Raw genomic sequence first — 55,042 nt, 5'->3', positions numbered from 1 at the left:
TTGTCGTTGAGATTGACGTCCACCCAGCCGGTGAACAGATTCTTCGCGTTCCACTCGCTCTCGCCGTGGCGGAGCAGGATCAGTTGGTACGGAGCAGCAGCCATGGGCCCGAGCCTAATAGAAATCCCCTGGCGCCACCCGACCGCCCTCTGTAACATTCTCCAGCCGGTAGAGGTCATTACACAAAGGGGTCGCGGTGACGGCGTTCAGTCGGGCGGTACGGGAGACGGTGAGCGGTCTTCCCCGCCAGTTCTGGTGGCTGTGGACCAGCACCCTGGTGAACCGCCTCGGCGGCTTCGTCGTGACGTTCCTCGCCCTCTATCTCACCGTGCAGCGCGGCTACTCCGCCTCGTACGCGGGCCTGGTCGCGGCCCTGTTCGGGCTCGGCGGCGCCGCGGGCGCGGTGCTCGGCGGGGTCCTCGCCGACCGGATCGGCCGCCGCCCCACACTGCTCGCCACCCAGCTCGGCGCCGCCGCCACCACCGCGGTGCTCGGCTTCGTGACCGACCCGCTGGCCATCGCCGCCGTCGCCACCCTCGTCGGCCTGACCAGCAGCGCCTCCCGGCCCGCGCTCTCCGCGATGATCGCCGACCTCGTACCCCCGAAGGACCGGGTGCGCGCCTTCTCCCTCAACTACTGGGCGATCAACATCGGCTTCGGCGTCTCGGCCGCCGCCGCGGGCTTCATCGCCTCCGAGGGATACGTGTGGCTGTTCGTCGGCGACGCGCTGACGACCGTGCTGTGCGCGGTGGTCGTGTACGTCAAGGCGCAGGAGACGCTGCCGGTGACGGCGAAGGTGACGTACGTGGACGGGAGGACGGTGAGCGGGAAGGCGGTGAGCGAGAAGGCTGGGAGCGGGACGTCGGCGAGCGGGACGACGGCGAAATCCCGTCCCCGTAAGGCGACTTCGCGGCGCGCTGCGGACTCCACCGACATCCGGCTCTCCGACGTCCTGCGCGACCAGCGCTTCATGGCCCTGGTCGGCCTGACCTTCCTGCTCGGCTCGGTGATGAACCAGGCCAACTCCACACTCGCCGTCGACATGGGCGCGCACGGCCTGTCCGCCCGCCAGTTCGGTGTCGTCATCGCCATCAACGGCCTGGTGATCGTGCTGCTCCAGATCCCCGTCACCCGGCTGGTACGGCGGTACGGCAACGCGGCGCTGCTGGGCGTCGGTTCACTGCTGATGGCCTGGGGCTTCGGCCTGACCGTCCTCGCGGGCTCGGTCGCCCTCTACTCGCTGACCGTCGTCGTATGGACCCTCGGCGAGATCGTGCACGCCCCCGCCTCGATGTCGGTGGTCGCCGACCTCGCCCCGGCCACCGCCCGCGGCCGCTACCAGGGCATGTACACCCTGTCCTGGTCCGCCGCGGCCTTCGCCGGTCCCCTGGTCGGCGGCGTCACCCTCGACCAACTCGGCCGCACCACCGTCTGGCTGGGCTGCGCCGTCCTCGGCACGCTCGCGGGCGCCGGTTACTACCTGCTGCTGCGCGGCCGGCCGGCCGCCCCGGTCCTGCCCACCGCCCCTGTGGCGGCCGGCGTCGAGGCCCAGGCCCCGGCTCCCCGCGACGCCCCGGAACAGGTCGGCGGCTGAGCGCCGCGGGCCGTTCGCCGACCGGGACACCAGCCGGGACGCCGACAGGGCCACGAAGGCGCTCGACCGGAAGCCCCGGTCAGCGGCGGAGCCGCAGAGCGCGCTGCGCCTCGTAGAGGTTCGGCGGGTCGACCCCCGGAGTGCCGTAGGACTCCAGGCGCGAGTGCAGCGGGCCCGTGAAGTCGGGGACGTCGATCTGGCCGAAGGGGGTCACCGTGGAGATGCCGACGGTCGCGCTGTAGGGCGCGATGTCGTCGATCTTGACGCAGCCCGCGCGGCCGTTGGTGACGGTGACGTTCCAGTGGGTGAAGCGGGCGCCGTACAGCGGTCCGGCGGAGGCGTCGCCGCCGTGCTGACCGTCGTTGGAGACGGTGATGTCGGTACGGACGCAGGCGAACGGCAGGCCGCGGTGGGTGTCGAAGGTGCCCATCTCCATCCGGCCGCGCGACCAGACGTTGTACGACGACAGGCCCTCGGCGTTGATGCCGTGGAGCTGCGTGCCGGACGGGGCGGGCACGGTGCGCCGGTCGATCGCGAAGTCCTCGACGAGGTTGTCGTGCGAGCCCTCGCGGCAGGCGTACGGGTGGTGGCTGCCGCGCCCCGAGACGCGGGTACGGCGGAAGGTGGTGGCCTTCGCCGCGACCATCAGGAAGCCGTTGTCGACGTCGACGGCGTGCACGTCGTCCACCCAGCAGTCCCAAGTGCACTGCGCGACCAGCCCGTTGTACCCCTTGTCGAGCAGGTGCGGCGACTGCGGTGTGGGCGTCATCCGGATGGTCAGGCCCTCCACACCACAGTTGACCAGCGGCTCGACCATCGTGGTGATCCTCGGCCGCCACAGCAGCCGGGTGTCCAGCGGCAGCGGCCGGTCGAAGGTGACGCGTCGTCCCCGGACTTCGGTGATCAGGGCCGGCCATTCGTAGGGGACGTACGAGAGCAGCTTGCTCTTGTCGGACCAGTCGTACGTGGCCGCGCCGTCGACGTCACCCGCCATGTGGTCGAGCAGGCCGTGCGCGGGGTCGTCGGCGTATTGCAGCAACACGCGTGCGCCGGGTCGCAGTTGGCTGGCGCTGTCGACGGTGACGCTCCAACTGCCCTGCGCGGCCTCCTCGGTGACGGTCGCGAGCGTCCGCCACTGGTCGCGCCTGTTGCCGGTCCAGCCCTCGAACGGCCAGTCCTTGGCGCGGATCGCGTCGGTCAGCGAGGCGTAGCGGTCGGCCGGGCACATCCAGACCAGGCCGCCCGCCCAGGACCACGACGACTTGTCGCCGCCGTACCGGCTGCCGTACGGGCCGATGAGGTCGGTCAGCGACCTGGTCGCGTACAGCACGGTGCGTCCGCTGCCCGCGCCGCGCAGGGTGGTGTTGCTCCAGCCGAGCCGGATGACGTCGTCGATGCGGTATGTGCCCGGCGGGAGGTGGACGGTGCCGCCGCCCGCCCGGCCGACCTCGCGCAGGGCGCGGTTGATGGCGGGGGCCGCGTCGGCCGAGCCGTCCGCCTTGGCGCCGTAGCGCAGGACGTTCGCGCGGACGGGGTGGCGGCGGAAGCGGCGGGAGCCGCCGTCGTAACCGGCGCGGGCGACGTACGGGATCTGCGGGTGGGTGTACGGGGTCGCGGTGAACTCCCGCCAGAGGGCGAGGGGTTGGCGGCCCCCCTGCCCGGACGGGTCGACGGCCGCGTCGGCGGCCTTCGCCGTACCGCCGAACGCCGTACCGCCGAGCGCCGTCGCGGCTGCCGCCGCCGAGGTGACCTGGACGCTCGCGGTCAGCAGCTTCCTGCGGCTCATCGCCATGCTTCCACCCTTCACACGTAGGCCGCTCTCACGTATCTGAACGTGGTTCAGATCTACGACTGACGTGAGGGTGTCATGTGGTACGGACCAAGGGGAAGGGGTCGGGCGGTGATTCTTAGGACTAACCTTCGGTCAGGTGAGTGAACGCGTCCAGGTTCCTGGTGGACTCGCCGCGCGACACCCGCCACGCGTACTCCTTGCGGATGGAGGTGGCGAACCCCAGCTCCAGCAGCGTGTTGAAGGAGCCGTCCGCGTTCTCCACGACCGCGCCGAGCAGCCGGTCGACCTCTTCCGGCGTGACGGCGGCCAGCGGGAGGCGGCCGTTGAGGTAGACGTCACCGAGCCGGTCGATGGCGTAACTCACCCCGTACAGACGGAGATTGCGCTCCAGCAGCCAGCGGTAGAAGGCTTCCTGGTTCTCGTCGGGGTGGCGGACGACGAAGGCGTTCAGCGACAGGGTGTGGGCGCCGACCAGGAAGGAGCAGGTGGTGGAGAGCTTGCGGGTGCCCGGCAGTTGGGTGACGTACGTGTCCGGGCGCGGCGACTCCCACGGCAAGTCGGCTTCGCGCAGGGCCTGTTCGAGCGCGCGGACGGCTCGCGCCCGGAGGTCGCCGCGCGGTGCGTCGGGGGTCGCGCCGCCATGGGCTCGGTCGTTGGTGTCACCGTTGACGTCCACCGGGGTCTCCTCAGCCATGCGCCGATCGTAGGTGACGGCGGTGTTCGGCCTGCGCAGCCGCGTACACCTCGGTGGTGTCGGCCGCGGCCTTCCCCCAGCCGAACTCCCGCGCGTGCCGGGCCGCTGCCGCGCCCAGCGAGTCGCCGAGCGCCGGGTTGTCGATGAAACGGCGCAGCACCCGCGCGTAGTCCCGGGGGTCGTGCCCCGGTACGAGGAAGCCGGTGCGGTCGTCCGCCACCGCGACCGGCAGCCCGCCGACCGCCGCCGCGACCACCGGCGTACCGCACGCCTGCGCCTCTATCGCGACCAGCCCGAAGGACTCGTTGTACGACGGCATGACCAGGACGGTCGCCGCCCGGTACCAGTCCGCGAGCCGCTCCTGGTCCACCGGCGGCTGGAACCGTACGACGTCGGACACGCCGAGCCGCGCGGCCAGCTTGTGCAGCGCCTCCGGCTTGGCCAGACCGCTGCCGCTGGGGCCGCCGACGATCGGCACGAGGAGGCGGTCGCGCAGCGTCGGGTCCTCGTCCAGCAGCACCGCGACGGCGCGGATCAGCACGTCGGGGGCCTTCAGGGGCTGTATCCGGCCCGCGAAGAGCGGGATCACCGCGTCCTGCGGGAGCCCGAGGCGCCGACGGGCCGCCGCGCGGCCCGGCTCCGGGCGGAAGCGGTCCAGATTCACGCCGGGGTGCACGACCGCGACCTTCGAGGCGGTCGCCTCGTAGTACCGCACCAACTCGTCTGCTTCCTCAGCGGTGTTGGCGATCAGGCGGTCGGCCGCCGCCACGACCTGCGTCTCGCCGATCACCCGCGCGGCGGGCTCGGGACAGTCGTCCTCGGCCAGCGCCGCGTTCTTGACCTTGGCCATGGTGTGCATGGCGTGCACCAGCGGCACGCCCCAGCGCTGCGCCGCCAGCCAGCCGACGTGGCCCGAGAGCCAGTAGTGCGAGTGCACCAGGTCGTAGTAACCCGGGCGGTGGCCCGCCCACGCCTGCATCACCCCGTGCGTGAACGCGCAGAGCTGCGCGGGCAGCTCTTCCTTGGCCAGGCCCTCGTACGGGCCCGCGTCCACGTGCCGCACCAGCACACCGGGGGCCAGCTCGACCGCCGGGGGCAGCGCCCCCGTGGTGGCCCGCGTGAAGATCTCGACCTCCACGTTCAGGTCGGCGAGGCGCTTGGCCAGCTCCACGATGTAGACGTTCATGCCGCCCGCGTCGCCGGTGCCCGGCTGGTGCAGCGGTGACGTGTGCACGCTCAGCATCGCGACTCGGCGTACGCGGCGGCCTCCGGTGCGGCGACCCCTCATCCCCAGCGCGTGCTTGTGCTTCTGCGCACCGCGCAGCGCGGCGAGCCGGGACGACGTCTGCTGGGTCACCATGCGTTCCTTCCGAAGGCCGTACCCCCGCGTTCAACCATGGGGAACGCCGGAACTGGCGGTTCCATTTCCTTGTTGCCGAAGCGTGACCTTGGGGGGTGGGTGGTGTCTTGGTCTTTTTGTCTTTTTTCCCGCCCGCCCACCCGTGCGGGTGCTTTCTTCGTCTGCGGGTGCCGCCTGTGCCTGGTCGGTCCCGGCCCGGGGCACCTCCTCGGGCGACGAACCTGCGGCCACCTGCGCCTGCTTCTGCCCCTGCCCGTTCGTCCCCCTGCGGGGGCACCCCGCACCGACCCCTCCGGTCCGTCGGCGCCCGCCTGTCCGCTGTGGCTGAGGAGGGGGTGGGTGGGGGTGCGGCCCCCGCGCGACCGACCGTCCACCCGGGGCGGGAGGAGGGGGTGGGTGGGCGAAGGGGGGTGGGTGGGGCGAGCCCGGCGGCGCCCGACGGTCGGAGGGGGTGGCGGAAGGGGGTGAGTGGGGGCCCAAGCCCTGCGCCCCCGACCGTCCAGCCGGGCGGGCGCAGGTAAGCCTGGCGGGGGCGGCCCATTCGTGGGGGCCGGGGAAGGGGTCGAGGCTCTCGGAGGTCGCTCGCCCATGGGGGCCTGGGAAGAAGGGGTAAGCCCTTCGGTGGTGGCCCATCCCGGGGGCCGGGCGGTGACGCGGGGCGGCTCGCCGAAAGACACCCCCTCCCCGGCAACCCCCACCGGACAGGCGGACGCCGACGTACCGGGAGGGGACGGGCCGGGGTGCCCCCGCAGAAATGCGGTGACAAGAACGGCACCGGATACGCGGGACCAGGTAGCCGCATTTCGAGGAGGTGCCCCGGACCGGCACCGACCAGGCACAAGCGGCACCCGCAGACGAAGAAAACACCCGCACGGGTGGGCGGGCGGGCAAAGACTAGAGTCGAGGAATGCGCGGCATGGTGGGGGTGGTGACCAGAGGAACCACCGGGCCCAACCGGCTGCGCCGGATGGACCGGTGGATCGCCACCGCGCTGGAAGCGGAACTGCGGCGAGCCGACCACCCCGTCGTCGTAGACCTCGGATACGGCGCCGCCCCCTGGACAGCAGTGGAGCTCCTGAGCCGCCTCCAGGCGGTAAGAGAGGACGTCCAGGTCGTCGGCGTCGAGATCGACCCGGCCCGCGTCGCGGCAGCGAAACCGTACGAGCGCGACAACCTGAGCTTCATACACGGCGGCTTCGAGGTCCCCCTCCCCCACGGAAGCCGCCCCGTCCTGATCAGGGCGGCGAACGTCCTGCGCCAGTACGACGAAAGCGAGGTCGCCGCCGTATGGACCCGGCTGCGCGGCCGGCTCGCCCCCGGCGGCCTCCTCGTGGAAGGCACCTGCGACGAGATCGGCCGCCGCCACGTCTGGGTGGCGCTCGGCCCCGAAGGCCCCCGAAGCGTCACCTTCGCCACCCGCCTCGGCTCCCTCGACCGCCCCTCCGACCTGGCCGAACGCCTCCCGAAGGCGCTGATCCACCGCAATGTGCCCGGCGAATCCGTGCACGCGTTCCTCACCGCCTTCGACCGGGCCTGGGCCACGGCCGCTCCCCTGTCCGCCCTGGGCGCGCGCCAGCGCTGGATCCGCGCCGTCACCTCGCTGCGCGCGGACGGCTGGCCGGTCGTGGACGGCCCCGCCCGGTGGCGCCAGGGCGAGGTCACGGTCGCCTGGCCCGCCCTCGCCCCGCACGCGTAACGCCCTCTCGCCCTTCCCCTTTACGGCTCGCCGTGCCACCATCCGCCAAGATGTGACGGCCCGTCAGATAAGCCCTGCGTTCAGCGGCGCGAGGAGCCGCGCGAACAGCCACCGCGCCCGTGACGTGAGGGAGGCTCCGATGACCCGCGGAATCCGAAGCGGCGCCTGCGCGGCGGCGCTCACCGCGCTCACCGCCACGGTCGCGCTGACCACCGCCACGGCCACGGCCCCGGCGCAGGCCGCACCCCCGCGCACCTTGGCCCAGGTCAGAGCCGAGGTGGACGCCCTGTACCGGCAGGCGGAGGCGGCGACGGACGCGTACAACGCGGCCGGGGAACGCGTACGGGCCCAGCAGCACGACCTGGTGGCGCTGGCGGTGGCCATCGACCGTACGCAGACACGCCTGCGCACGCTCACCGCGCAGGCGGGGGCGCTGGCCCGCGCGCAGTACCGGGCCGGCGGGGTGCCGGACACGCTGCGGCTGGCGATGTCGGGGGACCCCGACACCTTCCTGTCGGACGCGGGACTCGCCGCCCGTGGCGCCCGCGCGGCGAGCGCCACGATCGACGCGCTGGCCGACACGCGTGGGAAGCTGGACGGCTACGCGCACGCCGCCACCGAGCGGTGGCAGCAACTGGTCGACGCGCAGCGGACGGCGGCCGGGGCGCGGCAGCGCGTACGGGCCAGGCTCGCCGAGGCCATCGCGCTGCTGGCCACGCTCAAGGAACAGGAGCGCGTCCGGCTCGCGCGGCTCGAGGACGAGGCGGCGTACCGCGCGCAGAGCGACTGGCTGGCGACCGGTGACGCGAAACGCCTGGTCACCGCCGCGTCCACGGCGTCCTCCGCCGCGGGCCGCCGCGCCGTGGCCTTCGCGACCCGGCAGATCGGGAAGCCGTACGTGTGGGGCGCGGCGGGCCCATCCTCGTACGACTGCTCCGGGCTCACCTCCCAGGCGTGGGCGGCGGCGGGCCGTCCCATCCCGCGCACCTCGCAGGAGCAGTGGGCGCGCCTCCCCCATGTGCCCGTGGACCGGATGCGCCCCGGCGACCTCGTCATCTACTTCTCCGACGCCAGCCACGTCGGCATCTACGTCGGCGGCGGCGCGATCGTCCACGCGCCGCGCCCGGGGCGGGACGTGGTGGTGGCGGGGGCCGGTTCGATGCCGATCCTGGGGGTCGTACGACCGGGTTGATGACGGTTCGCGCGTGTCTGGACGGAGGGAGACGTGGGGCGCGGAGGGATACGTGGGCGGGTACGCGTACGGGCGGCGGTCCGGATGCGGGTGGCGGTCCGGATGCGGGTCGCGGCGGGGGCGGGGTTGTGGCCGCCACGCGTGACCTTGGTCATGTGCGGATCAACACATCCACCGCGAAATCCCCTGCTGACCGCCGCATATGACGCTGACGGTTCACTCTCTGCCCTCCCGTCACCTTGCCTCCAGCCACTAGGGTCTCCGGAGATCCTCGGGGGAGGGAAGGAGTCGCTTGATGTCCGCAGCCCAACGCGGCACCGATCGGCCCTCAGCCACCGACGAGACGCGCGGGGCCGAGGGCCCCGCTGCCGTACCCGGTTCGGGGACGGCTTCCACGGCCGGGCCCTCGCCCATCTCCGTACCGCCGTCCGTACCGACATCGGTCGCCGTGCCGGGGTCCGTTCCCGTACCGCCGTCCGTTCACGTACCGGCGTCCACCGCCGTACCGCCGTCCGTCCCCGTACCGGCGTCCACCGCGCCGTACACGGAGTCCGGCGCCCTCTCGCTGCCTCGGCAGCGGCAGGATCCGGGCAGCGGTCCCGCGATCTTCACGCTGCTGGTCATCGGCGAGGACGCGACGGACGCCTTCACCGCGCCGTGGTTCCAGGAGGGCGGCGGGCCGCGGATCCGTATCCTGCGGGCACGTAATCTCACCGCGGCCGGCCGTCTGCTCACCGACGACGTGCACTGCATCCTCCTCGACCTGCCCGACGTGCTGGACGGCCTGCGGCAGGTGCTGCGGCTCGCGCCCGGCACCGCCGTACTCGTCCTGACCGACGGCGCGGACGACGGGCGGGCCGCGGAGGCCGTACGGGTCGGCGCCCAGGACCACCTCGCGCGGCACGAGGTCGACGCCGGGACCGTCACGCGCGCCGTCCGCTACGCCGTCGAGCGCAAGCGCGCCGACCTCGCGCACCGGCAGCTCACCGAGACGAAGCTGCTCGCGCAGGAGAACTCCCGGCTGGAGCGCGGCCTGCTGCCGACCCCGCTGCTGGACGGCGCGAGCCTGCGTTTCGCGGCGCGTTACCGCCCGGGGCGCAGCCGCGCCCTGCTCGGCGGCGACTTCTACGACACCGTCCGCGCCCCCGACGGCACCGTCCACGCGATGATCGGCGACGTCTGCGGCCACGGCCCGGACGCCGCCGCCCTCGGGGTCCAACTCCGCATCGCCTGGCGCGCGTTGACCTTCGCCGGGCTCGGCGGCGACGCGCTGCTGCGTACGCTCCAGCAGGTGCTGGAACACGAGCGGTCGGACGACGAGATCTTCGCGACGCTCTGCACCGTCGACATCGCGCCGGACGCGCGCAGCGCCGATCTGCATCTGGCCGGACACCCGGCGCCGCTGCTCTCGACCCCCGGCGCTCCCGGCAGCGTGCCGGAACTGCTGCCGTACACGGAGGGCGGCCCGGCGCTCGGCCTGCTCCCGGACGCCCGCTGGCAGCGGATACCGGTACGGCTGCGCGGCGAGTGGAGCCTGATGCTCTACACCGACGGCCTGATCGAGGGCCGGATCGGCCAGGGCACGCAGCGGCTCGGGCAGGACGGGATGGTACGGATGACCGCCCGGCTGCTGGCCGAGGGCCTGCGCGGCGAGGAACTGCTCGACGCGACGCTCACGGAGGCGCGGGAGCTGAACGGCGGGGAGCTGACGGACGACGTGGCGGTCGTGCTGCTGGAGCGGCCGAAGCGGATCTGAGGCCGGTGCGCTGGGGGGCCGCCCGCCCGGTGGATACGGCCCGGTGGGTATGTGCCCCGGTGGATACGCCCGGCGGGTACGCGTCAGCCGTTGTACGGGCCGTACGGGCCGTCGCTGCTGCTGCCACCGCCGCGGCGCCGCCGCAGGCCGCCGCCACGGCGGGGTCCGGTGATCTGCCGTACGGCGGGGCGTACGTCCACCATGTACACGATCACGGCGACCAGGCCGATGACCGGCAGGAACGACAACACAGAGAACAGCTTCATCACCACGGCCGCGATGCCGAGGATGATCAGCCAGAACGCCTTGGTGTTCTTGTCCGCCGCCCGGTACGCGTCCTCACGGCGGATCGCCGCGTCGACGAAGGCGAAGGCCGCGAAGAGGAAGAGCGCCCACGACACCAGGCCGAGCACCCCGAAGAACCCCGTGATCAGCACGCCGTCCACCGCCCTTGTCGCTGTCGGCCGGCACCGTGCCGACCGTCCGCTTGTCGCCCGCCCAACCGTACCGGCTCCTGCACGAACAACGGGCCGGGCTCGCAAAGCGTGCCCGGCCCTCGCCTCACTCCGCGGACTTGTCGGTCGCCTTCTTCGCGCCACTCGGCTTGCGGGGCGTGGTCTTGCGGGCGGCCGGCTTGTCGCCGGACGTGTCGGCGGGCTTCGCGGCCAGCCGGTCGCCGATCGACTCGGTCAGCGGCTCGTCGGCCGGGATGTCCGCGAGCTTCACGGCCGGCGGGATCTCCATGATCTCGTCGGCCGCGCCGCCGCGCCACTGAGCGACCGCGCCCTTGCCGCGCTCGGCCAGCTCGTCGTACGTCTCGCGCGCCTTGACCGCGTACTCGGCGGCCCGGCCCACGCCCTGGAGCGCCAGGTCCTGCACGGACCCGCCGATCTTCTTCAGGTCCAAGTCGATGCCGCTGATCGTCTCGTTCAGCCGCGTCTGCGCCTTGGTCGACGCGTCCTTGGCCTGCGCGGTGACCCGCTGCTGCACGTCCTTGGGGTCGGTGCCGCGGATCTTCTCGATCCGCTCGGGCGCCTGGTCCTTCAGCTTCTCCAGCAGCGCGGGCACCTCGCGGAGCTTCGCCGCGGCGAGGTCCGCCGTGCCCGCGACCGCGTACAGCGGGGTCGGGTTGCGCAGGCTCTTGACGATGTCGTCGGTGATGGTCATTTCTCGGATTCCTCCCGTACGAGTGTCGGAGACGAATCCGCCTCCACGTTCTTCCGCTCTTCTTCGGCGTTCTTCTGTTCTTCTTCGGCGTTCTTCTGTTCTTCTTCGGCCTGTCGTGCGGCTTCCTCGGCCTTGGCGGCCGATTCCGCGGCGGCGTTCTCTTTCCTGAAGGACTCGTAGATCTGGATGAGCACCTGCTTCTGCCGCTCGTCGATCGACGGGTCCGACATGATCACCGCCGGCACCTCCAGCTCGTCCCGCTCCCGCGCGTCGAGCATCCCCGCCTGCACGTAGAGCGTCTCCGCCGAGATCCGCAACGCCTTCGCCAACTGCTGCAGGATCTCCGCACTAGGCTTCCGCAGCCCGCGCTCGATCTGGCTCAGATACGGATTCGACACACCGGCCGCCTCCGCCAACTGCCGCAGGCTGAGCCGCGCCCCCCGACGCTGCTCCCGCAGGTACTCCCCGACGTTGCCCACCTTCAGCGAAGCCATGCCTCCACCTTCCCCCACCCCGCTAACTTTTGCAAGCACACCGCTTGCAACAGTGATCCTCCCAGCTGTGATTGGTCGAGGTAGTTGTCACTTGGTCGCGGCAACTGTCACCTCCGGCTGGGGTCCTGCCTGCATGTTGCGACTTTTCGAGATGGTTGGCGTGCATGATCAGCTCGGTCGTTATGCGTCCGTATGGCGGGTTTGCGTGAGGTTCGGCGGGTTGCACGCGAGGTGGTCGTGCAGCGGCACGATATTTCCGTAGCTTCGGCCGATGCCCGCAGGTCAGACTTGTCACCATGGAGAGTGTGATCGCTCGGCTGGTGGGTGAGCTGGATGCGGATTCGAGCGAGGTGGCCGAGGACGCCCAGCATGGGCTGACCGCCATGGGCCCGCAGGTGCTGGATCGGCTGATCGAGGCGGCGCCCGGTCTGAGTTCGTTCGGGCAGCTGTGTGCCATCGAGGTCTTCTCCGCGCTGGGAGATCCGCGTCCGGGAGACGCTCTCGTCCGCATGCTGAGAAGTGACAACACGGTGGTCCGCCAGTGGGCAGCCGAGGCCCTGGCCGAGCTCGGGATCCACCGCGCGGTGCCGGATCTGCGGCAGGCATACGAGAACTTCCGGCGAGGCGGTGAAGCCCCCGATCACAGTGAGGGGGTGGGACTGCGCCGGGCACTCGCCGAGCTCGATGCACGCAGTGTCGTCCTTCCGCCCGCCGCCGCCGGACTGCGTCGCCACGTGGAGCACTTGGATCCAGCGTGGCCGACAGCGTGCCTTGCCGAAGTCGTCGACGATCTCGCTGCCCATGGCCAGGCAGTGCTCTACTTCCAGGTCTGGCAGGTCAGGGACGGCGGAGGGGCTTTCGGCGGTGGGGGGCCAAGCATCGACTGGGATGTCGACCGACAGAAGCCATGGCCGCAGATCGTCTCCGAATGCCGGGATTGGGCTCTGCTCGCTGCCGATGCCACTGACAAGGCTGCCCATCTGGTCGCGACGATCTGCTGGATCGGTGCGGAGGACCTCTGAGGACGCCGGGGCGGACGTGCCAACTAACTCGACCATTCCATGCCAACTACAGCGAAAACTAGAATCCTGCTGCCCAGGTCACCCCTCAACTACCTGCCCAATATCATGAAAAGTCGCACATGTCGAGTGCGATGTTGTCCCGTCGTACTCCAGCTGGCAGATTCTCAATGCTCTGCAGACCGACCTTGCGGATCCTCTTTCGCTGCGGAGGCGGGCCAAACGCCGAGGTCGCCTCCCGGCAGGGACACGAACCGCCATCCTCCAGGGCCTGTGATCTGCCACGCCTCGAACGCCGCATCGGTTGGACACGTCAGATGCGTGCCATTCTCGAACACCATTCGAAGCGTGCCGGACTTGAAGGCGACCGCAGAGACGACCTTCGTCCCGAAGAGCGAGAGGGCTGCGGCCACGTCCTGAGTCTCCGGCACCAGAAGCACGCCAGGATTGGTGTGGGCCGGCCCGGATGAGAGCCGAGCAGGCGTTTCGAGTACGACTTCCCAACCTTCGTCGAGGACCAGCGTGAGGCGGTAGTCGACAGTGATCCCAGCAACGCCCCACCCTCGGAGATTCAAGATCCACCGGTCATCGTGTTCGACCGGCTCTGCTTCGGCATTCGTCACCCCACCATGGTGCACGGTCCAGCCGAGGGCGAACGGTCATCAGGGATCCTGCCGAAGCCACGTCTGTTGAGAATTCGGCGAGGTGTGTTCTAGATCCACTTGGCGAATCAGCAGCTCAGCCCAAAATCCAGAGACAGCTCGGATAGGACGGGGCAGATGTGTGCGGCACGTAGTCTCGCGGGATGCACTCCCACAGGAGCTTTGAGAACCCGCCCGCCATGACTCATGCGGTCGTGGTCGAGACGTTGGAGCGGGCTCTGCATGACCGCGTGCACGAGGCCGAAGCAGCGACTGTCCTGGTCGGGAGCGCATTGAACGACGACGATGGAGACTTCGTCGAACATTGGTGCGTGCAGGTTGGGACACGGGCTGTGCCGGGAAGCCCGCTGCTCGGGCTGGCCGGACTGTGCCTGGGTCACACTGCTCGACGCTTCGGGCGTCTCAGCGATGAGGCTCTCGCCCTGGTGAAGTCGCTGGCGGTGCGAGCCGAGGTGGACGCGTCAGACGTGGATGGTCGAGCCCTCGATGGCTATGACGACGTCCGGAGCTTCTTGCATCTGTGGTGATGCCGGCTGTTGTCATCGCGATCCGGGCTGCGTTCGCGCTGCTCACGAGTGCATTGAGGTGCCTTTCGGCGGCTTTGCGGCAGCAAAGGCCTCGTGCGGCAAAGGGGGAGGCGTGACCGGTCAGTGCGGACTAGGCTCCGGTTCGTGTCCGAGTCAGCCCGTGATCCGGGATTGGAAACCTTGATCAACCAGCTCCAGCCAGGACCCGTGAGGACGGTGCAGGTCGTCGGATTCGACGGGACGGATCTCCTGGTGCAGCTCGTAGATGCCGAAGGAGAGGAAGCCGAGGTTGGTCGGGTCCCTCTGCATGAGGCGTCGATGCGTCGGGCGGAGCATCCATCCGAACTGTTCGAGGTCGGCGAGGAAATCGAGGCCGAAGAGATCGGGCGTTGGCGCGAAGGTCAGCTTTACCTCTCTGCGAGGGCGTGCGAGGTTCCGGCTCTCCGGTCCTTTCTCGTCGCGATGGAACGAGGGCGGGTCGTCACTGGGACGGTCTCCGAGGTTCACAACTTCGGGGTCTTCGTTCGCCTCGATGGTGAACCGGACGGTCTGTGCACCGGCTTCATCCGGGTGCCCGACCTGACGTGGACTCGGATCAATCACCCCTCCGAAGCGGTCGAGCCAGGCCAGAGGGTCACCGCTGAGGTGATCATTGCCGAGACGCGGTCCGGGCAGGTCGTGCTCTCGCTGAAGGCCCTGCAGGAAGATCCGCTCATTCAGTTTGCGGATCAGGCCGGCCGGGTTCTCACTGGGCCGATCACCAAGATCATTCCCTTTGGGGTGTTCGTGCGGCTCGCTCCGGGGGTTGAGGGGTTCCTTCACCTCTCGGAGTTGGCTGACGAGCCGGCCGAGACCCCTCATGGACTTGTCGATGAAGGCGAGCTGATCACAGTGAAGGTCGCCGAGGTCGATCTTCAGCGTCACCGGGTGCGCCTGGGGGCTGTTGCCGGTGGGAGAGGTTTCTAGCCGGAGCGCGGGCTGATGCCCGAGTCGATCTGCTTGCTGAGGGTGTCGCTATGTTGGAGCAGGAGTCCGCGTAGTGCTGTGTAGTGGTTCATGCGGCTGCGGGCGAGCTTGGCCCAGGTGCTGCTGCGTTGGCTGCTCCACAGCCTGCGGAGGTCTTCGGGCTGTTCTTCCTCGATTGCTCGCGGTGCGAAGAGGGGTTCACCGCATGTGACCTGCGCCCAGATGAACGCGGACGCCTCCTGGCGCATCCGGTCGTCCAGATTGGGCTGGAAAGGTCCGGGGACCGGCGGCAGGCGGTCAGTGATCTCTTGCCAGGCCTCGTGGGTCAGACTCCAGCGGTGGAGTGCCCCACGGCGCCTGCGGTAGTTGAGGGGGGAGGAGACGGCGTCGAAGTTGTTGGCAAGTTCGCGTAGAGCCTGGATGAACTGCTCCGGTCCGTGATCGTCCATCCACCGGTGGAAGCTGACCGTCGTGCTGTATCCGTAGTTTTTGGGCTTGATGCCGAGGTAGGCGGCTGCGTTGTTCATGGAGCCGCCAGCTGCCCACTGGACGAGGATGACAGCCCCGCGGCGGCGCATGGACAACCAGCCCGGCGGCCGACACTGGGCCAAAGCCCGATCTTGGTGACAACACGCACGAAAAGTGCGCGCCAGTGACAGATAGAACGACTAAACGGTGGCAACTACAGCGATCAGAACGACCGGAAACCTCAGGTCGGCCACCGCTCCAGGTGACAGGTATCTCGACCAGTCACACCAGCCTCACCGGCTGCTCCCCCTGCCCCCGATGCCCCCCTGCGTTCGGTACGTCCGGGGCCGGTGCTGTCAGGGCCGGGAGATAGCGTTTTCGGCGACACCCGGACCCTGGAGGCCACTTTGAGCTGGGACCTTCTCCTTCTGCCGCTCCCTGCGGACATCCCGTCGGTCGGCGAGCTCCCCGAGGGCTACCGCGACCGGGTTGCCGGTGACTCGCGGGGCGGTCGCTGACGGCCGACCGGAGAGAGCGGCGGCCGGATGCGCGATGGGAAAAATGGGCGCCTCGGGGGCGACGGAGAGGGGGGTTGAGGGGGCTCAGACGGGGTTTGGCCGCGCTTCCGGCGAGGGTGGGGAGTCGCGGGCCGGGAGGGGGCCGGGGGGCGGGCAGCGGGGCGGGCACGGGTTCGTTGCATGGCGTCTGACCTGGTGTTTTACGCGGATTCGCCTAGGCTGGGGGGCTCGGGTGGACGCGGTCGGAGGGGGATCTCGTGAGTCGGGGCGGCGCGGAGGACGGCAGGGAGAAGGCCGGCGCGGAGGAGGTCCGCTGGCGGTACGAGGCCAGCGACATCACGGTGCTGGACGCGAGGGAGACCATTCGGCGGCGGCCTGGCATGTATGTCGGGACGACCGGCCGACGCGGGTTGCATCAGATGGTGTTCCAGGTCATGGGCCGGGCGGTGGACGAAGTGCTGGCCGGGCGGGCCGGGACCGTGGACGTCGTCCTGGGACCCGGCGGCGAGGTCAGCGTCGCCGACGACGGGCCGGGGGTCCCGGTGGAGGTCGCGGAGGACGGCGACGGCCTCGAAACGCTGCTGACCCGCACGGCCGGCAGGCCGAAACCCCCCGGTCGGCACTGCGCGGTCCTGGAGCGGGCGGGCTTCGGGCCCTTCGTCGCCAATGTCCTGTCGAGCAGCCTGACGGCCGAGGTACGGCGCGACGGGGTCCGGTGGGTGCAGGAGTACGAGCGCGGCGGCGCGATCGCGCCGCCGACCGTCGTGGGACCGGCGGCCGGCACCGGGACCACCCTCAGCTTCCGGCCCGACCCGGAGATCTTCCCGACCACGGAGTGCTCGTTCGCCGCGCTCGCGGACAGCTTCAGGGAGCTGGCGTTCCTGAACAGGGACCTGGAGATCTCGCTGACCGACGCGCGGTCACCGGGCGGGCAGCAGTCGGTACGGTTCCGATTCCCGTACGGGTTACGGGACTTCGTCGTCTTCCTCGACAGCCCCCACGGTCACGACGACCCCGACGCCCCGGCCCGGACACCCCTGCACCCCGACGTCATCGCCTTCGCCCGGGAGGACCCGCGGATGGAGGGGACGGCCGAGGTGGCCCTGCGGTGGTGCTCCTCCCCCGACGAGCGCATCCGGAGCTTCGCCAACAGCGCGCCCACCCGGAACGGCGGCGCGCACCTGGCGGGTTTCCGCGACGGACTCGCGCTCGCGGTCAACGCCTTCGCCCGGGAGCGGAGGCTGCTGTCGGCGGCCGATCCCGATCTCGGCGTCGACCGGATCGGCCAAGGACTGACCGCGGTCGTGTCGGTGAAGGTGGACCATCCCTGTTTCGAGGACCCGGTCCACGGCACGTTGGGCAACGCCGAGGTGCGCGCCTGCGTGAGGGAAGCGGTCAGGGAGCACGTCGGCAGGTGGGCGGAGGAGCACGCGGACCGGGCCGCGGCCGTCGTCGGGCGGATCGTAGGGGTCAGCGGGCGGGCGGGGTGAAACGGTCGTGGAGACCTCCGGACCCGACCGCCGCCGACGCGCCCGTCTCACCGGTCTGAGCGACGAGTCCGGCTCGGGAGGAGGAGGTAGGCGAGGAGGAGGGTCATGACGGCTACGCCGGCCCACATGGCTTGTTGCCAGCCGTCGACGAAGGACTGCTGGGCGGCGCGGACGAGGGCGGGGGCGGTGGGGCCGCCGGTGGCGTGGGCGGCTTCGACGGCGTTGGCGATGCCTTCGCGGGCGGTGGCGGCGGTGGCCGGGGGCACGCCGTCGAGGCGGGGGCCGATGGCGCCGCGGTAGCCGGAGGAGAGGAGGGCGCCGAGGAGGGCGACACCGAGGGCGGTGCCGAATTCGCGGGTGACGTCGTTGAGCGCGGAGGCGACCCCTTGGCGTTCGCTGGGCAGCGAGCTGGTGATGGCCTCGGTGGCGGGGGTCATGGTGAGGCCCATGCCGATGCCCATGGCGAGCATGCCGGGCAGGACGGAGAGGTAGCCGCCGTCCACGGAGACGAGGGTGGCCATCAGGGCCAGGCCCGCGCCGCCGAGGAGGATGCCGAGGGCCATGGTGCGACGGCTGCCGACCCGTTCGGCGAGACGCGGCGCGAGGCCCGAGGTGGCCATCATCAGGACGGCCATCGGCATGAGGGCCAGCGTGGACAGCAGGCCCGACCAGCCCAACACGGCCTGGAGGAACGGGAAGAGGACGACGAAGATCCCGGCCTGGACGCCGAAGACGGCCAGCAGCGCGACGGAACCGCCGGCCAGGCCGCGCTCGCGGAAGAGGCGGACGTCCAGCAGCGGGCCGTGCCGCCGCAGCTCCCAGACCACGAAGCCGGCGGCGGCCAGGACGCCGACCAGCAGGCTGAGCAGGGTCACGGGCGCGGCCCAGCCCCGCTCGGGCCCTTCCTGGAGTACGAAGATCAACCCGACCACCGCGACCACCGAGGTCAGCGCCCCGACCGTGTCGAAGGAGTGCGTCGCCGCGTCGCGCGAGTCGGGCACGGACCGCACCGTCATCACGGCGGCCACGAGCACGAGCGCCACGGGCAGGACGAAGAGATAGCGCCAGCTCGCCACGTCGACCAGCGCGGCCGACAGGAACATGCCCAGGATGCCGCCGCCGCCCGCGACGCCGGTCCACACCCCGATCGCCCGCCCGCGCTCCTCGGCCGGGAAGGTGGAGGTGATGACGGCGAGCGTCACCGGCATGATCATCGCCGCGCCCACACCGCTCAGCACCCGCGCCGCGATCATGACCTCGGCCGATGTCGCCAGACCGGCGACGACGCTGGCGCCGCCGAAGACGGCAAGTCCCGTGAGCAGTACGGGCTTTCGGCCCCATCGGTCGCCGACCGCGCCGAGCGGCAGCAGCAGCGCCGCCAGGCTCAACGTATAGATGTTGATGATCCACAGGATCGTGCTCTGCGAGGCGTCGAACGCGACGGCCAGGTCCGGCTGCGCGACGTTGAGGCCGGACACCGAGGCGATGACGGCCATCAGCGCGACGCAGACGGAGATCAGGATCGCGCGGCGCCGACGCGGGTCGTCAACACCCGCCGCGTCAGGGGCTGTTACGTCGACCGGTACGTCAACGCCCGTACCCACGGCTGCGGCTTCGGCACTGACCCGCGCGGGCCGGTTCGGACTCTCCGTACTCATCTGGACGGACCTTTCACCAGGGACGGTCAACAGGGGAAACGTGGGGGCGATCGTCGCCACGACCGGCCCCGATGTGCAAAATTGTTTGCCGATCGGCAAACTGGGCTCCATGGATCACGTAGACGGCATGGCTGGCGCGGGCGGCACGGCTGGCATGGCTGGCGCGGCTGGCGCGGGCGGCACAGACGGCACAGACGGCACCGACGACGAAGTGGGCCGCACCCTCGACGCCGTCGGCCCCCGCCTGAAGAATCTGCGGCTCGGCCGGGACCTGACGCTGACGCATCTGGCGGCGGCGACCGGCGTCTCGGTCAGTACGCTGTCGCGGCTGGAAGCGGGCCTGCGCCGCCCCACGCTGGAGCAACTGCTGCCGCTGGCAAGGGTGTACGGCGTCACCATCGACGAGTTGGTCGACGCGCCCCGCACCGGCAACCCGCGCCTCAACCTGCGCCCGATCGCCTGCAAGGACGGCTCGACCGTGCTGCCGCTGACCCGCAGGCCCGGCGGCATCCAGGCGTACAAATTCGTCCTGCCCGCCCCGCCGCGCGGCCTCGTGGAGCCCGTCCTGCGCACCCATGAGGGCTACGACTGGATCTACGTGCTCAACGGCACGCTCCGGCTGGTGCTCGGCGAGCACGACCTCGTGCTGAAGCCGGGCGAGGCGGCCGAGTTCGACACCCGTACACCGCACTGGTTCGGCTCCACCGGCTCGGGGCCCGTCGAATTCCTCAGCCTCGTCGGCAAGCAGGGCGAGCGCGCGCACGTACGGGCGGCGCCCGACCCCGCCGCGTCAGAGCGCTCCTAGGGCGCGTCCGCCGCGGCGAGAGCCGCCTCGGTGTCGGCGGCGGCCAGGTCGGCGTTGATGTGCGCACCGGCCAGGGCGCCCGCGGCGGCGGAGGCGCCGACCTGGGCCGTCAGGTCGGTGGCGTTGCCCGCGACCCACACGCCCGGCACCGACGTGGTGCCCGCGGGGCCGGTGGTGGCGAAGCGGCGGCCCATCCCGCCCGGCAGCTCCTCCATCGGCAGACCGAGCCCGGCCAGTCCGTCGGTACGGGCCAGCATGCGGGTCGCGACGGCCAGGACGCGGCGCGGTACGAACCGGCCGTCGGTCAGCCGTACGCCCGCGATGTGCCCGCCCGCGGCGGACCCGGAGCCCTCCGTGGGCCCAAGGCTCTCGGTGGACCCGGAGGCCCGCGTAAGCCCGGAGCCCTCCGTGGACCCGGTCGACTCGACCGCCGCCACCGGGGTGTCCTCGACCCGGATCGCGCGGGCGGCGAAGCGCGTACGGGTCTCGTCGTCCAGGTCGGTGCCGCGCGTGAAGTAGACCAGGTCGTCGGTCAACTGCCGGAAGAGCAGGGCGTGGTGGACGGAGGCGGGACCGACGGCGAGTACGCCAACGGGCTCGTCGCGCACCTCCCAGCCGTGGCAGTACGGGCAGTGCACGAGGTCGTGCCCCCAGTGCCGGGCGAGGCCGGGGATGTCGGGGAGTACGTCGCGCAGGCCGGTGGCGACCAGGAGGCGGCGGGCGCGGAGGGTGGCGCCGTCGGCGAGGGTGACCGTGAAACGCGGGTCGGCGCCGGGGACGGCCTCGGCGGCGGTCACCTCGCCGACCAGCACCTTGCCGCCGTACCGCCGTACCTCCTCCCGGCCCCGGCGCAGCAGTTCCGCCGGGGGGATGCCTTCGAGGCCGAGGAGGCCGTGGACGCCGTCGGCGGGCGCGTTGCGCGGCGTCCCGCTGTCGACCACGGCGACGGAGCGACGGGAGCGGGCGAGCATGAGGGCGCCGTTGAGCCCGGCGGCGCCACCGCCGATCACCACGGCGTCGAGGGTCGGGGCGAAGGCGTCGGCCCCAAAGGCGTCGGCCCCATCGGCGGGATCGGTCGCACCGGCCGGATCGGTCACATCGGCGGGATCAGTCGCACCGGCCGGATCGGTCACACCGGCCGGATCGGCCGGATCGTTCACGTGCGCGGGAAGCGTCGCGGGCATGGGCGTACCTCTCTATACGTGTCGGCTCTCTACGCGTCGGCTTGCGTCCTTGCGATGAGCGGGAGCCCCGTCCGGGGCCCGGTACGACCACGCTAAGCGGACTTTGCGCGCGAGGCATAACATGTTGCCTATGACGCAAGACGATGAAGATCTCGACAGCCTGGTGCGCAAGCGGATTCGCGCGCTGCGGGTGGCGCAGGGCTGGTCGCTGGACGAACTGGCCGGCCGCGCCCGGCTCAGCCCTTCCACGCTCAGCCGGATCGAGAACGGTCAGCGCCGTCTCGCGCTGGACCAGCTCGTGACCCTCGCGCGCGCCATGGACACCACGCTCGACCAGCTCGTCGAGACGGCCACGGAGGACGTCATCTCCAGTCCGATGATCGACTCCGCGCACCAGACGATGCGCTGGGCCGTGAAGGCCGACCCGGGTATGACGGTCGTACGGCAGCGCCTGACGAATCCGCCGCCGGACAGCCCCTCCCGGCTGCGCGCCCACCCCGGCCGCGAATGGCTCGTCGTCCTGTCGGGCACGGCCGTACTGCTCCTGGGCAACCGGCGCTTCCGCGTGGAGACCAACCAGTCGGCCGAATTCCCGACGATGCTGCCCCACGCCATCGGCGCGGAGGGCGGGCCCTGCGAACTGCTGGGCATCTTCGACCGTGACGCGCGGCGCGGGCACCAGCGCGGCGACGAGAAGAGCGGCGGCGAGGGGGACGGGGTCTGAGCCCGTTCGGCAAATCGGGTACGCCGGGGCCCGCGCAGGCCGGAGCCCGCGAATCGAGCAGGCCGGAGCCCGCGACTCGCGCGGGCCAGGGCGCGCGACTTGCGCCGTCGGCAGCCCGGACGCCCACCGTCTTGCCGTTCCCGAAAGCGACCGGGCGGCCCGCCCACGGCCCTCATACGGTGGGCGCCATGACTCACGCAGCCCCCCACGCGGCCCACGACGCCCACGGTCACGCCCCGCACGACCACGATCACGGCACCCCAAAGGCCAGCGCCTCGCACCACGACGCCGAGGCCGACAGCCAGGCGGACATCCTCGACCTCGACGCCGAAGTCCTCGCCGAGCACACCGCCTCGATCACCGCGTGGCTGCCCGTCGAAGCCGCCCCCCGTCACATCGTGGACCTCGGCTGCGGCACCGGAGCCGGGACCCTCGCCCTGCTCCGGCGCTTCCCCGAGGCCGAGGTCATCGCGGTCGACACCTCGGCCGACCACCTGCACCGCCTGCGCCGCAACGCGGAGGCGGCCGGGGTCGCCGGGCGCGTCCGTACGGTCCGGGCGGACCTCGACACCCGGTGGCCCGACCTCGGCTCGCCCGACCTGGTCTGGGCGTCGGCCTCCCTGCACCACATGGCGGACCCGGAGCGCACGCTGCGCCAGGTCCGCGACACGCTCGCGCCCGGCGGGCTCTTCGCCGTCGTCGAGTTGGCGGGCTTCCCGCGTTTCCTGCCCGAGAACGCGCCCGCGGAGCGCCCGGGGCTCGAAGAGCGCTGCCACGCCGCGCTCGACCACCACCACGCCGAGCACGTGCCGCACCGCGGCGCCGACTGGGGGCCCATGCTGAGCGCCGCGGGCCTGACCGTCGTGGGCGAGCGCGTCGTGACCGTGAACATCGGCCCGCCCCACGCCGAGGCCGTCGGCCGGTACGCGCTCACCAGCCTGACCCGTATGCGCGGCGGCATCGCCGAGACCCTGGCACCGGAAGACCTCGCCGCGCTCGACCGGCTCCTCGACGCCGAGGGACCGGACAGCATCGCGCGCCGCGACGACCTGACCGTGCGGACCGAGCGGACGGTGTGGGCGGCGCGGCGCGCGTGAGTACGACCGTGGCCAGCGCCTGATCCGGGACGTTCGTCCGTACGACCATCCGCCGGTACGCCCCGCCGTGGACCGGCACCGCACGGCCGCGGTGCGGGCCGTGCGGCGCGGGGGCAGCGGGCGGTGCGGGTGACCGGGCGGACAGTCGAGGCGCCAACGCCCTTGCCCGTCAAGGCCCTTGCCAGTCAAGGCCCTTGCCCTCGACTGCCCTTCGGCCAGAGTTCACCCGCCACCGGTGGGCTCGTCCGCCGCCCCGCTGCTCCAATGGATGCCGCCGATGGCCAACTGGCCTTGTCAGCGGTCGACATGGAGGTTCGGGCTGATGAAGATCTGGCGAGCGGGAAGCACGGTGGCCGTCGCGGCCACCCTGGCGCTGCTGCCGCAGGCGGCGTACGCGACGACCTGGCAGCGCCTTCCCGCGTACTCCACCTGGACGGGCATCACCGCCCTGGAGCGCGGGCAGGGCATCGCCACCGACGGCACGTACTTCTACTACTCGGGCACGTACAGCCTCGACAAGGCGACGGTCGAGGGGAACCACGAGACGGCCTCCAACGCCCTTGCCATTCCTGGTGCGTTGAGCGGCGCCTACGGTTCCGACCACATCGGGGACATCGACGTGTACGGGGGCTACGTCGTCGCCCCGATCGAGGACGGCAACGGCTACCGGAATCCGCTGTTCGCCCTGTACTCCGCCAACGACCTGAGCTGGACGGGCCGTTACGTACGCCTGCCCCTCGCGCTGCTGCCCGGCGGCGTCCCGTGGGTGGCCGTGGACCCGGCCACCGGCCTCGTCTGGACCGCCCCCTGGAACCAGGACAGCGCCCAGGGCACCGACGAACTCGTCGGCTACCGCCTCAGCGACCTCCTCTCGCTCCCCGCCGGAGCCGAACTCCCCGTCGCCACCACCGTCCGCCTCTCCCGCCCCCTCAGCCGCATCCAGGGCGCCACCATGCTCGACGGCTCCCTCTACGCCTCCGTGGACGGCGACGGCGACAAGGCCGTCTACGCCATCGACCCCGCCACCGGCACCGTCACCCGCGCCTTCACCCAGGACGTCCAGCCCGACGACGAGGTCGAGGGCATCACCGCCCTCGACCTCGGGCCCTCCGGCGGCCGGCTCCACGTCCTCAACGTCGGCAGCGGCTGGAAGTCGATCTTCCTCTACCTCCAGCACTACCAGCCGGTGGGCTGACGCACCGGCGCCGTCCCGACCCGCCTCAGCGGGCGAGGCGGGTCGGAACGGGGCCGAGGCGGGTGAGTTTCTCGGGGTTGGCCACCGCGTGGATGTGGGTGACACGGCCGTCGCGGACGACGAAGGTGGCGGCGGGGACGCGACCGTCGACTTCGACGCGGGCGGCCGGGGCGCCATTGAGCCAGACGGCGGAGACCGGGCGGCAGGGGCCGGCGAGGAGGGCCGCGACGCGGGCGTCCCCGTGCACGGGGACGCGGGAGGCGGGGACGCGGGAGGCGGGGGCGAGACCACCGCCGCCGCCGTCGGCGACGAAGGCGACGTCGGGGGCCATGACGTCGAGCAGGTCCTGGACCCGGCCGGTGCGCAGGGCGGCGAGGAAGCGTTCCACGACGGCCTGCCGCTGGCGAGCGGCCGACCTCGACCCGTGGCCGCCGGGCCGCCACGTGGTCGCGGGCGCGCCGGGCGATCTGGCGTACCGCGGCCACGGACTTCCCGACCGCCTCGGCGATCTCCCCGTACGGCGTCCCGAAGACCTCGCGCGGCACGAAGACCGCCCGCTCGGTCGGCCCGAGCGTTTCGAGGACGGTGAGCAGCGCCATCGAGACGCTGTCGGCGACTTCGACGTCCTCGGCGACGTCGGGGGCCGTCAGCAGCGGCTCCGGCAGCCACTCGCCGACGTACTCCTCGCGGCGGCGCGCCAGCGTGCACAGCCGGTTGAGCGACTGCCGCGTGACGACCCGTACGAGGTACGCCCGCGGGTCGCCGACCCGCGACCGCGGACCAGATCTCTCCCGTGTACGGGGACCTGCACACCCACCGCGACCAGGCCGAACGGATCTTCACCGTCTGACCGCCGCCGGAACGGCGGATCTTCACCGTCTGACCGCCGCCGGAGCCGGAACCCGGCGGCACCGCACCCCCGACGGGCACGGGCCCCGTCGGGCCGCCACGACCCGCCGGGCCGCTACGGCCCGCCACGCGTCCCCGACCGCGTCGTGTTCCGGCGGGCGGGCCTCCGGATCAGCGGGCGAGGAGGTCGCGAAGGGCCGTGACGACCGTCGCCGGGGACTCCTCCGCCATGAAGTGGCCGGTGTCGACCGTGGTGTGCCGGAGGTCGGGGGCCCACGCGGACCACAGCGCGGCGGCGTCGAACCCGAGAGCCGCGCCCCAGTCCTGCTGGAGGACGGCGACGGGCATACGCAGCCGGTTGCCCGCGGCGCGGTCGGCCGCGTCGTGGGTGACGTCGATACCCGCCGAGGCGCGGTAGTCCGCGACGATCGAGGGGATCGCGGCCCGGCAGGCGGCCAGGTAGACGGCGCGCACGTCGGCCGGGACGGCTTCGGGAGCCCGGACCCACAGGTCCAGGAAGTGGCCGAAGAAGAGGTCGGGGTCGGCGGCGATCATCCGCTCGGGCAGACCGGGCGGCTGCGCCATCAGGTAGAGGTGGAAGCCGACGGCGGCCGTGGTGCCGTGCATGGCGTCCCACATGTCGAGGGTGGGCAGGACGTCGAGGCAGGCGAGGTGCGTGACCGTTCCGGGGTGGTCGAGGGCGGCGCGGAAGGCGACCAGGGCGCCGCGGTCGTGGCCCGCGAGCGCGAAGCGGTCGTGTCCGAGGGCGGCGGCCACGGCCACGATGTCGGCGGCCATGGTGCGCTTGGCGTAGACGGCTGGTGCCGTCCCGGCGGGGCCTGCCGTGTCGTCGGCCTCGGCCGGCTTGTCGCTCGCGCCGTAACCCCGCAGGTCGGGGCAGATCACGGTGTGGTCGGCGGCGAGGTCGACGGCCACGTGCCGCCACATCAGGTGGGTCTGCGGGAAGCCGTGCAGCAGGACGACGGGCGGCCCGGAGCCGCCGACGGCGGCGGTGAGGGTGACGCCGTCGGCCGCGGGGACGCGGCGGAGGTCGAAGCCGGGGATGGCGGGTGGCATGGGGTGCCCCTTTCGGTGGGTGGACGTACGCGGGCCGTGCCCCGTACGCGGCGGTGCCGGTCGGTCGTACGCGAGCCGGGCGCGTACGCGGGCCTGGTCCGTACGCGGGCCTGGTCCGTAGGCGGTCCTGGTCCGTACGCGGTCCTGGTCCGTACGCGGGCCGTGCGCGTACGCGGTCTGTGCGCGTACGCGGTCCGGGTCGTACGCGGGCCTGGCGCGTCAACGGGCTCGTGCTTCCAGCGTGTGGGCGGCGGATGAGCAGCCGATGAGCGCGCTACCGTGACCTGGGGGAACTCCCGGAGAGGCGGTACGCGGTGCGGGTGGCGTTCGGCGTGCTGGGGCCGGTGGCGGCCTGGGCCGAGAGCGGGGACGGCCCGGACGAGGCGGTACGCGGTGCGGCCCTCGCGCTGAGGGGGCCACGGCACCGGGCCGTACTGGCCCGCCTGGTCATCGCCCGCCGCCGCGTCGTACCGGTCGCCCGGCTGGTCGAGGACCTGTGGCCGGAGCGGCCGGGGAACGACGGCGCGGGTCCCGGCCCCTCCCCCGCGCCGCCCGCCGACCCCGTCGGCACCCTCCGTACCTTCGTCGCGGCCCTGCGCCGCACCCTCGAACCCGACCGGCCGCCGCGCGCGCCCGCCCGGCTGCTGGTCACCGAGGGCCCCGGGTACGCGCTGCGCGCCGCGCCCGACACGGTGGACGCGTGGCGCTTCGAGCAGGCCGTGACCGAGGCCGCCGGGCTGCCGCCGAAGGACGTACTCGCCCTGCTCCAGCGGGCGTTGGGGTGGTGGCGCGGGCCCGCGTACGCCGAGTTCGCCGACCAGCCGTGGGCCCGCGCCGAACGCTCGCGCCTCGCCGAACTGCGGCTGCACGCCGTGGAACGCCGGGCCGAGGCCCGCCTCTCCCTCGGCCTGGCCGCCGAGGCCGCCGCCGACCTCGACGCCCACGCGGCGGAGCACCCCTGGCGCGAGGACGCCTGGCGCCTGCTGGCCCTCGCCCTCTACCGCTCGGGCCGCCAGGGCGACGCCCTGGCCGTACTGCGCCGCGCCCGCGCCCTCCTGGTCGAACAGCTCGGCGTCGACCCCGGGCCCGGCCTGCGCGCCCTCGAAGCCGACATCCTCCGGCAGGACGACGACCGCCTCGACCCCGGCGCGGGCGGCGCCGAACGCGTCTGGGCCGAGGCCACCGCCGCCTACGACCGCACCGTCCCCACCGGCGCCCGCGCCCGCCTGGAATCCACCGTCACCCTCCTGCGCGGCCTCGCCGTCACCGGTGGCGACGGGCTCCGGTCCGCCCGCCGCCACCGCCTCGCCGCCGTCTCCGCCGCCGAAGAACTCGGCGACCCCCACCTCTGCGCCCGCGTCATCGGCGCCTACGACGTCCCCGCCGTCTGGACCCGCCTCGACGACCCCGCCCAAGCCGCCCAGGTGGTGGCCGCCGCCGAACGCACCCTGACGGCCCTGCCGCCGGGCCCCGCCGAAGAGGCCCTGCGCGCACGGCTGTTGGCGACGATCGCGCTGGAGACGCGGGGCGCGGACGTCGGCGGCGGGGGCGCTGGCGGCGGGCGCGGGGCGCAGGCGGCGCGGTTGGCGCAGGAGGCGGCGCGGCGGCTGGACGATCCGGTGCTGCTGGCGTTCGCGCTCAACGCGACCTTCATGCAGACGTTTCAGCGGGCGGGTCTGGCGCCGGAACGCGATGCGATCGGCGCGGAGCTGGTCGAACTCTCCGCGCGGCACGGCCTGTTCACGTCCGAGGTGCTCGGCCGGCTCATCCGGCTCCAAGCGGCCTGCGCACGGGGCGACTTCGGGGCGGCGGACGAGCACGCCGCCGCCGCCGACCGGCTGGCGGAGCGTCATGAGCTGCCGCTCGTAGGGGTGTTCACCCGGTGGTACGGGGCGCTGCGGCTCGCGGAGACCGGGACCTTCGAGGCGGCCGAGGCCGCGTACGAGGATGCCGCCGCCGAGCTGACGGGGGCCGGGATGCCGGGGCTGGAGCGCGGGCTCCTCCCCCTCGCCCTTCTGTGCCTGCGGCTCCGGCACGGCCGCGACCTGCTCGTCCTCGCGCGGACCGACGCCGACTGGGGCCCGTACGCCCCGTGGGTCCGCCCCCTCCTCCTGCTCGCCGAGGACCGCCGCCCCGAGGCCGCCGCCGCCCTCCGGGGTGCCCCCGCGCCCCCGCACGACCTCCTCTACGAGGCCATGTGGACCCTCACCGCCCGCGCCGCCCTCGCACTCGACTCCCCGCCAGCCAAGCGGCGTGCCCACGCCGAACTGCTGCCCGCCGCAGGTGAGCTGGCCGGCGCCGCCAGCGGACTCCTGAGCCTCGGCCCCGTCGACAGCCACCTGCGCGACCTGGCCGCCGCCCTGCGGACCCCCTGACCGAATTCGACGTGCCCCGACCCGCCTTCCCCCGCCATCATCAGTCCATGGTCCACATCGAGGTCGTCCAGGGCGACATCACCAAACAGGCCGTCGACGCCATCGTCAACGCCGCCAACGAGTCCCTCCAGGGCGGCGGCGGAGTCGACGGCGCCATCCACTGGGCCGCCGGCCCCCGTCTCGCCGAGGCCGGCGCCGCCGTGGCGCCCTGCGCGCGGGGGGACGCCGTCGCCACCCCCGGGTTCGACCTCGACCCCCCGATCCGGCACGTTATCCACACCGTCGGTCCCGTATGGAAGGGCGGCGCCTCCGGCGAGGCCGACGTCCTCGCCTCCTGCTATCGCCGCTGCCTCGAAGTGGCCGACACCCTCGGCGTCTCCACCCTCGCCTTCCCCGCCATCTCGACCGGCATCTTCGGCTTCCCCGCCGACCAGGCGGCTCGCATCGCCGTCGCCGTCCTCACCCACGCGTCGACTCGCGTCGAACACGTACGCCTCATGGCCTTCGACCGCCCCTCCCACGCCGTCCTCACCACCGCCCTCGCCGAAGCCTGACCCCTCCCCGGGACCCGTGGCGACACTCAGCCCCGTCGTGCCGCGTCGCGCCCACGCGGCGCCAGCCGCCAATAAGACACAGCCCCGCGCCCCTAAAAACCTCGACCCACCCACCCCGCACGAGGCCGAACCCCACAGGGGCGCGGGGAACGGCGCGGACAGCCACGGCGGTGGCGCCGTTCGCACGGCGGGTCGTGCCCCGAAGGGGCGCGGGGAACGGCGCGAGTAACCCCCACCGGACCGGCGGCCGGGAAACCACCGCGACCGCCCCGAACCGGCCGGCGAGGCCCAGCAGGCCACCAAAGGGGCGCGAGGAACGGCGCGGGGAAGCCCTGCCGGACCCGGGGGGCGGGAAAGCGGGGGCCGGGCCGGGAGGGGGCGGGACCCCCGTCAGGGGGGCTGGTCGCGGTGGAGGGTGAGGCGGGTGAGGTCGATGACCAGGCGGAGCAGAAAGGCGAGGAAGACGAGGTCGATGAGGACCTGGACGCTGACGAGAATGCGGGCGAAATCGCTGGTGGGGGCGATGTCGCCGTAGCCGACGGTGCCGAGGGTGACGATGGCGAAGTAGAGCCCGGCGGTGCGGTCGACCGGCTCGGTGAAGCTGCCGGGTGAGAGGTGGGAGAGGGAGACGTAGGCGCTGGCGAAGAGCGCGAGGAAGAAGGCGAAGGTGACGACGAGGGTCTCCACGGCGCGGAGCTGAGGAAGATCGGCGTGGAGGATGCGGCGGAGTTCGAGGAGCATGACCGCGACGAAGACGACGGCGCCGATGCCGAGCCGGATCAGGGCGGCGGCGTCGGGACGGCCGCCGTTGAGCGGCAGGAAGTAGTACAGGACCAGGATCGCCGCCGTGGACAGCACGCAGCGGACCACACTCGCGGCCATCGCCCGGCGCCGCTCGGGGCGGTCGAGGTCGGCCAGCCGCCGCGCGCTCATCGCATCACTCCCTCGCCGGACGGACCGCCGGTCTCGATCGTCCGACGCCCGCACCCCGGCGGCAATCCGGCCAGGTCCGAACGGGAACGCACGGGAACGCACGGGAAAGGACGGGAACGCACCGCGTTCCCTATTTCCCCTCCTCCCCCTCCCACCCCTTCCATAGTTCGCGTCACGAACCACCACCCGATCGCCCCTATCCCGTAGGCTGGCCGTATGGGGAAGGACGCGGGCGAGCACATGGGAGTCGTCACCGCATTGGTGCGCTCCTCCTTCCTGGTGAACGCCGTGTACGCGGAGGCGGGCCGGGGGTACGGACTGACGCCGCAGCAGGGGCAGTTGCTGTGCGTGCTGATGGGACAGCCCCTGGGGATGGGCGAGTTGGGCAGCATCCTGGGGCTGGCGAAGTCGAGCCTGACCGGTCTTGTGGACCGCTGCGCGCAGCGCGGGCTGGTACGGCGGGAGGCCGATCCGAGCGACGGCCGCGCGGTACGGGTCGCGCTCACCGCCGAAGGGCAGTCGCTGGTCGACGCGTTCTACGCCGACACCTGCCGCCGCGTCGAGGAGTTGCCGTCCGGCCTGACCGAGGCGGAACGCGTCACGCTCGCGGGTCTGCTCAGCCGCGTGGTCCGCGACAACAAGGTGCCCGCCGTCTTCCTCGAACTGGACGAGGGCCCCGTCGCGCACTGAGCGCGCGCCACGTCCCGTACCCGAGGGCTCAGCCTGTGCCGAAGAGCGCCGCGAACCGCCCCACGAGCAGATCCCGCCCCTTGTACGCGGCCACCCGCTCGGCCGGCAGGAGCACGGGTACGGGGGTCGGCCGGTCGTCGGACAGGGTCTGGCCGACACCCCCGCCGGGCCCGAGCGGCAGCAGCACGGACGGTACGGGCGAGGGCCGGTAGACGGCCGAGGGCCGTTCGCCGCGCACCTGGGCGAGGATGTTCTCGGCGACGACGGCGGCGTGCTTCATGGCGTACCCCGCCATCTTGGCCTCGGCGAGGTCGGTGAGGTCGCCGAGCGCGTAGACGTGGTCGTGGACGTGGACGTGGACGCGGTCGTGGACGCGGTCGTACGTCCCGCCGTTGCCATGGACGTTGAGCGTGTCGGTCACGCGGACCTGCCCCTTGGGCGTACGGGCGGTGAGGCGGCCGTCGGCGAGGTAGTGGCTGTTGACGCGTACGCCGTAGCAGCGGAACCAGATGTCGGCGGTGACCTGGTCACCGGAGGACGTGGCGACCGTGAACGTCTTCGCCTGCCCCGGCTCGGTCGGCGGCTGCGCGGCCAGGGTCGTACCGAGCCGCAATTCGACGTCCAGCGCGTCCAGTTGGCGCAGCAGGTCGTCCCGAAGCTCCGGCATGAAACCGGACAGCAACCGCTCGGCCGGGTCGAGGACGACGATGTGCTTGTCCGGCCACACGGCCCTGATCTCACCGGCGAGTTCGAGCCCGACGGGGCCCGCGCCGACAATCAACACCCGCTCGGACAGCGCCAGTTCGTCGTGACCGACGCGCAGCCTGCGCAGCGCCTCGGCCGTGGAGTCGGTCTCGGTCTTCGCCGGGAAGGCGTAGTCGGAGCCGGTGGCCAGGACGAGGAAGTCGGCGTCGACGCGGGCGCCGGAGGCCAGTGTGACGCCGCCGGGGTCCACCGAGGCCGCGCGCTCGCGGACCACCCGGCCGCGCGCCAGCAGCCGGTCGTACGGGAAGAACATGTTCGCCGCCCAGTCGGGCCTGACCAGGGCGCGCAGCGCGCCCGCCGCGTGCACGAAGGCGTCCTTCGGCTCGATCAGGACGACGTCCGTGTCCTGGTCCAGCGCCTTGGCGACGGCGGCGCCCCCGTACCCCCCGCCGACGACCGCGACCGTCCGCACCGCACGCGCCGCGCCCTCCGTACCCGCACCAGCACCAGCACCACCACCGACGCCTGAATCCGCACCCGCACCCGCACCCGCCATGTTCACCACTCCCCGCACGCCTCGACATCTCGTTCGCTCTACGAACCATATTAGTTCGTAGAGCGAACCGTAAAGCCGGGCAGGTGAGGGCGCGGACGGCGGGAGAGGCGGAAGGTCGCGGACCTGCTTGACTCTCACGTCGGGGAAGACCCCAGCATCGGACGCGCGCCGGACGGAGGCCCGGCGCGAGGAGGGACGGAGGAGCGCGGGCATGGAGCGGGACACGGGACCCGGCCTGATGGGCATCGGGGCCTTCTCGAAGGCGGCCAGGCTGTCGCAGCGGGCGCTGCGGCTCTACGACGAGCTGGGCCTGCTCTCCCCCGCCCGCGTGGACCCGGCGACCGGCTACCGCTGGTACGCACCGGAGCAACTGGAGAAGGCCCGCCTGGTGGCGTGGCTGCGCCGCCTCGGGATGCCGCTGGCCGGAATCCAGGAGGTCTGCGCCCAGGAGGGCCGGGACGCGGCCCTGTCGGTCCGCGCGTACTGGACCCGCGTCGAGGCCGACACCGCCGCCCGGCGGGACCTGGCCGCCTTCCTCATCGACTACCTGTCCTGGAAGGACCCCGCCATGTCAGCCGCCACCGCACCGCTCGGCATCCGTTACGCCGCCCTGTCCGACACCGGGCTCGTCCGCGAGAACAACCAGGACACCGCCTACGCGGGCTCCCGCCTGCTCGCCGTCGCCGACGGCTTCGGGACCGGCGGCGCCCCCGCGGGCGCCGCGGCCGTCGACGTACTGAAACGCCTCGACGCGGGCGCGAACACCGTCCCCGCCGGTGAGCTGCTGAACGCCCTGGAGGACGCCGTCGAGCAGGCCGGGCGGGCCGTCCGCGGCGTCGCCGCCGCCGAGCGCGAGCCGGGACACGTCGGCACCACCCTCACCGCGATGCTCTGGACCGGCTCCCAGCTCGCCCTCGTCCACATCGGCGACTCCCGCGCGTATCTGCTGCGCGACGGCGGCTTCTTCCAGATCACCCACGACCACACGATGGTCCAGTCGATGGTGGACGAGGGCCGCCTCAGCCCGGACGAGGCCGAGTCCCACCCCCAACGGTCCCTGCTGGCAAGGGCGTTGTCCGGTACGGGCCCGGACACCGACGGGAGCGCGGGCGCCGACATCCGGCTCCAGGACGCCCGCCCCGGCGACCGCTATCTCCTCTGCTCCGACGGGCTGTCCGCCGTCGTCCCGGCCGACGACGTACACGCCACGCTCGCGACGACCCCGGACCCCGACGACGCGGTCCGCGCGCTCGTGGCCCTCGCCAACCGCAACGGCGGTCCGGACAACGTCAGTTGCGTGGTCGCGGACGTCGTGGAGCTGCCCGCCTGACGCCCATGGCCCGCTGATCCGCCGGACGGGCCCTAGGACTTGGGCCCTAGGACTTGGGCTCCAGCACGTCCACGCGCGGCAGGTCCCGGTGCCGGTGGTGCGCGTCGGCGACGGCGGCCAACGCGGGCCGGTCCAGGGCACGGTAGGCCGCGGCCAGCAGCTCATGGGCGTGACCCTCGCGGGTCGCGTCGCCGACCGAGGCCCAGTGCAGGTCGCGGCCGAGGACCAGCGCCTCCGTCGGGTCACCGGCCGCGAGGCGCCGCCGCGCCTCGGCGACGGCCGCCGCCAGCCCGCCGGGGTCCGCGAAGACCGCGGCCATGTGCGTGCCGAAGGCGTGCTCGTCCGCGCCGTTGTACGGCGGGCGGCCGAGCGCGGTCTCGCCCGCCGCGAGAGCGCCGCCGCCGTCGATCGTGGTGATCCGGCCGGGCTCGACCGGCGGGCGCCGGTAGCCGTACGTGTGGGCGCGTACGTAGTCCGCGCCGGTCGCGGTACGGTCGCCGGTCTCGAACTCGCCGATTTTCGACCGGAGTCGGGCCATCCCCGGCGCGCGCTCCGCGACCTCCTCCGGCTCCCGGCCGGTGTCCTCGTGCAGGTCGTACCAGTGGCGTTCGAGCGTGACGCGCACCGCCTCCAGCGGGGTGCGGCAGGTGCGGTCGATGCCGCCGCCGTCGTCGTTGTTGTAGTACGAGCCGACGCCCGCGCAGGTGCGGCCGTCGTCGTACCAGAGGCCGTAGTGCAGGCCGTCGGTGCCGCCGTGCAGGAAGGTCAGGAACTCGGGCGGGTCGCGGTAGTAACGGCCGTGCGCGCGGATGTCGACGCCGTCGCGGGCTCGCGCGCCGGGGGCGTCGAAGAGGTCCATCACGCCGTACGGCCACAGCTCCAGGTCCGCGAAGGCCGACGCCTCGACGGGGTCGAGCGACCCGATGAAGTCGTGGAACCGGAACAGCGAGTCCGGCAGCTCGAACCCCCAGTCCGCCAGCACGCGCGCCTCGACCGCCGCCCGCAGCCGCTCCCGGTCCCGCTCCTGCTCCCGGTTCCGGTCCCGTTCCTGCTCCTGGTCCCGTTCCTGCTCGCTCATCCGTCCGCCCCGTTCCACGACGCCCCGCGCCCGGCTCTGTCCCTGACCCGCGCAGGCTAGCGAAGGCCGCGCAGCCGGGGCGGGGGCGGGGCCGGGCGCGGGGCGGGGCCGGGCGCGGCACTTGGGCGGGCGGCAGGCGATGATCGGACCATGAGCGAAATCGTGCTGATGTCGGATCCGCGCATCGCGGCCATCCCCGTCAAGGACTGTGACGAGCCGCTGCTCGACGTGCGGAGCGACGTGCGGAGCAACGTGCGGGGCGGCGGACGAGGCGGTGGCGGACGAGGCGGGGCGGGAAGCAGCGGCCCCGGTACGGACGGACCGCTCGGCGCCGTCGACCCGCGCCGCCAGGACGACGACGGCAGCTTCGCCCACCTGCGCGAGGGCGTCCTGACCCGGCTCGCGCACGCCCGCACGCTGCTACCCGACGGCGTCGGCCTGCTGTTCGTGGAGGGCTACCGGCCGCCGTCCCTCCAACGCGCCTATTTCGAGGGGTACTCGGCGCAGCTGCGCGCCGCACGGCCGGAGTGGACGCCCGCGCGGATCAGGGAGGCCGCCAGTCGTTACGTGTCCCCGCCGGAGATCGCGCCGCACAGCGCGGGCGCGGCCGTCGACCTCACCCTCGTCGCGGACGGCCGCGAACTGGACATGGGCACCCGCGTGAACGCCAACCCCGAGGAGAGCGCGGGCGCCTGCTACACCGACGCGCCGGGGCTGTCGGCCGAGGCCCGCGCCAACCGCCGTACGCTGTCCGCCGCGCTCACCGCCGCGGGCCTGGTCAACTACCCCACCGAGTGGTGGCACTGGTCCTACGGCGACCGCTACTGGGCGCTCGCCACGGGCGCGCCGCACGCCCGCTACGGCCCCCGCGAGCGGCCCGGTTCCTGACCGCCGACGCCCCCGTACCGGGGCGTACGGCCCCCCGTACGCGACGTCCGATACCCGCCAGCGACCGGCGGCCTCGCGCACAACACTGGCCGTATGACCTCAGAGATCACCGCGGCGACCGCACCCGCCGTCCACTCACGCATCGAGCCCGGAATCCTCTACTTCGGCACGCCCGTCGTGCTGCTCTCCACCGTGAACGAGGACGGGTCGGCGAATCTCGCGCCGATGTCGTCGGTGTTCTGGCTGGGGTGGCGGGCGATGCTGGGGCTCGGGGCGCGGTCGCAGACGGCGCGCAATCTGCTGCGCGACGGCGCGTGCGTACTGAATCTGCCCGAGGACTCGATGGCGGCGGCCGTGGACCGGCTGGCGCTGACCACCGGCCGCGATCCGGTGCCCGAGGGGAAGGCGCGGCGCGGATACCGTTACGAGGGCGGCAAGTTCGAGCTGGCCGGGCTGACCCCGGTGGCGTCGGAGACGGTCGCGGCGCCGCGCGTCGCCGAGTGCCCGGTGGCGCTGGAGGCGGTGGTCGAGGCCACCCACCCGCTGGCCGAGGACGACCCTCAACAGCGCGGCGGGATCGTGGTGTTCGAGGTACGGATCGCGCGCGTGCTGGTGCACGACAAGGTACGGGCGGCGGGCACGCGGGACCGGATCGATCCGGACATGTGGCGGCCCCTGGTGATGAGTTTCCAGCACTTCTACGGGCTCGGTCCGCGACTGCGGGAATCGGCGCTGGCCACCATCCCCGAACGCCTCTACCGGGGGCCCGACATCGGGCGGTCGCGCGCCGACTCGGGGGCCACGGGGCGCTCTTGACACCCGGGGGCGGCCCGCACAGCCTTGGGTGGCGCGCCCACGGCACCCGAACTCCGCTACTCCGCCGGTGGCGCGCGATGTGCGATACGCGGCGCGCCGGTACGGAGCGCGGTGGGGGTGGGCACGGCGAGTGGACGCCGCCGTGGTCGTGGATGCGGGACGAGGAGGAGCCGTCATGCGCGGGCCAGACGCGTATCCGACCGTGTCAGGTGTCGCGGCGGCGGCCCGCGTACTGACCCGGCGGCATCCCGACCTGTGCCGGATGCGGCTGGCCGGGGAGTCGCGGGCCGGGCGGCCCCTGTGGCTGCTGTCGGTGGGACACGGCAGCCGGCACGTGCTGGTGGTGGCCGGAGCGCACCCGGACGAGCAGACGGGCGGGGCGAGCGCGCTGTGGCTGGCCGAGCACGCGGTCGCCGACCGGCAGCGGCAGGCCGACGCGGATCTGACCTGGGACTTCCTGCTCTGCCTCGACCCCGACGGCACCGTGCTCAACGAGACGGGTCCGGCCGGGCCCCGGCCGCCCGCCGTCCACTACCGGCACACCTACCGCCCGGCGCCGGCCGATCAGCCCGAGCGGGCCGGGGCCTTCCGCGCGCCGGGGGACGAACTGCCCGAGACGATGGCCCTGTTGGCGGCGATCGATGAGCTGAAGCCGTTCCTCCAGTGCACGCTGCACGGCACCGACGTCGGCGGCGGTTGGGTGCGGCTGACCGCCGATGTGCCGGGCCTGGCAGAGCCGTTCGGCAAATACGCGGCCGAACTGGAGATCCCGGTGCAGACCGGCGCCTACGACGCGCTGCACTGGACCGGGTCGGGGCCCGGCGTCTTCGTGCGGCCCCCCGCGGGCACGCCCGGGCGGTTCACCGACGAACCGGAGAACGCGGCGGGCTCCACCTGGGCCCGCCCGCACCGGCACGGCGGGCTGACCGCCGTGGTCGAGGTCCCGATGTGGGCCACCCGGCGCGTGGCCGACCAGGACGCGCACCCCGGCCCCGCCCAGGCCGTCGCCTCCCTCGCCGCCCGGCTGCGCAAGGACGGCGCCGCCACCGCGTCGGCGCTGGACCGCGCCTGGCGCCTGCTCTCCCCGCAGGCCGCGCACAGCCCGCTGCTGCGCGGTGTCGAGCAGGCCGTCGGCGCCTTCTCCGGCCTCGCCGACGACTACGAGACGCTCGCCGACGCCTCCCCCGTCCCCCTGACCATGGCCCACGTCGCCGCCCTCGACATCGCCGCCCGCCGTATGCCGCTGCGCGCCTCCGGGATGCTGCTGCGGCTGCTCGACGAGGAGCGCGGCGGCGAGGGCGACCCCGGCGGCGACCACGGCCGCCTGCGCGGCCGGCTGGAGCGCCGGATCGACTCCGGCGCCCGTGACCTGTTGGCCGCGACCGACGCCCACTGGGTGCCGGTCGGCGACCAGGCCGAACTCCAGGCCAGGACCGTCCTGGCAACCGTCGACCTCACGTCAACGCGGTGACCCGCCCCCTCAAGGACCCCGCCCGCACCCCGGAGAGATCGGCGCACCGTGCCGGGGGACCTCCCGGTCGAAGGCCGAGGAACCGCGCGTTCGGCCACGACGGTGGCGCGGTGCTCGCACGGCGGGTCGTGCCCCCGAAGGAGCGCCGGGGGCACCTTCCGGCCGAAGGCCGAGGAACCGCGCGCCCGACCGCCACGCTCCCCGCACGTCACCACCCGCCCCCGAGGGGCAGCCCGGTGGTGTCCGGGCCACCCGCCGGTGGTGGGTCGCTCGCGCGGTTCCTCGCGCACCTGACGGGGCGCACCGCCTTTCGTCCGGGCGGCGAGCCGGTCAGTTGGGCGGGCCCGGGCACGACGCTTCCGCAGGTCACCACCCGCCGCTGGGGCTTTGGGCCGTTACGTGGGGTGGTCGAGCGGGCCGCAGGCCGGGCAGTCGGGGCGGCGCGGGTGGCGTTGGAGTACGGGGTCGCCGAGCGCCATGAGGTTGATGCCGTAGCGGAAGCCGGGGCGCATCCGCGGGACGCCGGTGAGCAGGGCGATGGCGGCGTGGGCGACGAGCGTGCCGGACAGACCGGCGGTGACGGCGCTCGCCGGATTCCACGGCATGCGGGGCGAGGCGGCGTCCTCGCTCTGGCCGGGGCGCAGCCGCAGATCGCGCCGTGCGTCCTCGCCCGCGCGCTGGCACTCCCAGCAGGGCCCGTCGCCGGGTACGTGGACGCCCGCGGTGACCAGCGGGCCGCGGTAACCGCCTTCCACCCAGGGCAGGTTGAGGGCGATGCAGACGCGGTTGGCCCAACGGCGGATCTCCGGCGGCCGGTCGGCGCCGAGGACCAGCAGATCGTACGGTGACCGGCCGCCGCCGTCCGGGGCGAGGAGCGCGGCGAGGGCGTCGGGGCCGCGGATCTCCCGCCGTTCACCGGTGACGGTGACATCGGAGTTGAGGGCGCGCAGCGCGGCCACCGCCGCGTCGGCTTTCGGCCGCCCGATGTCGGCCTCGCGGTAGAGCGTCTGCCGGTTGAGGTTGGACAGTTCCACGATGTCGGGGTCGACGGTGTGGACGTGACCGACGCCGGAGGCGACCAGCGCCTGCGCCGCCATGCCGCCCGTACCGCCGACGCCGAGGACCAGCACGCGGGCCCCCGCCAGGCGCAGTTGGGCGTTCCACGGGCTGGCCCGTGAGCTGAGGTCCATCCAGCGCAGCAGCGCGACACCGCGGGCGTGCCGTACGCGGTCGCGGTCGACGAGCCCCGCGGGCAGCGGCGCCGCCGCGTCGTCCACGAAACCCGCCTCCCGTAAGTCCGCCATCGCGGAGCCGATCGTGGCGGCGGGCAGAAGTAAGCGGGGGTGCGCGGCGGCGACTTCGGCGGCGATCTGCGCCGCGGTGCGTGTGCCGTCCATCGCCTCGGTAAGGGTCCAGATCCAGCCGTCAGGGTCCTCGATCTCGGCGCCGATCCCGTAGATCACACTGCCGATCCTGACGTTGCCGTCGGCGGTGCGATAGGCCTGGTGTTCGGGTTTGATCCGCGGCCTGAGCAGCGCCTCGGAATCATCGGTGTGCGGTTCGGTGTGCGGTGGTGCCGTCATCAGCCGACCCCCTCGTGCTCCGCCCGTACGCATGAGTACGTACGGACCTTGACACTGTCGCCGGGCCGCCGGAGCCTTGGCAAGGTGCGGGGGAATCAGTGGGGGATCCAGGGGCCAAACCGTTCAACTCCTCAGCGCTGCACCCTGCTTGGACAGAGAGGAGTCACCGTGGCGAACACCACTCTCGTCATCCGACGGCTGGACAAGGAAGAGACCACCGGCGACAGCAACTCCAACGGCACGTGACGTCGGACGCCGACGCCTATCCCAGCGTCGCGGAGGTCGCAGCGGCGGCCTCCGCGTTCGCGTACTCGCGGCCCGTGCTGAGCACCCTGCGGGTGGTCGGCCGGTCCCGGCAGGGGCGTCCGCTGCATCTGCTGACCGTCGGGCGCGGCCGGCGGCACATCCTGGTCGTCGCGGGCCCGCACTCCGACGAGCGCGTCGGGCCCGCGACCGCGCTGCGGCTGGCGCACCGGGTCGCCGCCGACAGCCGCCTGCACTCCGGGGCGGGCGCCTCCTGGCACTTCCTGCTCTGTCTCGACCCGGACGGGACCGTACGCAGCGAGGCCGGGCCGCCGGTGCGGCGCACGCCCGCCGAGCACTTCCGGCACGCGTACCGTCCGCCCGCCGACGAACAGCCGGAGTGGGCACCGTCGATCCGGCCGCCGGACGACCAACTCCCCGAGTCCCAGGCGCTGGTGAGCCTCATCGACGAGCTGCGGCCGGAGTTGCAGTGCTCGCTGCACGGCAACGACCTCGGCGGCAGCTGGGTCCAACTCACGCGTGACATACCGGGGTTGGCGGAACCTCTCGGCAAGCTCTCCGCCGAGCGGGACGTGCCCGTGCAGACCGGCACGTACGACGCCCTGTACTGGACGGTGTCGGGGCCCGGCGTCTATCTGATGCCCGCGCCTGGCCAGCGCGCCCAGTTCGAGAACCTGCCCGAGGACGTCAACCGCTCGACCTGGATCCGCCCGCACCGCTACGGCGGGATGACCGCGCTCTTCGAGGTCCCGATGTGGGCCAGCCGCGATGTCGCCGACACCACGGCGCACCCGGACCCCGCCCGCGCCCTCGCGGCTCTCGCCGCGCTTCTGCGCCGCCACGCCGACCGTACCCACGCCCTGCTCGACGCCGTACGGCCGCTGGTCCCCGACCCCGGCTCCCCGGCCACCCGCCCCCTCCTGCGCATCACGGGCGGCATGCCCGCCATCATGCGCAGCGTCGCCGACGACTGGGACGGGCTCCACCCCTCCCCCGTCCCCCTCACCCTCGCGCACCTCAACGCCCTCGACATCGCCGCCCGCCGCATCTCCCTGCGCGCCACCGGGATCATGCTCCGCCTCCTCGACGGCCGCGGCGGCTCCGCCGCGCGCACCCTCCACGGCGTCTGTTCCGCCCAGCACGCCCGCTGGGCGGCCGAGTTGGCCGCCGGTCATGAGTTGACGTGGGTGCCGGTCCCCGACCAGGTTGACCTTCAGTCGGAAACAGTTCTCGCCGCCTTCCGCCTCCTCAACGAGACCTGACCCCCCTCCGCGGCGCGCCCCCACCCCACCGCCCTCGCGCAGGGCGGTGCTTTCAGGGCGCTGGGGGCGTACGCCCGAGGGGGGCTAGAGGGCCGCGGTAGCGGCAAGCTCGGCGGCGACGAGCTCGGCCACCTGAACGGCGTTCAAGGCGGCCCCCTTGCGAAGGTTGTCGTTCGAGACGAAAAGCGCGAGCCCGTTCTCGACGGTCTCGTCGAGGCGGATGCGGCCGACGTACGACGGATCGCGCCCGGCGGCCTGAAGCGGCGTGGGAATCTCGGAGAGCTCGACGCCGGGTGCGGACCGCAGAAGGTCATAGGCACGGGCGACGCCGAGCGGCCGGGAGAAGCGGGCGTTGAGCTGGAGGGAGTGGCCGGAGAAGACGGGGACGCGTACGCAGGTGCCGGAGACCTTGAGCTCGGGGATCTCGAGGATCTTGCGCGACTCGTTGCGCAGCTTCTGCTCCTCGTCGGTCTCGAAGCTGCCGTCGTCGACGAGGTTGCCCGCGAGGGGGACGACGTTGAAGGCGATGGGCCGGGCGTAGACGGCGGGCTCGGGGAAGGCGACGGCGTCGCCGTCGAAGGTGAGCTGGTCGGCGGATTCGACGACCTTGGTCGCCTGGCCGTGCAGCTCGGCGACGCCGGACAGGCCGGAGCCGGAGACGGCCTGGTAGGTGGTGGCGACCAGGGCGGTCAGCCCCGCCTCCGCGTGCAGCGGGCGCAGCACCGGCATCGCGGCCATGGTGGTGCAGTTCGGGTTGGCGATGATGCCCTTGGGGCGGTGGGCGATGGCGTGCGGGTTGACCTCGGAGACGACCAGGGGGACGTCGGGGTCGCGCCGCCAGGCGGAGGAGTTGTCGATGACGACCGCGCCCTGGGCGGCGACCTTCTCGGCGAGGGCGCGGGAGGTGGCGCCGCCCGCGGAGAACAGCACGATGTCCAGGCCGCTGTAGTCGGCGGTGGACGCGTCCTCGACGGTGATCTCGCCGTCGGCCCACGGCAGGGTGCTCCGGGCGGACCGGGCGGAGGCGAACAGCCGCAGCTCCGTCACCGGGAACGCGCGCTCGGCCAGCACCTTGCGCATGACCGAGCCGACCTGTCCGGTCGCTCCGACGATTCCGATCCTCATCCGGCTCTCTCCGATCGATGTGTGCCGTTCCGTACGGCTGCGTGCCGTTCCGTACGACTGCGTGCCCGCCCGGTCGAGTATCCCCCGAGGCGGGAGCGGGGCGGCGGGGCATTTCAGGGGACGAGACGCAGCCTGGTCAGGGCGTCGTCCACGACGGCGGGCGGCGGGGGCAGCAGCGGCAGCCGTACGTCGGGGGTCGGGATGCGGCCCTCCGCGTGCAGCACGGCCTTGATGACGGTCGGGTTCGGCGCGCGGAAGAGGGCGGCGGCCAGGGCGGCGAGGCGGTGGCCGAGGGCCGTGTCCCCCTTGGTGTCCCCCGTGGTCGCGGCCTCCGCCAGCCCGGCCCAGCGGGCGGTGGCCAGGTGCGCGGAGGCGAGGATGCCGCCGGGGGCGCCGAGGGCGAACAGGGCGGGCGCGAAGATGTCGTCGCCCGCGAGGATCTCGAAGCCGTCCGGGTGGTCGCCGAGCAGGTCGACGGTCTCGGCGTCGATGCCGCCGGTGGCGTACTTCACACCGGCCACGCCCGGCAGCGCGGCCAGCTCGCGCAGCGTGCGGGCGGTCAGCGGCTGCCCGGTGCGGTACGGCACGTGGTAGACGATCAGCGGTACGGGACCGGCCGCGGCCAGCGCCGCGAAGTGGGCGAGGACCCCGGCCTCGCCCGGCCGGGAGAAGGACGGCACCGTGGCCAGTACGGCGTCAGGCACCACCGGCGCCCCGGCGAGCGCCCCCAGCTCCCGTACGGCCGCCGCCGTGGCGCCGCCGGCCGCGCCGAGCACGAAACGCGCGCCGTGCTCGCGGCAGACCCGGCCGACGACCGCCGTCACCTCGGCGCGTTCGCCGGGGTCGAGGGCGGCGGCCTCCGCGGTCGTGCCGAGCGCCACGAGCCCGGCCGCGCCGTCCCGCAGCACCTCGTGCGCGAGCCCTTCGAGGGCGCCCACGGCGACCCGGCCCTGTGTGTCGAACGGCGTGACCAGCGGTACGAGGATCATGTCCGCGAGTCTGACCCGAGCCCATGGCGAAGGTCCAGTTAATTGTCGTGCACGGAACCGTTAAGCAGCGCTACTCTCCCGCGCATGTACGAGATCTCCGCGGACCCGGCCCGCCTCGACGTCCCCCGTATCCACGACTGGCTCTCCACCGACGCCTACTGGGCCCTGGGCCGCACCCTCGCCACCCAGCAGGCCGCCATCGACGGCTCCCTCAACTTCGGCGCCTACCACCCCGCCACCGGCGCCCAGCACGCCTACGCCCGCGTCGTCACCGACCTCGCGACCTTCGCCTACCTCTGCGACGTCTACGTCGACCCCGCCACCCGCGGCCAGGGCCTCGGCACCACCCTCGTCACCGCCATCCGCGACCACCTCACCCCCTACGGCCTGCGCCGCGTCGTCCTCGCCACCGCCGACGCCCACGCCGTCTACGCCAAAGTCGGCTTCACCCCCCTCACCGACCCCGACAACTGGATGACCCTGGGCCTCCAGAACCCTTCGGTGCGGGAGCCGCGGAACCGCTGACGCGGCCTCAGCGACGCAGGCGGCCCGCACCGCCTACGGGGATACGCGGCTCACAGGGACCGCGGGCATACGCGGCCTACGCGGCCTCGGCGATGTCACCGCGCAGCGGCGGGACGCGCACGCCGTCGCGCTGCCGCTTGCGCACCCAGTCCACCAGCGCCCGCTCGACCTCCGTACGCGTGGCCACCCGGCGCAGCCGCAGCGGCACCGCGGCCAGGTGCAGCGCCGCCCGCACCCGGCTCACCCCGGCCCCGACCATGCCAGGACCCGGATGCGCGTCGAGCGCGAGCGCCACGCGCATGGTGTCGGCGAACAGCGACTGGGCCCGTTCGTAGGCGGTGTACACCGGCAGGTCCCGTTCGAGCCCGGCGGCGGCCTCCGGGTGTACGCGGAGCACCGCACGCCGCCAGCGCTCGATGACCTCGGGCCGCTGGTCGGCCGGGTACCGCATCCGCACCAGGTGGATGGCCAGGTCGTGCAACGGGTCGCCCCACATGGCGAGTTCCCAGTCCACGACGGTGAGGCCGCCGTCGGCGCGGACGATGAGATTGTGCCGGTGCAGATCGCCGTGGAGCAGCGCGAAGGGCCGTCGGCGCAGCGGCGGCATCCGGTCGCGGAACCAGCGCAACGCGTTCGCCGGGACTTCCAGCGCGGCGAAGAGCGGTGCGAAGTCGGCCCAGTTGGCGGCGCGCACATCGTGCTCGGCGAAGTCCGCGCGGGCTCTGAGGAAGGCGTTGGAGTCGCCGTCCGCGGCCCAACCGGCGGGCAGCGGGGGCAGATCGGCCGCCGACACCCGGGTGAACCCCGCCATCTGACCGACGATGGCGTCCACGACGAAGGGATCCACCGGCTTGCCCGGCGCGCAGACCTCCGCCAGCGCCTGCCCTGGCACGTACTCGTGGACGGAGAATCCGCCGAGTCCCACGTAGTGCCGGGGGGTGTTCTCCACAACCGCCGTGCGCTGCAAGGCGTTCAGGATCTCGCCCTCGTCGGGCCAGACCCGCTCCACGACCTTCAGCGAACCGTCCAGCGGCACCCGCACCTTGACCGGGGTGTGCGCCTCGAAGCGCAGACGCTCCGCCATGCCGGGCGCCAGATCGATGACGTAGTTGCTGTTGTGATGACCTGTCAGCCGCTCACCGAAGCGCGTGGCATCCTGCCGGACCGTGTCCCAAGCGGCAGCAAGGCTCTGCTCCCGGCCGGTCGTCAGGACGCCCAAAGCATCGCTCCCACGCGCTCGCGCACTCACGAGACCGCCGAAGGGCGGCCAGTGTTTGGCACGAACATTAGTGGGTAACGGCAGCCCCCGCCATCGGAGAGCCGTTAAGACCCGGTTACGGACCGCGACGCCTCACCCGTTCGGGCGACGACTCAACGCGCTCGCGGCGACGACGAGGTCACCCATCCCGACGACCACCGGATGGGGCTCGATCTCCTGGAGCCGCGCCACCCGGCTCCTGGACCGCGCGTAACCGAGGAAACGTACCCGCGCCGCCCGCGCCGCCTCCGCGTCCCGCGGCGAGTCACCGATCATCAGGCACTGCTCCGGCCGTACCTTCAGCGCCGTCATGGCCCGCAGCAGGCAGTCGGGGTCCGGCTTCATCCTGGCCGGGTCGTACTGGTCACGGCCGTAGATCCGCGACCCGAAGACGCTCTCCAGCGAATGGCTCTTCAGATACGTCTCGACGGCCTGGGGCGAGTTGTTGGTGGTGATGGCGAGCAGTCGGCCACTGAGCGCCACGGCCCGTACGAATTCGTCGGCGCCCTCTGTCTCGCGCGCGGACGGTACGGCCGACTCCTCGCCGTGCGCGAGTATCCGCTCGAGCTCGGCGGCCACTCCGGGCGGCCAGGGCTCGCCGAGCATGGCGTGCGGGTCCTTGCTGCGCGCCGTCGCCGGATTCGGGGGACGTATCCCGTGCCGGTCGAGGTACCGGCGCATCTCTTCCGCTATCAGGCTGGCCGAATGCCTCGCGAACAGTTCGCAGACCGGTCCGTCGAAGTCGAGCAACAGGCATTCCGCCGCGTCGAGCAGGGCGAACGGGCTGCTCTCAGGTGATTCGAAGTACGTAGGAGTCACTCAAGGAGTGTCAGCGGCTCGGCGATCGTTGACCAGAGTGAGTCAAACCACTCCTGGGACTCGGTGACGAACTGCGAGTCCCGCTCCTTGGGCTTCTCGGTGTTCAGGCCGAACGAGAAGAGCGTCGCGGTGATGCCGAGGACGTCGTAGATGTTGCCCTTGCCCCGCTGGCCGAACTCGACCTCGCGGTCGATCACTTGATAGTGGCCGAACAGCGCGGTCCGCCCGTTGATGAGGTAGAGCTTGTGCATCGGGGTGATCGGTACGGTCCGCACCTCGACCGACTGCTCGACGTCGGGCTGGAATTCGGCCAGGGCCGCGAAAGCGGCGCGCACCGTGAGGACATGGGCGCGGACGAGTTGTCGTAGCCGCCACAGCGGGCGCTCGTCGGAGGCGTCGGCGACCAGCCGGGGAATCGCCAACTGCGCGGACAGGCTGGGCATCATGAGGCGGAGGCGGATCGACTCGGGCTTGAGGTCGCCGTCCTGAACCCGCGTCAGAGGTACGACCAGCGCGCGGCTGAGGGTTTCCGTGGTCAGCGAGTAGGCGTCGATGGTGACGTGCTGGTGCGTGAACGCCTCGTCGATGTGCGGCCGGAGGGCCTTGGAAGCACGTCCCGGCTCCTGGAGCCGGGTCTGCGAATCCGGGCGGTCTTCCTCCCAGCGCAGCACCTCGGACGGGCGTCCGCGCTGATTGTCGATGTAGCCGTCGTCGCGGAGTACGCCCAGCGCACGCTGGATCGTGGGACGGGAGACGTTGAAGCGCTCTTCCAACTCCGCCTGAGAAGGTATGCGTCCGCCGACCGGGTAGCGACCGTCGACGATCTCACCGCGGAGTACGTCCGCGATGTAGCGGTATGGGGGTCGGGAACCGTTGGTTCCGGCGTCTTCCTCGTCCACAAGACGACGTTACAACTTCCGGCGGGACAACGGTGCTTACCTGACCCGAGTTTATCGATCTCGGCCAACTGGGCACACCCTTGATAGAGGCAGCCTCTCTCAACTTCTCATTCGTGTAGGGAAGTTGAATGATCCAGCCTCATCGGGGGTCGCCAACTTCCCGTCCGATGGCGTGCGGGACATCGCAGCCACCCGCCTTCTGCAAAAGCGCGGAGTCGCGAAGGAGGGATCGGTCATGCTCGCTCTCAGTTTGTGCGCATATGCCTTCGAAGAGATCATCCAGTGGCGGTACGGCGCGGCAGGGGCCATCGCCGTCGGGCTGGTGGGACTCGGTCACAAGATGCGGAACACCACGTTCACCTGCATAGGGATCACCGCGATAGCGCTGCTGCTGGCGCAGTGACGGGCCGCGGAAAAGCGGGCAACCGGGTAAGTGGGTAAGCGCGGGGATCAGAAGACGTCGGGGCACCAGGGCCGGCGTGGGGTGCGGAACAGGGCGTCGGCTGTCCTGGCCGCACCCGTTCGGTGTTCGGAGACACGGCCGAGGGCGGCGAGGCGGACCGGGGACTCGTCGCCGAGGTAGAGGCAGCCGAGGTCGGCGACGGACAGGGAGAGGTCGGCGGAGGCCGGGGTGGGGGTGCAGGAGGCGGCGCCCGAGGGCGAGGTCTCCAGGAGGAAACGGCCGCCGGCCAGGCCCGCGGGGTCGTGGACGTCGAGCACGAGGGCGGCGGGGCCGCCCGCGTAGGTGCGGGCGGACAGGGCGGCGGGCACGTCGAGCATCCGCAGCCACATGAAGTCGGCGTAGGTCTCGGTGCGGGCGGCGCGCGGGTCGCCGAGGAGCAGCGGCAGGAGGTCGTCGGGCGCGCGGTGGCCGGACTTCAGCAGCGTCACCCAGTCCAGCGCGAGCAGGAAGCGCCACAGCGCGGTCTCGGCGGCCGGGGAGGCGGCGATCAGCCCGTGCACGCTCAGCTCGACCTTGGGGAACTTGCCCGGCCAGTGCTCTTCCTTGGCGGCGTACGCGGCCAGGCCGTCGACCCGGCCGTCGGCGTCGCGGTAGACGACGAAGAAGGGCTCGGTCCACGGCTGGGAGTCCAACGGCCGCTGTCCGGTGTTGACTTCCCACCAGTAGGGGGTGCGGTTGATCGCGCCGGGCGTCACCGCGCGGACCCGCTCGTGCAGCGCGGGGCCGACCTTGCGTACGTCCTCGACGGTCACGAGGTCCACCCGGCCGCCGTCCGTCGGGCCCGCCCAGCGCCGGTCGAGGCCCGCGCGCGGCACGTCGATCTCCCAGTCCGTCACCCAGGTCGCCGCGCCGAAGCCGTACCGTCCGTAGATCGGATATTCGGCCGCGACCAGGATCGACACCGGCTCGCCGCGCTCCTTGGCGGCGGCCAGGTCGGCCGCCATCATCCGGCTGGCCAGGCCGCGGCGGCGGTGCGTGCCGGTCACGGACACGTTCGTGACGGCGGAGGCCGCGACGGCCGCGCCGCCGGGCACGGTGAGCTGGCGCGGCATGCTGCGGAAGGTCGCCACACAGCGGCCCTGGTCGAAAGCGCCCTGCGTACGGCTCAGGTCGAACGCGGCCCTGCGGGCCTCGACCTCCGCCGCGCTCACCGAGGGCGCGAGATGGAAGCCGGCGAGCTTGGCCCGCACCCAGTCGGCGACATCGGATTCGGCCAGCGTGCGGATCTCAGGGCTCGAGGTCATACGCGCACGCTACGGACGCCCCCGGCCGTCCGCACCCGAATTTCGGCCGGGGAGCCGCCGGGCGCGCCGACCCGCCGCCACCGCGCGCCGAACCGCCGCCACCGCGCACCGAACCGCCCTCACCCCGCGCCGACCCGCCGCCACCGCGCGCCGACCCGCCCTCCCCCGTCCGACGGCACCGTCCTCACCCGTCCGACAGCAGGTCGTCCACCTTCGCCTCGCCCTCCCGGTACCGCCGGGTGATCTCCGCGCTGCACCCGTCCACCGTCTGCTGGAGGGCCTGGCGGCGGCGTGAGACCTGCTGCTCGTTGCGGACCAGGCGGCCCATCGCCGCGTCCAGCTCCGGGTCGGTGCGGGCGTCGAGGTCGGACAGCTCCACCTCGGCGAGCATGTCCTCGGCGAGCTGCCGCACCCGCTCGGTCAGCGGGGTGCCGAGCGTGACGTGGCGGGCGGAGGAACGGACCCGCGAAGGCCCGTCGGTCAGGATCTCCGAGAGCCGGTCGAGCACGGGCGACGTACTCGGCGCGTCGGGGCCCTGCCCCGCGGCCGTACCGCGCGCGTCCCGCCCGCTGCGCCTGGCCTGCTCGGCCTGGAGGATGTCGATCCTGCCGTGCAGCATCCGCCGCAGATACGACAGGTCGGCCTCCTCCTGCTGCGCGTCCCTGCGCAGCGCGCGCAGCGCGCCCAGGTCGAGCGCGCCGAGGTCGGGCGCGGGCAGGTCGGCGAGCGGGTTGCGCGGCGCGGGCGTGCGCAGCGGACCCCGTGAACCCAGCGGACCAGATCCGTCGGCCTTCAGCATGCGGTGGCCCTTCGTGGTGGGCGCCGTCGGTACGGCAGTGCCGGAAGTCTCTCCAGCGCCGGAAGTGGTCATGCCTGTTGTCCCCTCCGTGGCGGCGCCTGCGCCGCCACCCTTCCGATGCTGCCACCTGCCCCTGTCACCCCGCAGCGACTCTGCACCCGAACGGCCGTCGCAACTGTTGTGCGAAGCCGCCGACCGGGCGTACGTTCCCCTCCCCGCGCTCCCCCTCACCCGTGTGGGTGGCGTGCGGGCGCGGCAGGCCACAATGGGCGCATGCGAGCGGTGGCCCAGCGGGTGAGCGAAGCGGAAGTCGTGGTCGACGGGGAGAGCGTCGGTGCCATTACGGGGCCCGGCCTGTGCGTCCTGGTCGGCGTGACGCACGACGACACGAAGGAGAAGGCCGCGGCGCTGGCCCGCAAGTTGTGGACGCTGCGGATCCTGCCCGACGAGCGGTCCTGTTCCGACATCGGCGGCCCGCTGCTCGTCATCAGCCAGTTCACGCTTTACGGTGACGCCCGGAAGGGTCGCCGCCCCACCTGGAACGCCGCGGCGCCCGGCGACCTCGCCGAACCCCTGGTCGACGAGGTCGTCGCCCAGCTCAGGGCGCTCGGCGCGACCGTCGAGACGGGCCGGTTCGGCGCGGACATGAAGGTCTCGCTGACGAACGACGGCCCGTTCACAGTGGTCATCGACATGTGAGGCGGCACCCGCGCCCCGAAAAGCCACACGCGCCAACGGACCTACGGCGCCACGACCGTCTCCTGCGACGCCGCCGTCTGCTCCGCCATCAGCACCGCGTCCTCCGGCGTGTTCCGCTTCACCAGGGCCAGTGCGATCGGCCCCAGCTCCCAGTGCCGGGCCGAGGACGTGACGAAGCCGATCGCGCGGCCGTCCTCGCCGTCCGAGGCGAGCCGGACCGGGGCGCCGTGGCCCGGCAGCCGCACCTCGCTGCCGTCCAGGTGCAGAAAGACCAGGCGGCGCGGCGGGCGGCCGAGGTTCTGAACGCGGGCGACCGTCTCCTGTCCGCGGTAGCAGCCCTTCTGGAGGTGCACCGCGGTCTCCAGCCAGCCCAGCTCGTGCGGGATCGTACGATGATCGGTCTCCAGGCCCAGCCGCGGCCGGTGCGCCTCGATGCGCAGCGCCTCCAGGGCCAGCGCGCCGATCGGCGGCGCGGCCTTCGCGGCGAAGGACTCCAGCTCGGCGCGCGGCACGAAGACGTCCCGGCCGTACGCGGTCTCCCGTACGGCCCACTCCGACGGCACCGCCGTGATCGAACCGGCGGGCAGGTACACCACCGCGTAAGCGTCCGTGGCGTCCGCGGTCTCGACGCGGTAGAAGAACTTCATGCTCTCCAGGTAGGCGAGCAGCGCGCCCTGCGTGCCGGGCTCGACGTGCATCCAGGTCGTGGTGCCGTCGTCCACCAGGTACAGGGCGTGCTCGATGTGGCCGTTCGCCGACAGGACCAGCGCCTCGGTCGCCTGCCGGGGGGGAAGTTTCTCGACGTGCTGGGTGAGCAGCAGGTGCAGCCAGGACAGCCGGTCGTCGCCGGACACCGTCACCACACCGCGGTGCGACTGGTCCACGAAGCCGGTGCCGTCCGCGAGGGCGCGCTGCTCGCGGAAGAGGTCGCCGTAGTGCGCGGCCACTCCCTCGTCGGGGCCCTCGGCGAGGACAGCGCCGGGCAGCGACAGCAAAGGACTCTTCTTCACGCCGGTGGTCGCGCCGTCCGTCATGTTCACGCCGTCAGTCATGCCGTCAAGACTACGACTCCGCGCCGGTGCTACGACTCCGCGTCCGAACGCCTGTCCGCGCAGTCCCGGCAGCGGCCGAATATGGCGAAGTGCTTCATGTCCGTCTCGAAGCCCAGCTCCGCGCGCAGCCCGTCCTTCAGTGGCTCGGCCAGCGCGACCGGCACCTCCGTGACGGAGTCGCAGTCGCGGCAGACCAGGTGCATGTGGTCGTGCCGGTCGGCGAGGTGGTACGTGGGGGCGCCGTGGCCGAGGTGGGCGTGGCTGACCAGGTCCAGCTCTTCCAGCAGCTCAAGGGTCCGGTAGACGGTGGAGATGTTGATCCCCGAGGCGGTCTTGCGGACTTCGCACAGGATGTCGTCGGGCGTCGCGTGCTCCAGTACGTCCACGGCCTCCAGCACGAGCTGGCGCTGGGGCGTGAGCCGGTAGCCGCGCTGCCGCAGATCGGTCTTCCAGTCGATGGTCACCACACGGCCAGTGTAGGACCGTCCCGGAAAGCCGACCGTCCCGGAAAGGCGACCCTGGCTTCCCCGGCGTACGCGGGGCGCGGACCCGGGCGTACGCGCGATGCCGGGGCGTACGGCCGGCTCCGCCTCCGTGGAGCCCGGCCTACTTGAAGAAGGCGATGCCGTCGTCCGGCAGGTCCTTCAGGTCGGCGGCCCACTCCCGCGGGTCCACGACCTTCTTCAGGTGCGCCGACATGTACGCGCGCAGCGGCACCGCGGGGGTGGCCTTCTCGCCGACCCACATCAGGTCGCTGTTCACGTACCCGTACAGCCGCTTGCCGCCGCTGTAGTCGGGCGCGCCCGCGAGGCGTGCCACGGCGTCCGTGACCAGGTCGATCTGCGGCTTGCCGTCGGCCAGCTCGCCGGTCCAGATCTCCACGACGCCCTCGTCACGCGTGGTGGTGACGTCGACCTTGCGGTCCTTGTCGATCCGCCAGAAGCCGCTCTCGCTCTCCAGCGGCCTGACCTTCTTGCCCGCTTCGTCCAGCACCCACGAGTGCGAGGTGTACTCCAGGAACGGGCGGCCGTCGTGCGTGAAGACGACCTCCTGCCCGAAGTTGCACTTCTCGGAGCCCGGGAAGTCGTGGACGCCCGCGCCCTCCCACCGGCCGAGCAGGAACACCAGCGGTACGAGGTCGGGGTGCAGGTCGGACGGGATCTCGATCATGTCAGCGCTGGCCCTGGTAGAGCTTCTTCACCGCGTAGAACGCGAAGAGCGCGACGCCCAGGCAGACGAGCACGAGCAGGGCGTCGTAGACATACTCAATTTGCACGGGACGTGCTCCTCGGACGGATCATGCGGACGGGCCGCGCACGAGTCTAGTGCGCCGCCCGTCCGAAGGCGCGGCCAGGCCGCGTGACGTGCGCCCCAGCGCCCCGCCCCGCCGCCCGCCGCCCGCGGCTTCAGGCACTCAGCCGAGCAGCTGCGCCTGGAGCCGTACGGTCTGGCGGAACGGCACCGCGGGTGTGCCCCGCTTGACGCCCGCCTGCCGGCCGGTCGACTGCACGACCAGCGCCAGCGTGTCCCCGGCGTGGACGAAGGCGTACCGCGTCGCCGTGTCGTCGTACGGCGGGGTCTGGGCGTACGCGGAGACGGTGACGGGGACGGGCAGGGAGTCCGACTCCACGGAGTTGTCGCCCTCCTTGCTGTCGACGCCGGTCAGCGTCGTGTACTCGGCGCTGGTGGCGTAGTCACCGGCGTAGGCGGTGCTGACGAACTGCACGAGGTAGATCTGCGTACGGGTGCCGTCCGGCATGGACCAGGCGCGGCCCGCGATGTGCCGCAGGCCCTGTGCCGTGAGCGTGTTCCCGGCGGCGGCGCGGTCGCCGACGTCGAACCGCCCGACGTAGTCCTCGGCGGGCACCCAGCCCTTGACGCCGGGCAGCATGGTGTCCTCGACGGCGCCTTCGGGCAGCGGCAGCAGCAGTGACCTGAGGTCGGCGTAGTGGCGGCCCGAGGGGTTGACGCCCGTGTCCAGCGCGCCCGGCTTGCCCGCGGGCAGTTTCGGCAGCGCCAGCGGCGGAAACGTCCACCGGCCGTCGTCCGGCGTCTTGAGCCCCGGCACCTTCGTCCGCTCCGGCTGCGTCACCGCGTACGCCGTCGCCCCGCCGAACGCCGCGAAGACCAGAACGGCGGCCGTCCACCGCGCCAGCGCCCGCAGCCGCCGCCTCGGGCGGCGGGCCACGGGAAGGAGGTGCGGCTCGACGGCCGGCGCGTCGCCGGGCCCCTGGGGCGCCGGCCGGGACTCGGAAAGCCGCTCCGGCTGAGACGGCGGCTGCGGCGCGAGGGGGGTGGCGGGCTCAGCCGCAGGCGAATTGTCGGGCATCAGACGGCCTCTCCCGGGTCCTTGATGCGGTCGAGTTGCTGGGCGAGGAGTTTGGCGGCCTCGTTCTTCTGGAGCGGGACGACGCCGGAGGCGGTGACCGTGACCATGAGGTCGCCCTCGGTGGCCTGGCAGAGCATCTCGTCGAGTTTTTCGCCGGGCTCGGTCGGCGGCAGCACGCACGTCGCGCCGGGGTGGCCGTCGATCGTGGGCCCGTTGCGGAAGACGCCCAGCGCCTTGGTGAACTCGGTGAAGTAGTCGGTCTGGGCGTGCGCCGCCGTTTTGTTCTTCATCTGGACGATCTCGATCTCGACGATCAGATTCTCGATCGACCGGTACGTCCGCATGCCCGCGCCCTCGATGTGCAGCTGCGCGAGAGCCTTCTCCGTCTTCGCGCGCTGCTTCTTCGTCAGCCCGCCGAGGTCGCCCTTGACCAGGTCGGCGGCCTTCGTCGCGTTCAGTTCCACGTCGTTGCCGAAGCCCTCGACGTCCGGCCCCGGCCCGTAACCGGCGGGCATCGGCAGCAGCAGCTCGCTCAGGCTGCCGTAGTGGCTGCCGCCGGACTTCGCGCCGAAGTCCTCGGTGGCGGTCGGCGCGGGCGGCGTCCAGGGCGTGGCCACGGCGGGCTTGGCCGACGTGCCGTCGTCGCGCTGCTTCAGCACCGCGTAGCCGATCCCCCCGCCCGCCGCGACGGCCACCAGCGCGCCGACGGCGATCAGCGCGGGCCCGCGCCGCGACCGTACGGGAGCGGGCACGGGTGCCGGAGCGGGCACGGGCGCGGGAGCGGGCGGGGGTACTGCCGGGGGCCCGAAGGGGGCGGCGGGGACGGACGGCGGTACGTTCTCGGGCTCGTCGGTCACAGCCGCTCCAGTTGCCGCTTGATGAGGGACAGGACGGTCTTGACCTTGACCGGGTGCTCCGAGTCCAGGACGACCTCGACGAAGAGGTTGCCGACGCGGGCGAATCCGATGCCCCGGTACTGGGGCAGATAGCCGTCGCTCTCGTAGGGCCTGCCCGAACCCCACGCCTGGCCGTCGGCGGTGCCGGGCACGGGCGTGTTGTGGGCGAAGTGCGGGTTGGTGCCCGCGGCTCCCACCTGCTCGGTGAGGTGCCTGCCGGTGTACAGGGTCGCCTCGTCACGGAACTGCACGACTTCCACATGGGAGAAGTCGTGGCGGGCGTCCGTCCAGCCGGCGCCCGCCACCCGGCGGAAGTCGTTCTGGGCCAGCCGGGTGAAGGCGATGTCGGGGCGGCCGTAGCCGTCGGCGTATTCGACCAGCGACTGCCAGCCGCGTTCCAGCTCCTTCGTGCCCTTCGTCTTCGGTGTCGGCACGAGCAGTTTCAGCAGGTCGCCGTCGTAGACCGCGTTCCGGTCCTGGGCGACGGGGAGGGCCGGGACGTCCGGGCCCGTCCCCTTCGGCTGCGCCAGCGCGGGGCCGGTCAGCGGGGGCAGCGGCGTCGGCTCACGGTCGTGCTGGATCTTGTAGCCCACGCCTCCCCCGGCCAGCACGCCGAGCACCAGCGCGGCGGCGATCAGCAGCGTCGTGCGCCCGCGCGGGCGCGGCGGGTGCGGCGGCGTGGGCGGGAGGTCCGACGCGGGCGGCGTGGCCGGGAGGCCCGGCGCGGGCGGCAGGGGCGGGAAGTCCGGCGCGGGCGGCGCCTCGGGCTCCGGCTCGGGGCCCCGCTCCTGGGCAGGGGTGTCTTCGGACAGGGACAAGGGGATCTCCACGAGATGGTTCGGAAGGAGAAGGTCGCGCGGCGGGACCCGAGGTCAGTGACCGGTCTTCAGCCGCTGGAACTGGGCGTCGAGCAGGCGCTGGACCAGCGCGGCGGACGGTGCCTTGCCGCCGGTCAGGGTGATCGTGATGTGGACGTCGCCCTGGTGGGCGACGGCGACCACGGCGCTGGTGCTCTCGGCCGAGGAGGACTGGAGGTTGTAGGCGCGGGCCGGATAGGCGGTGGTCAGCGGAATCCGGGCACCCTGGTACGAGTGCTGCGCGTCGTACGCGGCGGTCTGTTCCGCGCTGCCGAAACGGATCAGCCGGGCGCTGACCTCGAAGGCCCCGTCCCCGGTGAGGTACGTGCGGTAGGCGCCGGTCCGGAAGCCGTACGTCTTCAGGGCCGCTCGGGCGTCGGACGGGTCGGAGGCGCTGCCCGCGATGTCGTCGGCGGTGTACGGCGAGCCGTCCGGGTCGCCGTAGACGTCGGCGTCCGAGGGCGCGGGGAGCAGGAAGAAGCGCAGGTCACCAGTGTGGACGCCGTGCGAGACCCGGCCCGGGACGCGCGCGGCGGCCGTGGGGGCTGCCGAAGAGGGCGTGGCCGCGCCGGTCGTCGGGGCCGCTGTCGCGGCGGAGG

Annotated in this window: 53 protein-coding genes and 1 pseudogene (2 of these 54 running past the window's edge); 23 read left to right on the top strand and 31 right to left on the bottom strand. The window is 72.7% G+C overall.

All coding sequences use genetic code 11. The features are described from left to right. On the bottom strand, positions 1-104 hold the beginning of the coding sequence (locus tag ACIP4Z_RS31780; RefSeq protein ID WP_401313784.1) for a phosphoglyceromutase. It extends 655 nt beyond the left edge of the window; only the first 104 of its 759 coding nucleotides appear in the window; its start codon is at positions 102-104; the stop codon falls past the left edge of the window. Positions 105-196: 92 nt separating this feature from the next. Here ACIP4Z_RS31780 and ACIP4Z_RS31775 point away from each other — a divergent pair, with 92 nt between their 5' ends. After that, complete coding sequence (locus ACIP4Z_RS31775; RefSeq protein ID WP_401313782.1) at positions 197-1,594, top strand: MDR family MFS transporter; 1,398 nt, start codon at positions 197-199, stop codon at positions 1,592-1,594. A gap of 79 nt (positions 1,595-1,673) precedes the next feature. Here the strand turns inward: ACIP4Z_RS31775 and ACIP4Z_RS31770 are convergent, their stop codons facing one another. The 3 genes from ACIP4Z_RS31770 to mshA form a co-directional block, all read right to left on the bottom strand. Beyond that, the gene (locus ACIP4Z_RS31770; RefSeq protein WP_401313781.1) at positions 1,674-3,380 is read right to left on the bottom strand and encodes a glycosyl hydrolase family 28-related protein; all 1,707 of its coding nucleotides are present in this window, start codon (positions 3,378-3,380) and stop codon (positions 1,674-1,676) included. Positions 3,381-3,507: 127 nt separating this feature from the next. Next, positions 3,508-4,080: a YbjN domain-containing protein gene (locus ACIP4Z_RS31765; RefSeq protein ID WP_401313779.1), complete on the bottom strand. Its 573-nt coding sequence runs from the start codon at positions 4,078-4,080 to the stop codon at positions 3,508-3,510. Then, positions 4,073-5,368, bottom strand: coding sequence for a D-inositol-3-phosphate glycosyltransferase (mshA, locus tag ACIP4Z_RS31760; protein ID WP_391164089.1), 1,296 nt, complete (start codon positions 5,366-5,368; stop codon positions 4,073-4,075). Before mshA ends, ACIP4Z_RS31765 begins: the two co-directional genes overlap by 8 nt. A 1,000-nt stretch (positions 5,369-6,368) precedes the next feature. Here mshA and ACIP4Z_RS31755 point away from each other — a divergent pair. The 3 genes from ACIP4Z_RS31755 to ACIP4Z_RS31745 all read left to right on the top strand — a co-directional run bounded on the left by ACIP4Z_RS31755 (position 6,369) and on the right by ACIP4Z_RS31745 (position 10,084). Further along, positions 6,369-7,136, top strand: coding sequence for a class I SAM-dependent methyltransferase (locus ACIP4Z_RS31755; RefSeq protein WP_401313777.1), 768 nt, complete (start codon positions 6,369-6,371; stop codon positions 7,134-7,136). A gap of 139 nt (positions 7,137-7,275) precedes the next feature. After that, positions 7,276-8,328, top strand: coding sequence for an NlpC/P60 family protein (locus ACIP4Z_RS31750; RefSeq protein WP_401313775.1), 1,053 nt, complete (start codon positions 7,276-7,278; stop codon positions 8,326-8,328). Positions 8,329-8,623: 295 nt separating this feature from the next. Beyond that, positions 8,624-10,084, top strand: a complete 1,461-nt coding sequence (locus tag ACIP4Z_RS31745) for a SpoIIE family protein phosphatase (RefSeq protein ID WP_401313773.1) — start codon at positions 8,624-8,626, stop codon at positions 10,082-10,084. A gap of 83 nt (positions 10,085-10,167) precedes the next feature. Here the strand turns inward: ACIP4Z_RS31745 and ACIP4Z_RS31740 are convergent, their stop codons facing one another. The 3 genes from ACIP4Z_RS31740 to ACIP4Z_RS31730 all read right to left on the bottom strand — a co-directional run bounded on the left by ACIP4Z_RS31740 (position 10,168) and on the right by ACIP4Z_RS31730 (position 11,745). Continuing rightward, complete coding sequence (locus tag ACIP4Z_RS31740) at positions 10,168-10,521, bottom strand: DUF2516 family protein (protein WP_355342053.1); 354 nt, start codon at positions 10,519-10,521, stop codon at positions 10,168-10,170. Positions 10,522-10,645: 124 nt separating this feature from the next. Next, the gene (locus tag ACIP4Z_RS31735; RefSeq protein WP_355342050.1) at positions 10,646-11,251 is read right to left on the bottom strand and encodes a hypothetical protein; all 606 of its coding nucleotides are present in this window, start codon (positions 11,249-11,251) and stop codon (positions 10,646-10,648) included. Next, a complete protein-coding gene (locus ACIP4Z_RS31730) occupies positions 11,248-11,745 on the bottom strand; it encodes a helix-turn-helix domain-containing protein (protein WP_401313771.1) in 498 nt (165 codons plus the stop codon). The genes ACIP4Z_RS31735 and ACIP4Z_RS31730 overlap by 4 nt, the downstream gene beginning before the upstream one ends. 296 nt (positions 11,746-12,041) lie before the next feature. On the opposite strand from ACIP4Z_RS31730, the gene ACIP4Z_RS31725 reads away from it, so the two are divergent. Next, positions 12,042-12,767, top strand: coding sequence for a HEAT repeat domain-containing protein (locus ACIP4Z_RS31725; protein WP_355342044.1), 726 nt, complete (start codon positions 12,042-12,044; stop codon positions 12,765-12,767). A 164-nt stretch (positions 12,768-12,931) separates the two neighbouring features. Here ACIP4Z_RS31725 and ACIP4Z_RS31720 read toward each other — a convergent pair whose 3' ends face one another. Next, entirely contained in the window at positions 12,932-13,387 is a 456-nt protein-coding gene (locus ACIP4Z_RS31720; protein ID WP_355342041.1) for a DUF6188 family protein, read from the bottom strand. Positions 13,388-13,620: 233 nt separating this feature from the next. Between ACIP4Z_RS31720 and ACIP4Z_RS31715 the strand changes: the two genes are divergently transcribed. Next, on the top strand, positions 13,621-13,953 hold the full coding sequence (locus ACIP4Z_RS31715) for a hypothetical protein (RefSeq protein WP_366823772.1): 333 nt from the start codon (positions 13,621-13,623) through the stop codon (positions 13,951-13,953). 318 nt (positions 13,954-14,271) lie between these two features. Continuing rightward, positions 14,272-14,919 carry a S1 RNA-binding domain-containing protein gene (locus ACIP4Z_RS31710; RefSeq protein WP_355342349.1) on the top strand — a complete coding sequence of 216 codons (648 nt, stop codon included), beginning with the start codon at positions 14,272-14,274 and terminating at the stop codon, positions 14,917-14,919. Here ACIP4Z_RS31710 and ACIP4Z_RS31705 read toward each other — a convergent pair. Next, on the bottom strand, positions 14,916-15,446 hold the full coding sequence (locus ACIP4Z_RS31705) for a hypothetical protein (RefSeq protein WP_401313768.1): 531 nt from the start codon (positions 15,444-15,446) through the stop codon (positions 14,916-14,918). The two genes, ACIP4Z_RS31710 and ACIP4Z_RS31705, sit on opposite strands and share 4 nt — an antisense overlap. Before the next feature lie 716 nt (positions 15,447-16,162). On the opposite strand from ACIP4Z_RS31705, the gene ACIP4Z_RS31700 reads away from it, so the two are divergent. Continuing rightward, positions 16,163-17,395 carry a DNA gyrase subunit B gene (locus tag ACIP4Z_RS31700; RefSeq protein ID WP_401313767.1) on the top strand — a complete coding sequence of 411 codons (1,233 nt, stop codon included), beginning with the start codon at positions 16,163-16,165 and terminating at the stop codon, positions 17,393-17,395. A 47-nt stretch (positions 17,396-17,442) separates the two neighbouring features. On the opposite strand, the gene ACIP4Z_RS31695 is transcribed toward ACIP4Z_RS31700, so the two are convergent. After that, complete coding sequence (locus tag ACIP4Z_RS31695; protein ID WP_401313765.1) at positions 17,443-19,053, bottom strand: MFS transporter; 1,611 nt, start codon at positions 19,051-19,053, stop codon at positions 17,443-17,445. Between the two features lie 154 nt (positions 19,054-19,207). On the opposite strand from ACIP4Z_RS31695, the gene ACIP4Z_RS31690 reads away from it, so the two are divergent. Then, entirely contained in the window at positions 19,208-19,858 is a 651-nt protein-coding gene (locus ACIP4Z_RS31690) for a helix-turn-helix domain-containing protein (RefSeq protein ID WP_401313874.1), read from the top strand. Here ACIP4Z_RS31690 and ACIP4Z_RS31685 read toward each other — a convergent pair. Then, positions 19,855-20,829: an NAD(P)/FAD-dependent oxidoreductase gene (locus ACIP4Z_RS31685; protein WP_401313872.1), complete on the bottom strand. Its 975-nt coding sequence runs from the start codon at positions 20,827-20,829 to the stop codon at positions 19,855-19,857. The two genes, ACIP4Z_RS31690 and ACIP4Z_RS31685, sit on opposite strands and share 4 nt — an antisense overlap. Before the next feature lie 334 nt (positions 20,830-21,163). Here ACIP4Z_RS31685 and ACIP4Z_RS31680 point away from each other — a divergent pair, with 334 nt between their 5' ends. From ACIP4Z_RS31680 to ACIP4Z_RS31670, 3 genes are all read left to right on the top strand, one after another. Beyond that, positions 21,164-21,766 carry a helix-turn-helix domain-containing protein gene (locus ACIP4Z_RS31680; protein WP_401313763.1) on the top strand — a complete coding sequence of 201 codons (603 nt, stop codon included), beginning with the start codon at positions 21,164-21,166 and terminating at the stop codon, positions 21,764-21,766. Positions 21,767-21,954: 188 nt separating this feature from the next. Further along, entirely contained in the window at positions 21,955-22,863 is a 909-nt protein-coding gene (locus ACIP4Z_RS31675) for a class I SAM-dependent methyltransferase (protein WP_401313761.1), read from the top strand. Between the two features lie 322 nt (positions 22,864-23,185). After that, positions 23,186-24,058 carry a hypothetical protein gene (locus ACIP4Z_RS31670; RefSeq protein WP_401313759.1) on the top strand — a complete coding sequence of 291 codons (873 nt, stop codon included), beginning with the start codon at positions 23,186-23,188 and terminating at the stop codon, positions 24,056-24,058. 25 nt (positions 24,059-24,083) lie between these two features. Here the strand turns inward: ACIP4Z_RS31670 and ACIP4Z_RS31665 are convergent. Together ACIP4Z_RS31665 and ACIP4Z_RS31660 are read right to left on the bottom strand one after the other, a co-directional pair. Continuing rightward, positions 24,084-24,834, bottom strand: a pseudogene (locus tag ACIP4Z_RS31665) (sigma-70 family RNA polymerase sigma factor); the annotation flags it as partial. Between the two features lie 244 nt (positions 24,835-25,078). Then, positions 25,079-25,984: an alpha/beta fold hydrolase gene (locus ACIP4Z_RS31660; RefSeq protein WP_355341999.1), complete on the bottom strand. Its 906-nt coding sequence runs from the start codon at positions 25,982-25,984 to the stop codon at positions 25,079-25,081. A 314-nt stretch (positions 25,985-26,298) separates the two neighbouring features. On the opposite strand from ACIP4Z_RS31660, the gene ACIP4Z_RS31655 reads away from it, so the two are divergent. Further along, positions 26,299-28,359, top strand: coding sequence for a BTAD domain-containing putative transcriptional regulator (locus ACIP4Z_RS31655; RefSeq protein ID WP_401313757.1), 2,061 nt, complete (start codon positions 26,299-26,301; stop codon positions 28,357-28,359). Between the two features lie 47 nt (positions 28,360-28,406). Continuing rightward, positions 28,407-28,913: a macro domain-containing protein gene (locus ACIP4Z_RS31650; RefSeq protein WP_391164045.1), complete on the top strand. Its 507-nt coding sequence runs from the start codon at positions 28,407-28,409 to the stop codon at positions 28,911-28,913. Positions 28,914-29,303: 390 nt separating this feature from the next. Here ACIP4Z_RS31650 and ACIP4Z_RS31645 read toward each other — a convergent pair whose 3' ends face one another. Beyond that, complete coding sequence (locus ACIP4Z_RS31645) at positions 29,304-29,846, bottom strand: ion channel (RefSeq protein WP_355341990.1); 543 nt, start codon at positions 29,844-29,846, stop codon at positions 29,304-29,306. 240 nt (positions 29,847-30,086) lie between these two features. Between ACIP4Z_RS31645 and ACIP4Z_RS31640 the strand changes: the two genes are divergently transcribed. Continuing rightward, positions 30,087-30,536, top strand: a complete 450-nt coding sequence (locus ACIP4Z_RS31640; protein WP_401313870.1) for a MarR family winged helix-turn-helix transcriptional regulator — start codon at positions 30,087-30,089, stop codon at positions 30,534-30,536. 28 nt (positions 30,537-30,564) lie between these two features. Here the strand turns inward: ACIP4Z_RS31640 and ACIP4Z_RS31635 are convergent, their stop codons facing one another. Beyond that, on the bottom strand, positions 30,565-31,713 hold the full coding sequence (locus tag ACIP4Z_RS31635) for an FAD-dependent oxidoreductase (protein WP_366823771.1): 1,149 nt from the start codon (positions 31,711-31,713) through the stop codon (positions 30,565-30,567). 295 nt (positions 31,714-32,008) lie between these two features. Here ACIP4Z_RS31635 and ACIP4Z_RS31630 point away from each other — a divergent pair, with 295 nt between their 5' ends. Continuing rightward, positions 32,009-33,127, top strand: a complete 1,119-nt coding sequence (locus tag ACIP4Z_RS31630) for a MerR family transcriptional regulator (RefSeq protein ID WP_401313754.1) — start codon at positions 32,009-32,011, stop codon at positions 33,125-33,127. A gap of 46 nt (positions 33,128-33,173) precedes the next feature. Here ACIP4Z_RS31630 and ACIP4Z_RS31625 read toward each other — a convergent pair whose 3' ends face one another. Further along, positions 33,174-34,205 carry an ADP-ribosylation family protein gene (locus ACIP4Z_RS31625; protein WP_401313752.1) on the bottom strand — a complete coding sequence of 344 codons (1,032 nt, stop codon included), beginning with the start codon at positions 34,203-34,205 and terminating at the stop codon, positions 33,174-33,176. Positions 34,206-34,355: 150 nt separating this feature from the next. On the opposite strand from ACIP4Z_RS31625, the gene ACIP4Z_RS31620 reads away from it, so the two are divergent. The 3 genes from ACIP4Z_RS31620 to ACIP4Z_RS31610 all read left to right on the top strand — a co-directional run bounded on the left by ACIP4Z_RS31620 (position 34,356) and on the right by ACIP4Z_RS31610 (position 37,380). Then, on the top strand, positions 34,356-35,093 hold the full coding sequence (locus ACIP4Z_RS31620; RefSeq protein WP_401313750.1) for a M15 family metallopeptidase: 738 nt from the start codon (positions 34,356-34,358) through the stop codon (positions 35,091-35,093). A gap of 93 nt (positions 35,094-35,186) precedes the next feature. Continuing rightward, positions 35,187-35,909 carry a flavin reductase family protein gene (locus ACIP4Z_RS31615; RefSeq protein ID WP_401313748.1) on the top strand — a complete coding sequence of 241 codons (723 nt, stop codon included), beginning with the start codon at positions 35,187-35,189 and terminating at the stop codon, positions 35,907-35,909. 175 nt (positions 35,910-36,084) lie between these two features. Further along, positions 36,085-37,380, top strand: a complete 1,296-nt coding sequence (locus tag ACIP4Z_RS31610) for a M14 family zinc carboxypeptidase (RefSeq protein ID WP_401313746.1) — start codon at positions 36,085-36,087, stop codon at positions 37,378-37,380. 395 nt (positions 37,381-37,775) lie between these two features. Here the strand turns inward: ACIP4Z_RS31610 and ACIP4Z_RS31605 are convergent, their stop codons facing one another. Continuing rightward, positions 37,776-38,900, bottom strand: a complete 1,125-nt coding sequence (locus tag ACIP4Z_RS31605; protein WP_401313868.1) for a HesA/MoeB/ThiF family protein — start codon at positions 38,898-38,900, stop codon at positions 37,776-37,778. 305 nt (positions 38,901-39,205) lie between these two features. On the opposite strand from ACIP4Z_RS31605, the gene ACIP4Z_RS31600 reads away from it, so the two are divergent. Beyond that, positions 39,206-40,489 (top strand): M14 family zinc carboxypeptidase, encoded by a 1,284-nt coding sequence (locus tag ACIP4Z_RS31600; protein ID WP_355341969.1) that lies wholly within the window; start codon positions 39,206-39,208, stop codon positions 40,487-40,489. 84 nt (positions 40,490-40,573) lie between these two features. On the opposite strand, the gene ACIP4Z_RS31595 is transcribed toward ACIP4Z_RS31600, so the two are convergent. Further along, on the bottom strand, positions 40,574-41,614 hold the full coding sequence (locus ACIP4Z_RS31595; RefSeq protein ID WP_401313744.1) for an aspartate-semialdehyde dehydrogenase: 1,041 nt from the start codon (positions 41,612-41,614) through the stop codon (positions 40,574-40,576). Positions 41,615-41,727: 113 nt separating this feature from the next. Further along, positions 41,728-42,603, bottom strand: coding sequence for a dihydrodipicolinate synthase family protein (locus ACIP4Z_RS31590; protein ID WP_401313742.1), 876 nt, complete (start codon positions 42,601-42,603; stop codon positions 41,728-41,730). A gap of 84 nt (positions 42,604-42,687) precedes the next feature. Here ACIP4Z_RS31590 and ACIP4Z_RS31585 point away from each other — a divergent pair, with 84 nt between their 5' ends. Beyond that, entirely contained in the window at positions 42,688-43,128 is a 441-nt protein-coding gene (locus ACIP4Z_RS31585) for a GNAT family N-acetyltransferase (protein ID WP_391049717.1), read from the top strand. A gap of 76 nt (positions 43,129-43,204) precedes the next feature. On the opposite strand, the gene ACIP4Z_RS31580 is transcribed toward ACIP4Z_RS31585, so the two are convergent. The 3 genes from ACIP4Z_RS31580 to ACIP4Z_RS31570 form a co-directional block, all read right to left on the bottom strand. Next, positions 43,205-44,347 (bottom strand): aminoglycoside phosphotransferase family protein, encoded by a 1,143-nt coding sequence (locus tag ACIP4Z_RS31580; protein WP_355341957.1) that lies wholly within the window; start codon positions 44,345-44,347, stop codon positions 43,205-43,207. Positions 44,348-44,479: 132 nt separating this feature from the next. Continuing rightward, positions 44,480-45,205: an HAD family hydrolase gene (locus tag ACIP4Z_RS31575; protein ID WP_401313740.1), complete on the bottom strand. Its 726-nt coding sequence runs from the start codon at positions 45,203-45,205 to the stop codon at positions 44,480-44,482. After that, on the bottom strand, positions 45,202-46,104 hold the full coding sequence (locus ACIP4Z_RS31570; RefSeq protein WP_401313738.1) for a GntR family transcriptional regulator: 903 nt from the start codon (positions 46,102-46,104) through the stop codon (positions 45,202-45,204). The genes ACIP4Z_RS31575 and ACIP4Z_RS31570 overlap by 4 nt, the downstream gene beginning before the upstream one ends. 235 nt (positions 46,105-46,339) lie before the next feature. On the opposite strand from ACIP4Z_RS31570, the gene ACIP4Z_RS31565 reads away from it, so the two are divergent. Further along, a complete protein-coding gene (locus ACIP4Z_RS31565) occupies positions 46,340-46,507 on the top strand; it encodes a hypothetical protein (RefSeq protein WP_355341949.1) in 168 nt (55 codons plus the stop codon). A gap of 47 nt (positions 46,508-46,554) precedes the next feature. On the opposite strand, the gene ACIP4Z_RS31560 is transcribed toward ACIP4Z_RS31565, so the two are convergent. Continuing rightward, a complete protein-coding gene (locus ACIP4Z_RS31560) occupies positions 46,555-47,811 on the bottom strand; it encodes a GNAT family N-acetyltransferase (RefSeq protein WP_401313736.1) in 1,257 nt (418 codons plus the stop codon). Between the two features lie 184 nt (positions 47,812-47,995). Next, positions 47,996-48,682 carry an ABC transporter substrate-binding protein gene (locus ACIP4Z_RS31555; RefSeq protein WP_391049725.1) on the bottom strand — a complete coding sequence of 229 codons (687 nt, stop codon included), beginning with the start codon at positions 48,680-48,682 and terminating at the stop codon, positions 47,996-47,998. Positions 48,683-48,883: 201 nt separating this feature from the next. Between ACIP4Z_RS31555 and dtd the strand changes: the two genes are divergently transcribed. Continuing rightward, entirely contained in the window at positions 48,884-49,309 is a 426-nt protein-coding gene (gene dtd / locus ACIP4Z_RS31550; protein WP_391049727.1) for a D-aminoacyl-tRNA deacylase, read from the top strand. A gap of 41 nt (positions 49,310-49,350) precedes the next feature. Here the strand turns inward: dtd and ACIP4Z_RS31545 are convergent, their stop codons facing one another. From ACIP4Z_RS31545 to ACIP4Z_RS31515, 7 genes are all read right to left on the bottom strand, one after another. After that, positions 49,351-50,361, bottom strand: coding sequence for a folate-binding protein (locus ACIP4Z_RS31545; protein WP_355341940.1), 1,011 nt, complete (start codon positions 50,359-50,361; stop codon positions 49,351-49,353). Between the two features lie 29 nt (positions 50,362-50,390). Then, positions 50,391-50,828, bottom strand: a complete 438-nt coding sequence (locus ACIP4Z_RS31540) for a Fur family transcriptional regulator (protein WP_355341937.1) — start codon at positions 50,826-50,828, stop codon at positions 50,391-50,393. A 139-nt stretch (positions 50,829-50,967) separates the two neighbouring features. After that, positions 50,968-51,531, bottom strand: a complete 564-nt coding sequence (locus tag ACIP4Z_RS31535; RefSeq protein WP_355341934.1) for an FABP family protein — start codon at positions 51,529-51,531, stop codon at positions 50,968-50,970. Positions 51,532-51,775: 244 nt separating this feature from the next. Continuing rightward, positions 51,776-52,549 (bottom strand): hypothetical protein, encoded by a 774-nt coding sequence (locus ACIP4Z_RS31530; protein WP_401313732.1) that lies wholly within the window; start codon positions 52,547-52,549, stop codon positions 51,776-51,778. Between the two features lie 140 nt (positions 52,550-52,689). Then, the gene (locus tag ACIP4Z_RS31525; protein ID WP_401313730.1) at positions 52,690-53,547 is read right to left on the bottom strand and encodes a hypothetical protein; all 858 of its coding nucleotides are present in this window, start codon (positions 53,545-53,547) and stop codon (positions 52,690-52,692) included. Next, positions 53,544-54,404: a hypothetical protein gene (locus ACIP4Z_RS31520; protein WP_401313728.1), complete on the bottom strand. Its 861-nt coding sequence runs from the start codon at positions 54,402-54,404 to the stop codon at positions 53,544-53,546. The genes ACIP4Z_RS31525 and ACIP4Z_RS31520 overlap by 4 nt, the downstream gene beginning before the upstream one ends. A gap of 54 nt (positions 54,405-54,458) precedes the next feature. Continuing rightward, positions 54,459-55,042 carry the 3' portion of a hypothetical protein gene (locus tag ACIP4Z_RS31515; RefSeq protein ID WP_401313726.1) on the bottom strand. Its footprint extends 160 nt past the window's final position, so only the last 584 of its 744 coding nucleotides appear in the window; the start codon falls outside the window, past its right edge; it ends in the stop codon at positions 54,459-54,461.

The organism is Streptomyces sp. NPDC088910, from assembly GCF_044749865.1.
Taxonomy (GTDB): domain Bacteria; phylum Actinomycetota; class Actinomycetes; order Streptomycetales; family Streptomycetaceae; genus Actinacidiphila.
This window is presented reverse-complemented; position numbering and strand designations above follow the sequence as displayed.

What these genes read in the sequence shown, in the direction of transcription:
- ACIP4Z_RS31770 (WP_401313781.1), bottom strand. Translation starts at nt 3,380, where the DNA reads ATGAGCCGCAGGAAGCTGCTGACCGCGAGCGTCCAGGTCACCTCGGCG.
- ACIP4Z_RS31765 (WP_401313779.1), bottom strand. Translation starts at nt 4,080, where the DNA reads ATGGCTGAGGAGACCCCGGTGGACGTCAACGGTGACACCAACGACCGA.
- mshA (WP_391164089.1), bottom strand. Translation starts at nt 5,368, where the DNA reads ATGAGGGGTCGCCGCACCGGAGGCCGCCGCGTACGCCGAGTCGCGATG.
- ACIP4Z_RS31750 (WP_401313775.1), top strand. Translation starts at nt 7,276, where the DNA reads ATGACCCGCGGAATCCGAAGCGGCGCCTGCGCGGCGGCGCTCACCGCG.
- ACIP4Z_RS31745 (WP_401313773.1), top strand. Translation starts at nt 8,624, where the DNA reads ATGTCCGCAGCCCAACGCGGCACCGATCGGCCCTCAGCCACCGACGAG.
- ACIP4Z_RS31735 (WP_355342050.1), bottom strand. Translation starts at nt 11,251, where the DNA reads ATGACCATCACCGACGACATCGTCAAGAGCCTGCGCAACCCGACCCCG.
- ACIP4Z_RS31730 (WP_401313771.1), bottom strand. Translation starts at nt 11,745, where the DNA reads ATGGCTTCGCTGAAGGTGGGCAACGTCGGGGAGTACCTGCGGGAGCAG.
- ACIP4Z_RS31725 (WP_355342044.1), top strand. Translation starts at nt 12,042, where the DNA reads ATGGAGAGTGTGATCGCTCGGCTGGTGGGTGAGCTGGATGCGGATTCG.
- ACIP4Z_RS31710 (WP_355342349.1), top strand. Translation starts at nt 14,272, where the DNA reads ATGCGTCGGGCGGAGCATCCATCCGAACTGTTCGAGGTCGGCGAGGAA.
- ACIP4Z_RS31705 (WP_401313768.1), bottom strand. Translation starts at nt 15,446, where the DNA reads ATGAACAACGCAGCCGCCTACCTCGGCATCAAGCCCAAAAACTACGGA.
- ACIP4Z_RS31695 (WP_401313765.1), bottom strand. Translation starts at nt 19,053, where the DNA reads ATGAGTACGGAGAGTCCGAACCGGCCCGCGCGGGTCAGTGCCGAAGCC.
- ACIP4Z_RS31690 (WP_401313874.1), top strand. Translation starts at nt 19,208, where the DNA reads ATGGCTGGCGCGGCTGGCGCGGGCGGCACAGACGGCACAGACGGCACC.
- ACIP4Z_RS31685 (WP_401313872.1), bottom strand. Translation starts at nt 20,829, where the DNA reads ATGCTCGCCCGCTCCCGTCGCTCCGTCGCCGTGGTCGACAGCGGGACG.
- ACIP4Z_RS31680 (WP_401313763.1), top strand. Translation starts at nt 21,164, where the DNA reads ATGTTGCCTATGACGCAAGACGATGAAGATCTCGACAGCCTGGTGCGC.
- ACIP4Z_RS31675 (WP_401313761.1), top strand. Translation starts at nt 21,955, where the DNA reads ATGACTCACGCAGCCCCCCACGCGGCCCACGACGCCCACGGTCACGCC.
- ACIP4Z_RS31670 (WP_401313759.1), top strand. Translation starts at nt 23,186, where the DNA reads ATGAAGATCTGGCGAGCGGGAAGCACGGTGGCCGTCGCGGCCACCCTG.
- ACIP4Z_RS31660 (WP_355341999.1), bottom strand. Translation starts at nt 25,984, where the DNA reads ATGCCACCCGCCATCCCCGGCTTCGACCTCCGCCGCGTCCCCGCGGCC.
- ACIP4Z_RS31650 (WP_391164045.1), top strand. Translation starts at nt 28,407, where the DNA reads ATGGTCCACATCGAGGTCGTCCAGGGCGACATCACCAAACAGGCCGTC.
- ACIP4Z_RS31645 (WP_355341990.1), bottom strand. Translation starts at nt 29,846, where the DNA reads ATGAGCGCGCGGCGGCTGGCCGACCTCGACCGCCCCGAGCGGCGCCGG.
- ACIP4Z_RS31640 (WP_401313870.1), top strand. Translation starts at nt 30,087, where the DNA reads ATGGGAGTCGTCACCGCATTGGTGCGCTCCTCCTTCCTGGTGAACGCC.
- ACIP4Z_RS31630 (WP_401313754.1), top strand. Translation starts at nt 32,009, where the DNA reads ATGGAGCGGGACACGGGACCCGGCCTGATGGGCATCGGGGCCTTCTCG.
- ACIP4Z_RS31625 (WP_401313752.1), bottom strand. Translation starts at nt 34,205, where the DNA reads ATGAGCGAGCAGGAACGGGACCAGGAGCAGGAACGGGACCGGAACCGG.
- ACIP4Z_RS31620 (WP_401313750.1), top strand. Translation starts at nt 34,356, where the DNA reads ATGAGCGAAATCGTGCTGATGTCGGATCCGCGCATCGCGGCCATCCCC.
- ACIP4Z_RS31615 (WP_401313748.1), top strand. Translation starts at nt 35,187, where the DNA reads ATGACCTCAGAGATCACCGCGGCGACCGCACCCGCCGTCCACTCACGC.
- ACIP4Z_RS31610 (WP_401313746.1), top strand. Translation starts at nt 36,085, where the DNA reads ATGCGCGGGCCAGACGCGTATCCGACCGTGTCAGGTGTCGCGGCGGCG.
- ACIP4Z_RS31595 (WP_401313744.1), bottom strand. Translation starts at nt 41,614, where the DNA reads ATGAGGATCGGAATCGTCGGAGCGACCGGACAGGTCGGCTCGGTCATG.
- ACIP4Z_RS31590 (WP_401313742.1), bottom strand. Translation starts at nt 42,603, where the DNA reads ATGATCCTCGTACCGCTGGTCACGCCGTTCGACACACAGGGCCGGGTC.
- ACIP4Z_RS31585 (WP_391049717.1), top strand. Translation starts at nt 42,688, where the DNA reads ATGTACGAGATCTCCGCGGACCCGGCCCGCCTCGACGTCCCCCGTATC.
- ACIP4Z_RS31565 (WP_355341949.1), top strand. Translation starts at nt 46,340, where the DNA reads ATGCTCGCTCTCAGTTTGTGCGCATATGCCTTCGAAGAGATCATCCAG.
- ACIP4Z_RS31560 (WP_401313736.1), bottom strand. Translation starts at nt 47,811, where the DNA reads ATGACCTCGAGCCCTGAGATCCGCACGCTGGCCGAATCCGATGTCGCC.
- ACIP4Z_RS31555 (WP_391049725.1), bottom strand. Translation starts at nt 48,682, where the DNA reads ATGACCACTTCCGGCGCTGGAGAGACTTCCGGCACTGCCGTACCGACG.
- dtd (WP_391049727.1), top strand. Translation starts at nt 48,884, where the DNA reads ATGCGAGCGGTGGCCCAGCGGGTGAGCGAAGCGGAAGTCGTGGTCGAC.
- ACIP4Z_RS31545 (WP_355341940.1), bottom strand. Translation starts at nt 50,361, where the DNA reads ATGACTGACGGCGTGAACATGACGGACGGCGCGACCACCGGCGTGAAG.
- ACIP4Z_RS31535 (WP_355341934.1), bottom strand. Translation starts at nt 51,531, where the DNA reads ATGATCGAGATCCCGTCCGACCTGCACCCCGACCTCGTACCGCTGGTG.